This is a genomic window from Streptomyces sp. NPDC059787 (assembly GCF_042732315.1).
In the GTDB taxonomy this organism is placed as follows: domain Bacteria; phylum Actinomycetota; class Actinomycetes; order Streptomycetales; family Streptomycetaceae; genus Streptomyces; species Streptomyces atrovirens.
Genome location: NZ_JBHWHX010000013.1, coordinates 56,681 through 108,350, shown reverse-complemented (window position 1 = coordinate 108,350; position 51,670 = coordinate 56,681). Strand labels below are relative to the sequence as shown.

The following is a 51,670-nucleotide window of genomic DNA, read 5'->3' as shown; positions in this document are numbered from 1 at the left end:
GCCCCGGACTGTTGATCGGCGAGCTTGGGCGCGCCGCCCGCCCCCAACAGCCGCGGCTGGGCGGGGTGACCGAGGGGGACCTCGGTCACCCGGCCCAGGAAGAGGGTGTGGTCGCCGCCCGGGTGGGCGGCCTCGACGGAGCACTCGAAGGCCGCCGGCGAACCGACCGCCAGCGCCGCGCCGTTGCGGCCGTGCCAGGAGCCGAGCCGGTGCCACGCCTCGGTGCCGCGGGGACGCTCGGAGCGGCCCATCAGGGCCGCGAGCGGGCCCTGCTCCTCGGCCAGCACGCTGACGGAGAAGTCCTCGCCGTCGCTCAGCCGCCGGTGCAGCCGCCCGGCGGTGCGTACGCTCACCAGCAGCAGCAGGGGGTCGAGGGAGACCGACACCAGGGAGTTGGCGGTCATCGCCTCGGTGGTGGGACCGGAGCCGCAGGCGACGACGGTGACGCCGGTGCAGAACCGTCCCATCGCCCGGCGAAACTCCGCCCGGTCCGGGCGTATTCGCTCGTGGTCAACGGCCGAATTCATTGCCACCCGCCTTCCTCTTAGTCATGGCTCCATCCTTCATTCGGGCGGGAAAGGCGCCAGCCCCATCCGGGTACCCGTTCGGGGTGCACCCCCGGGGCGCACCGCCCGGTGACCCACGCCCGGCCAGGCCTTTTCACCGCACGGAGGTGGGGACCCGGATCCCTTGACCCGTCCGGAAACGGCCGCCTAAGTTCCTGGCCATCCGCTGCACCGCACTCGCCGGCAGCGATCCTGCCGACCATGTGACACCGCTGGGGAACATCACACCCCCAGGTGCTCCGCGGATTCGAATTCATCGTCCAGAAAGGGCGGCCATTCCCATGTCACATTCCCTTTCCAGTGGGAGGGAGATTCGCCTCAACCGCCTCTCGCGGCACGGCGACGAGCGTTATCTGTTCATTCCGCTGGACCATTCCGTGTCGGACGGACCGGTCGTCAACGCCGACGAATTCGATCGGCTCATGGGGTCACTCGTCGCCGGCGGCGCCGACGCGGTGATCGTCCACAAGGGCAGGGCACGCGGCATCGCCCCCCGCCACCTGCGGGAGTGCGCGCTGATCGTCCACCTGAGCGCAGGCACCTCCCGCGCCGCCGACACCAACCAGAAGGTCCTGGTCGCCAGCGTGGAGGAGGCCGTACAACTCGGCGCCGACGCGGTGAGCGTCCACGTCAACGTGGGATCCGACACCGAGAGCCGGCAACTGGCCGATCTCGGCGCCGTCGCCGCGGAGTGCACGCGCTGGGAGATGCCGCTGCTCGCGATGATCTACCCGCGCGGTCCCCGGATCTCCGACCCGCACGAACCCGAACTCCTGGCCCACGTCGTGAACATCGCCGTGGACCTCGGCGCCGACCTGGTCAAGACCTCGGCCGCCGAGCCCATGAGCGCGATGGCGGACGTGGTGGCCAGCTGCCCGGTGCCGGTGCTGGTCGCGGGCGGCCAGCCCAGCGGCCGGAGCCTGGCCCAGTACGCGCAGTCGGCCGTCGACGCCGGGTGCGCGGGACTGGCCGTGGGCCGGCGGGTGTTCACCGACCCCGAGCCCGAGACCCTGGTCCGCGAGCTCGCCGCGATCGTGCACGCGCCGCGGCAGCAGCCGGTCGACCTCTCCGTGGACGTGCCCGAGCTGTACGGCGCCGCCGTCACGCTCTGACCGGCGCGGCCCCGCCCCCGTCGAGGGCCCGCGTCCGCGTCCTCCTCCACCTCTTCCGATAGGGATTCCTGTGAAGTTCGCCTGGATCGACGTCCGTTCCGCCTCGCCCGAGCACCGTGAGGCCATCGTCGACGCTGCCATCCACGCCCGCGTCGACGGCATCGTCTCGGACGACCCCGCCCTCCTCACCACGCTGCCCACCACCGTGAAGCGCATCCTCGCCGACAGCCGGGTCGAGAGCGACGACTTCATCGTCCTCCACGACGTCGCCGACCGGAACGCCCTGACCGGCCTCAGCACCCGCCACCAGGGCGGGGACAAGAACATCGCCGGACGGGTCAACGTCACCGACGACCCGACGCTGACGCTGGCCTGCGAGACCGCGATCGAACTCCCCTACACCCTGGTGGAGTTCAAGGACCCGACGAAGATCCCGCTCGAGATCGTCATCGCGGCCGCCGACCGCTCGCCCGGCCAGCTCGTCTGCAGGGCCGCGGACCTCGAAGAGGCCAAGGTCATCATCGACGTGCTCGAGAAGGGCTCCGAGGGCGTCCTCATCGCCCCCGCCACCGCCAACGACGTCTTCGCACTCGTCGAGGCCCTGCGCGTGAAGACCCCCGACCTCGACCTCACCACGCTGACGGTCGACCGCATCGAGCACCTGGGCCTGGGCGACCGCGTCTGCATCGACACCACCTCGCACTTCGACCAGGACGAGGGCATGCTCATCGGCTCCTACGCACACGGGTTCATCCTGTGCGTCAGCGAGACCCACCCGCTGCCCTACATGCCCACCCGGCCCTTCCGCATCAACGCCGGCGCCCTGCACTCCTACGCCTTCGGACAGGACAACCGCACCAACTACCTCAGCGAGCTGAAGGCCGGCCACCCGGTCCTCGCCGTGGGCGCCGACGGCCGCACCCGCCGCATCACCGTCGGCCGCATCAAGCTCGAGTCGCGCCCGCTGCTGAGCATCCACGCCACGTCCCCCGAGGGCGTCGAGGTCAACCTCATCGTCCAGGACGACTGGCACGTCCGCGTCCTCGGCCCCGGCGCCAAGGTCCTCAACGTCACCGAGCTGAAGAAGGGCGACCAGGTCCTCGGCCACATCGCGACCGACAAGCGTCACGTCGGCTGGCCCGTCGGAGAGTTCTGCGTCGAGAAGTAGGCCGGGGCCCGGACGGCCCGGGCCCGGGAAGCAGGCCGGTCCGGCGGGTGCGTCCCCGCCCCCCGCGGGGTCGCACCCGACCCGGCCGCCCGAACATTTTCGGAGAGGTCAATGGAGAACGCGCGGCTCAAGGGCTGGATCGCGGACATGCTCCGCCGGCAGCCCGCCGACACGGTCTGGGCCCGGGCCCGGACCGAGGTGACCTGGGGCACCCTGCACACCAGGGTCACCGAACTGGAGCGGCTGTTCGAGCTCCAGGGCATCCGGCCCGGTTCGACCGTGGCCGTGCAGATGGCACCCAGCTTCACCTACCTGTGGACCGTGCTGGCCCTGTGGTCCCGCGGCGCCCAGGTGATCCTGATGGACCCGCGGCTCACCCGCGCCGAGGTGGACCGGCTGCTGAACCTGTGCGAACCCAGGTTCATGATCAGCTCGGGTTCCTCCGGCGTGGTCCGGGTCGTCTTCCAGGACGAGTGCGAGGTGCAGGTCGAGGTCCGGCGCACCGGCCACACCGTCGGCAACCCCCACGTCCTGCTGCAGTTCAGCTCCGGCTCGACCGGCTACCCGAAGGTGATCGGACGGACCGCGCGGTCGCTGCTGGCCGAGCTGGACGCCTTCGCCGCCCTGCCGGAGATGCCGAAGGCCGGCGAGCGGGTGCTGCTGAGCAACTCGCTGACCCATTCCTTCGGACTGATCGGCGGCTTCCTGCACGCGCTGCGGGCGGGCGCGACACTGGTGTTCACGCCGAACGCACAGCCCCGCACACTGCTGTCGACACTGGTGGAGTCACGGGCCGACGTGCTCTTCGGCGTCCCCTTCCACTTCGAGCTGCTCACCCGCATCGCGGACTGGAGCCCGCTGCCCGGCCTGCGGCTGGCCGTGTCCGGCGGCGAGGTGATCAGCCCCGAGGTCTACGAACGCTTCCACGAGCGGTACGGGGTGCGGATCGGACAGGCGTACGGCATGACCGAGACCGGCATCGTCGCCACCGACCTGACGGGCCGCCTGGCGCCGCCCGCCGTCGGCCACCCGGTGCCCGGCACCGAGGTCCGGGTGCGCGACGGCGAGCTGCAGGTGCGCACCGACGTATCGCCCTACCTGTACGTCAACGACATCGCGAGCCGGTACGCGGACGGCTGGCTGCGCACCAACGACCTGGCGGCGCTCGACCCGGAGACGGGCGCGCTGTCGGTGCGGGGGCGCAGCGACTCGCTGGTGGTCATCGGCGGTCTGAAGGTGGACCTGCGCGAGGTGGAGCTGGCCCTGGCCGAACACCCGGCCGTGACCGAGGCGGTGGTGCTGTTCAGCGGCACGATCGAGGCCTTCGTCGGGGTCACCGGCGGGGTCACCGCCCGGGAGCTCCAGGCGTGGTGCCGCGACCGGATCAGCCACTTCAAGATCCCGCGCCGGTTCGAACTGGCTCCGGCGATCCCCCGCACCAGCAACGGCAAGCTGGTGCGCAACCGCGAACTGCTGCTGGCCCGGATGGGTCCGTCGACGAGGTCCGTCGCCGGCCCGGTCGGAGGTGCGCGGTGATCGTCCAGCCCATGCTGCGCGGCACGCTGTGCGCCAACGCCCATCCCGACGGCTGCGCCGAGCGGGTCCGGGCGCAGATCGCCGCGGTCCGCTCCCGGCCCGGTCCGACCGGCCCCGACCGGCCGCGCAACGTCCTGGTCGTCGGAGGGTCGGCGGGCCTGGGCCTGGCGACCCGGATCTCGGCGGCCTTCGGCGCCGGCGCCGCCACCCTGAACGTCTGCCAGGAGTCCCCCGGCACCGCGAAGCGGACGGGCACGGCCGGCTGGTACAACACCGCCGCCCTGGAGGCGGAGCTGGCCCGGGCCGGACTGTACGGGCGCACCGTGGTCGGCGACGCCTACAGTGACGCGGTCAAGGAGCACACGGTGCGCACCGTCCGCGACGACCTCGGCCAGGTGGACCTGGTGGTGTACAGCCTGGCCGCGCCGCGCCGCACCCACCCCGAGACCGGGCACACCCACCGTTCGGCGCTCAAGACCCTCGGCCGGCCGTTCACCGCCAAGGCGTACGACGCGGCCACCCGCGAGGTGGCGACCACCACGGTGGAGCCCGCCACCGAGCAGGAGATCGAGGACACCGTCGCGGTCATGGGCGGGGACGACTGGCGGCGCTGGATCCACGCCCTGAGCGCGGGCGGAGTGCTCGCCCCGCAGGCCGTGACGGTCGCCTTCAGCTACGTCGGCAACACGAGGCTGGCGCCGACGTACCGGGGCGGCACGCTGGGTCTGGCCAAGGAGGACCTGGAGGCCACCGGGCGGGAGCTGGACGCCGTGCTGCGCCCGCAGGGCGGCCGGGCGCTGACCGCCGTGATGCGGGCCATGGTCACCCAGGCCAGCTCGGTGATCCCGGCGCAGACCCTGTACACCGTCGTGCTGACCCGCGTGATGCTGGAGATGGGCCTCCAGGAGGGCGCGATCGAGCAGGCGCACCGGCTCCTGACCAAGCGGCTCTACTCCGGGGGCGACACCCGGCTGCTGGAGGGGTCGCCGCACCCCACGACCGACGAACTGGGCCGGCTGCGCCTGGACGACCTGGAGCTGCGGCCCGACGTGCAGGCGGAGGTGGACCGGCGGCTGGCCCTGGTCACCGGCGAGAACGTCGCCGAGCTGGGCGCGCCCTGTGTGCACCGGGCGGAGTGGCTGGCCCTGAACGGCTTCGGGCTCTCCTCGGTCGACTACACGGCCGACACCGATCCGGTGCGGGAGCTGACCGATCCCGTGCTCGTACCGGCGCGGACCACCACGCGGCCGGCCTTCTCCCCGGCTTGAGCGTCCGCCCGGTGAACGCCCCGCCTGAACGTCCACCCGGGAACGCCCGGTCTGAACGCCCGGCTTGAGTGCCCGCCCGGGCGTGCGCCCCGCTTCCCCTTCTCCCGACCCGTTTCGCCCCCGGTGCCCGGACCCCACACCGTGCGCCGGACCGATCGCACCCACCGACAAGGAGTACCGCCGTGTCCGAGATCCGTTCCTTCGTCATCGGCATCATCAGCGAGATCGCCCCGAGCGTCACCGAGGACGTCTCCGACGACCTGCCGCTCGGCCCGGGCGGCCTGGAGCTGGAGTCGCTCGCCCTGGTCGAGCTGCTGGTCCAGGTCGAGCACGAGTTCGGCGCCAAGATCGCCGACGAGGACCCCGCGGCCCAGCCGGACGCCACCCTGGGGCAGTTCGTCACGGCCGTCGAGCGTGCCCGGGACGGCGCGGCCGAAGAGGCCGCGGCGTGATCGACAGCGCCGAGATCCGCCGGCTCCTCACCCACCACAGGATCGTTCCGGAGGACTTCGAGGAGCTGGGCGAGGACACCCCCCTGACCCTCGATTCCCTGGCCCTGGTCTGGCTCCAGCACGTACTGGACGAGGAGCACGGCATCAGCATCGACCCGTACGGGCCGGACCTGGAGTTCTTCACCTCGGTCCGCGGGATCCACACGTACCTGAGCACACTCACGGAAGGAGACATCGATGCCGCTTGACGTCCGGGTCACCGGATACGAGACGTTCTCCGCCTTCGGTGCCGGTGCGGACGTCCTGCGCGAGCGGGTGTTCGCGGGCCGTCCCGCGTTCGCGCCCATCACCCGCTTCGACACCGCGCCGTTCCGCAACACCCACGGGGCCACGTACGGCGGTCCCGGACAGGCGCCCCGGCAGCTGGAGACCGTACAGGACTGCGTACGCGGTGCGCTGGCGGCCGCCAAGCTCGACCCGGCGGACCTGGACCCGGCCCGGACGGCCGTCCTCATCGGAACCCAGGGCGACTTCACCGGCCTGCACGCCTTCTGGGCCGACCGGGCCGCCGGCCGGCCGGGCGACCCGGCCGAGGCGCACCGCAGCTTCGCGGGGTCGATCCCCGAGGCGGTCGCCGCCGGCCTGGGGTTGACCGGACCGCGGGCGGCCTTCATCAACGCCTGCGTCGCCTCCGCGAGCGCCGTGATCCACGCGTGCCGGATGATCACCGCCGGGCAGGTGGACGTCGCCGTGGTCGGCGGGGTCTACCTCGTCGACGAGGAGCAGTTCGCCAAGTTCGACTCCGGGCGCACCTTCGCCCGGGACGGCCGGCTGCGGGCCTTCGCCACGGGGCGCAGCGGCATGCTGCTCGGCGACGGCGCGGCCGCCCTGGTCCTGGAGTCGCCCGAGCACGCCCTGCGCCGCGGCGCCCGGTCGCTGGCCCGCGTCCCCGGTTTCGGCGCGGCGGCCGACGCCCACCACGTGGTCCAGCCGCACCCGCGGGGCGCGGGCATGGGCCGGGCGATCACCCGGGCGCTGGCCTCGGCGGGACTGGCGGGCGAGGAGATCGGCTACGTCAACGCCCACGGCACCGGCACCCGGCTGAACGACCCGGCCGAGACGGCCGCGCTGCGGGGCGCCTTCGGCGCGCACGCGGACCGCCTGCCGGTCAGCTCCACCAAGAGCACCACGGGCCACATGCTCGAGGCCACCGGAGCGGTGGAGCTCGTCATCTGCCTGATGGCGCTGGAGGAGCAGGCCGTGCCGCCCACCTCCGGCTACGACGGCGCCGACCCGGAGTGCGATCTGGACTGCGTACCGAACGAGGCCCGGACGGCGCGGCTGGAGCGGGTGCTCTCGCTCAACGCCGGCTTCGGGGGCCTGAACACCGCCATCATCCTGGAGCAGCCGTGACCGTCACCCCCACCGGCACCACCTCCGTCCGGCAGCCGGCCGTCGTCGCGGCGGCCGTGGTGGACACCGCGACGGAGCGCGGGGAACTGCCGGGCGTGCCCGGTTTCGTGGTGTCCGCCTTCAACCCGCTGGTCCGCGAGACGGTACGGCGCTGCCTGGGCGACCCCGGGACGCCGGACGCACCGAACCCGCTGACCGGGCCGTTCCCGGACAGCACCGCGATCGTGCTGGCCACCGTGGCCGCGGACGCGACCACCTCCGACACCGCCAGCCGGAAGCTCCTCTCCGGCCGGGTGCACAACCCGCTGTTGTTCTTCCAGTCGGTGACCACCTCGATCGTCGGGCACCTGGCGATCGAGTACGGGCTGACCGGCCCCATCCACTGCGTCGCCGCGGACCACGGGGCGGACACCACGGCCCTGGACGCGGCCGCGCTGCTCCTGCTGGACGACACGATCGACCAGGTCCTCGTCATCGGCGTGGAACTGGCCGCCAACCCGCGCACCGCCGCCGCCTTCGAGCGGCTGGCCGCCCTGGGACACGACGGGCGTCCGCCGGCCGCCGACCTCGCGGTGGCCCTGCTGCTGCGGAGGCCCGGCGCGGTCGACCGGACCGAGGTGCCCGCCGAGCTCGAGGCGGCGGGCCCGGTCCGGGACGCCGCCGCGGGCCACCTGTACCGCCTGGCCGCGCTGGCCGAGCGCGCGCGGCACCCCCTGGGAGAGAAACGATGAAGCAGTCCCTGGAAGAGCTGATGGCCTTCATGCCGCCGGAGCTGGTGGCCGAGCAGCTGATCACCAAGCTGGGCATCGAGATCACCGAGTGGTCGGCCGAGCGTGTGGTCGCGACCATGCCCGTACGCGGCAACCTGCAGCCCTTCGGGCTGCTGCACGGCGGGGCGAGCGCCGCCCTGGCCGAGACCCTGGGCTCGCTGGCCGCCGGGGCCCATGTGGCGCCGGACGGGATGCTGGTGGGGCTGGAGCTGAACGTCACCCACCACCGCGCGGCCCGCGAGGGCCTGGTCACCGGCGTGTGCGAGCCGCTGCACCAGGGCACCCAGGTCGGCACGTACCAGATCACCGTGCGCGACCACCGTGACCAGCTGGTCTCCACGGCCCGGCTGACCTGCCTGCTGCGCAGGCGTCCGGGGCGCTGAACGATGGCCCCGACCCTCTCACCGGCGCCGTCCCACGGCGTCGCGGCCGGCACCGTACTGACCGGACGTCACCTGGTGACCGCCCGGGACGCCGAGGCGTTCCGCGCGCTGTGCGCGGTCGCCTCCGCGGTGCCGCTGACCGGGGCCGTGCCCGGCACGGTCGCGCCCGCCCAGCTCGCGGCCGTCGCCCTGCGCATGTGCGAGCGGCTGCTGGAGACCGGGCCCTCGCCGGGGGGCCTGGTGGCCGTCCACGGCACGCAGCGGCTGCGCGTGGAGCGCGCGGCGGCCGTCGGCGAGCCGCTGGTCTCCCGCGCGGAGGTCCGCTCGGTGCGGCCGCTGGGCGCGGGCACGGCGACGGAGGTGGCGGTGACCCTCGCCGCCGACGACGGCTCGGCCGTCGCCGAGTCCGTGTCCCTGCTGGTGCACTCGCCCGGACCCGTCGCGGGGCCGGCACCGGCCGTCACGCGCCCGGCCGCAACACCGCTTGTACCGCAGGCCTCCCCGCCGACCGCAAGGCAGGCCGTACCGCCGGCCGCAGCGTCGGTCGTACCGCCGGTCGTACCGCCAGTCGCAAGGCAGGCCGTACCGCCGGCCGCAGCGTCGGTCGTACCGCCGGTCGTACCGTCAGTCGCAAGGCAGGCCATACCGCCGGCCGCAGCATCGGTCGTACCGCCGGCCGCACCGGAGGGTGCGCGCTGCTCCTCCTACACCGTGACCCGGGAGCTGGTGCGCCGGTACGCGGAGCTCTCCGGCGACCACAACCCGATCCACCTCTCGCCCGAGGCCGCCCGCGCGGGGGGCTTCGACGACCTGATCGCGCACGGCATGCTGACCTTCGCGCTGGTGGCGCACCACCTGGCCGGGGCCGTCGGCGAAGCGGCCGGCACGGAGCTGCAGCTGCGCTTCTCCCGGCCCCTGACGGTGCCCGCGGAGGGCGCCACCCTGACCGTTCGTGACCTGCCCGCGGCCGGCGGCGCGCTCGCGGTGACCGCCGTCGACGGCGCGGGCCTGCCGGTCGCCGGCGGCCGTGCCGCGCCGTGCGCCCACCGACAGGAGCGAGGACGTGACCGTGACTGAACCGACCCCGATGGTGCAGTTGCTGACGCCCGAGGGCGAGCGCACGGCCCACCCCGGCTTCCCCCTGGACCCCACGCCCGAGGAGGTCCGGGGCCTCTACCGCGACATGGTGCTGGTGCGCCGCTTCGACGGGGAGGCCGCGGCCCTGCAGCGCCAGGGCGAACTGGGCCTGTGGACCCAGTCCCTGGGGCAGGAGGCCGCCCAGGTGGGCTCGGGGCGGGCGCTGCGCCCGGCCGACTACGCGTTCCCGACGTTCCGCGAACACGGGGTGGCCTGGTGCCGCGGGGTGGACCCGGTGAGCCTGATGGGCATGTTCCGCGGGGTCGACCACGGCGGCTGGGAACCCGACGACAAGAACTTCCACCTCTACACGATCGTCATCGGCGCGCAGACCCTGCACGCCACCGGCTACGCGATGGGCGTGGCCAGGGACGGCGGGGACGAGGCGGTCATCGCCTACTTCGGCGACGGCGCCTCCAGCCAGGGCGACGTCGGGGAGGCCTTCACCTTCGCCGCGGTGTACGACGCGCCGGTGGTGTTCTTCTGCCAGAACAACCAGTGGGCCATCTCCGAGCCCGCCGAACGCCAGTCGCGCGTCCCGCTGGCCCGGCGGGCCGACGGCTTCGGCTTCCCCGGCGTCCGGGTGGACGGCAACGACGTGCTGGCCTGTCTGGCCGTGACCCGGTGGGCGCTGGACCTCGCCCGGCGGGGCGAAGGGCCGGTGCTGGTGGAGGCGTTCACGTACCGCATGGGCGCGCACAGCACCTCCGACGACCCCGGCCGCTACCGCAGCAGGGCCGAGGAGGAACTGTGGGCGGCCCGCGACCCGATCGACCGGGTGCGCCGGTACCTGCTGCGCGAGGGCTGGGCGGACCAGGCGTTCCTCGACGCGGTCGCGGCGGAGAGCGACGAGCTGGCGCACGACGTGCGCCGGCGCGTGCGGGCGATGGCCGACCCCGACCCGGGGGCGATCTTCCGGCACGTCTACGCGGCACCGCACCCGCTCGTCGAGGAGGAGCGGACGCGGTACGAGCACTATCTCGCGGGATTCGACACGGCCGGCACCTCCGGCGCGTCCGGCACGGCTCAGGGAGGGGCGCGATGACCCGGGCCACACTCGTCCAGGCGCTCAACTCCGCGCTGCGCGCGGCGCTCGAGGAGGACTCCAGGACCCTGGTCATGGGGGAGGACGTGGGCCGGCTCGGCGGTGTCTTCCGGGTCACCGAGGGCCTGCAGAAGGACTTCGGCGAGGACCGGGTCCTCGACACCCCGCTGGCCGAGTCCGGGATCGTCGGCACCGCCATCGGCCTGGCCCTGCGCGGCCACCGTCCGGTGCTGGAGATCCAGTTCGACGGCTTCGTCTACCCGGCCTTCGACCAGATCGTCAGCCAGCTGGCCAAGATGCACGCCCGCTCGCTGGGCAAGGTCAGGCTCCCGGTGACGATCCGCATCCCGTACGCGGGCGGCATCGGCGCGGTGGAGCACCACAGCGAGTCCCCCGAGGCGCTGTTCGCGCACACCGCGGGGCTGCGCGTGGTGACCCCGTCGAACAGCGACGACGCGCACTGGATGCTGCGCCAGGCGATCGCCGCCGACGATCCGGTGATCTTCCTCGAGCCCAAGCGGCGGTACTGGGACAAGGGCGAGGTGGGGCGGGCCCCGGCCCGCTCCCTGCACGAGGCGGCGGTGGTCCGGCCAGGCCGGGACCTGACGCTGCTCGCGTACGGGCCGATGGTCAAGGTCTGCCTGGACGCCGCGGACGCGGCGCGGGCGGAGGGCCGCAGCCTGGAGGTGGTGGACCTGCGCTCGCTGTCACCCGTGGACTTCGGCACGCTCCGGCGCTCCGTGGAACGGACCCGGCGGGCGGTGGTGGTGCACGAGGCACCGGTGTTCCTCGGCATGGGCGCGGAGCTCGCGGCCCGGCTGCACGAGGAGTGCTTCTACGCCCTGGAGGCCCCGGTGCTGCGGGTCGGCGGGTTCCACGCGCCGTATCCGCCGTCCCGGGTGGAGGACGCGTACCTGCCCGACCCGGACCGGGTGCTGGAGGCCGTGGACCGGGCCCTCGCCCACTGAACCGCCGTGGCGACCCGCGCCACCGTCCGTACCGCCGCACCCCCGCGACCCGAGGAAGACCACCCATGACTGCCACGCTGACCTTCCGCATGCCCGACGTGGGCGAGGGGCTGGTCGAGGCCGAGATCCTCGCCTGGCTCGTCGCCGTGGGCGACACCGTCACCGACGGGCAGCCCGTGTGCGAGGTGGAGACCGCCAAGGCGGCGGTGGAGCTGCCCATTCCGTACGACGGCACCGTCGCCGAGATCCTCAGTCCGCCGGGCACGACGGTCGAGGTCGGCGCGCCCATCATCACCGTCCGGCCGGCGGGGACCGGCCGGAACGCGGAACCGGCCGCCGGTCCGGCGCAGTCCGGGGACCCGGGGCCCGCGCCGGACGGCGCGGTGCTGGTCGGCTACGGACCGAGGACGAACCCCGCCCCGACCCGCCGCCGCCGCAAGGCACCCACCACGGCGAGCGACCTCACCGGGACCGCGCCGACCGAGCCGCTCGCGGCACCCGTAGCGACCGCGCCGCTCGTGGCACCCGTGCCGACCGCAGCGGACGTACCGACCGCGGCGATCGCACCGACCGCGGTGGACGTACCGACCGCGGCGATCGCACCGACCGCGGTGGACGTACCGACCACGGCGATCGTGCCGACCGCAGCGGACGTACCGACCGCGGCGATCGCGCCGACCGCACCGCTCGTGGCACCCGCGGCAACCACAGCGGACGTACCGACCGCGGCGATCGCACCGACCGCGGTGGACGCAGCGACCCCGGTGGATGCACCGACCGCCGGCGTGCCGGTGCGGGCCAAGCCGCCGGTGCGCAAGCTGGCCAAGGAGCTCGGCGTGGACCTGTCCGCCGTCTCGGCGTCCGGGCCGCACGGGGTGGTCACACGCGAGGACGTGCTGGCCGCCGCCGCGTCGGGTTCCGTTTCGGCGTCCGTTCCGGGGACTGCCGCCGCGTCGGGTTCCGTTTCGGCGTCCGTTCCAGGGACTGCCGCCGCGTCGGGTCCCGTTTCGGCGTCCGTTCCGGAGACTGCCGCCGCGCCGGAGCCCGTCCCGATGCCCCCGCCCGGGGCCGCCCCCGCCCCGGCACCGCGGCCGGTGCCCGTCCGGGACGGTGCGCACGAGACACGGATCCCGGTGCGGGGGGTGCGCAGGGCCACCGCCAGGGCCATGGTCGCGTCGGCCTTCACCGCACCCCATGTCACGGAGTTCGTCGACGTGGACGTGAGCCGCACGATGAAACTGGTGCGGCGTCTGCGGAACTCCGGTGAGCTGGGCGAGGTCCCCGTCGGCCCGCTGCTGTTCGTGGCCGCGGCCTACCTGGCCGCCGTACGCCGGCATCCGGGGATCAACGCCTCCTGGGACGAGGAGAACCAGGAGATCGTCCTCAGGCACCAGGTGAACCTGGGCATCGCCGCCGCCACCGAGCGCGGCCTGATCGTGCCGAACATCAAGGACGCCGGCCGGCTCACCCTGACCGGACTCGCCGACGCCCTGGGCGCCCTGGTGCGCACGGCACGCGCGGGCCGGGCCGCCCCCGGCGACCTGACCGGCGGCACCACGACGATCACCAACATCGGCGTGTACGGGGTCGACGGCGGCACTCCGCTGCTCAACCCCGGCGAGGCGGCGATCCTGGCCGTCGGCGCGATCCGCACCCGGCCCTGGGTGCACAAGGGCAGGGTGGTGCCGCGCGAGGTCGCCACCCTGTCGCTGTCGTTCGACCACCGGCTGGTCGACGGCGAACTGGGCTCGAAGGTGCTCGCCGACACCGCCGCGGCGCTGGAGCACCCCCGACGTCTCCTGTGGTGGCGGTGACCGGCGTGGCGACGACGGTGGTGGTGTGCAACGGCCGCCTGCGGGAGCTCCTCGCCCACGGGGACCGGGAGCTGCCGGTCGTCTTCGACCTGCCGACGCGGCTGGGCCGCGACTCCGACAGTCCGCCGGCCGCGGGGCACGTCGGGCGGACGGGGGTCGCGATCGACTCGCTCGACGACATGCGGGTGCTGTTCGCCGGGCTCCCGCTGCACCGGGTGTCCCCGGCGATGGCCGGCGGAGCTCCGGCGGCCGTCATGCTGCTGCTCTACCACCTGGTGGCGGAGGAGCGGGGGGTGCCGGGACACCGGCTGTCCGGCACGGTGCTCTCCGCCTTCAAGGAGTACGCGGTGGGCCGGACGCACATCTTTCCGCCCCGTCCCACCCGGCGGCTGGCGGCCGATCTGCTGGCCTACTGCCGGGCGGAGGTGCCGCGGTGGCGGACCGTGCCCGCGGCCGCCCACACCGTCGGCACCCTGGTGCGCGGCGGGCCGACGGCGGAGGTCCGGCAGCGGGAGCGGATCGCCAAACTGCGGGCCTGGCGCTGCCAGGACCGGGTCGCGGCGGCGCTGGAGCGGCTGGGGGCCGACGCCGCGGACCGGGGCGGCAACATCCTGTACCCGATGAAGTCGGCGCTGGCCGCGGGTGCCACGGTCGGCGAGGTCTGCGACGTGCTGCGCGCCGAGTGGGGTGCCCATCCGGCGCACCCGTCCGAGGGGCACGGCTGACCGCCCCCGTCGGGGAGCCCGGAGGGGCCTCCGTACGGACCGTCCGTACGGAGGCCCCTCCGGAGGTCCGTCAGGACGGGGCCTCGTGCAGGGACCGGGAGACACGGCCCCAGGCCCACGTCGCCCAGGCCCCCGGACGGTGTTCGCCGCCGGCCGTGAAGGACATGGTCTGCGCGGCGAAGGCCATGCACAGCAGCAGCCGGGTCACGTCGCCGGGGGCGTGTCCGGCGGCGATCCGGCCGTCGCGCTGGGCGCGTTCGACCATGCCGACGACCTGCTCGACCACCTTGCCCAGCGGATGGCCGGGCGGCTGCGCCTCGGCCTCGTCGGTCAGCAGCCGGAAGGCCGCCCGCAGCCGTACGTCGTCGTGCAGGCACTGGGCCAGTCCGACGACGAAGCGGCCGAGGGCGGACAGCGGGTCGTCCTCCCGTGCCAGGGCGCTCAGCCCTTCGATCCTGGCCAGGCCGTGGTCCTTGAGGGCGTCGGCCACGGCCTCCTTGGAGTCGAACTGCCCGTAGAACGCGCCCTTGGTCATGCCGACGCGGCGGGCGATGTCCTGCACCGTGGTGTGGGCGTACCCGTGGGTGGTGAACTGCGCCGCCGCCTCGTCGAGGATGCGTTCGCGGGTGCGCCGGGACCTGTCCTGTTTCACCGTGTGGTCCCTCGCCGGTCAGACGCGGACCGGCGCCGCGGTCCGGGGCACCGCCCCGGGCAGCCGCCGCCAGCCGCGGTCCCCGGCCACGGCCCGCAGCACCGGGTCGTCGCCGACCACCACCGGGTCGCCCACGGCGCGCAGCAGTTCGAGGTCGGTCTCGTGGTCCGCGTACGCCGAGCAGTGCGCGCCCTCGACGCCCCAGGCGCCGAGGGCGGCGCGGACCGTGCGCAGTCTGCCCGGGCCGACCACCGAGCGGTCGAGGCGGCCGGTGAAGCGGCCGTCGGCGCCCACCTCCTGTTCGGTGCACAGCACGTCGGCGGCGAGGAGGCGGGCGAGCGGGTCGAGGCAGGCGTGCAGGGATCCGGAGACCAGGACGATGCGGTCGCCGCGGGCCCGGTGGCGCAGCAGTTCCAGCAGGGTGCCGGGCAGCAGGGTGTCGCCGCGGGTCATGAAGTCGGCGAACCAGGCGCGGCCGGCGGCGGCCAGCTCCTCGGGGGCCACACCCCGGAACAGCCGGTAGTAGCCGAGGTTCGCCTCCTCCCGGGGCATCGCCAGCAGTGAACGGATGGGGAGGTCGGCCTCCTCGGGGGTGCGGTCGGCGAGCCACCGGACGGTCCAGAACCGCCAGAACTCCACCATGGTCCTGGCCTGGACGAGGGTCTGGTCCACGTCGAAGAGGGCGGCGCGGGCGATCGTGGCCGCGGGGCGGCCGAAACGCCGGGGCGGCTTCGTACGGCCCGGGCCGCGCGGTGCCGTGGTGTTCCTCATCGGGCCGCCTCCGACACGGTCGTCCCGGCCTGGGCGTAGAGGGTGCCGGCGGCCTCGAAGTCGAGGGCGGCGTGACCTGCCGCGGCCCGGATGTCGCGCCACCGGCGTTGCAGCGGACAGTCGGTGGCCTGGGCGCGCAGACCGGCCGCGCGGACCAGGCGGTCGGCGGCCGTGGCGATCAGTTCGGCGGCGAAGGCGAAGTCACGGGCGTTCTCGGCGACCGCGAGGGGGGTGATCTCCCCGAGGTCGGCCCGCCGCAGGGCGTGCTGCAGCAGCAGTCCGGCCGCGTGGATCTCCGCCGACGCACGGGCGCCGGCGTCGCGCTGGGCGGGCGCGTCGGCGGCGCGGCTCCCGTCGGGGCGCACGCGGCCGGCGGTCAGCTCGCGCCAGTCGCGCAGGGCCTGCCGGGCGGCTCCGAGGGCGGGCGCGAGGAACTGGGCCCCGGCGACCATCTGGTAGGGCACGCTGTGGCACCGGTCCCGTCCGTGCTCGACGCGGCCGAGGTCGGCGAGGGTGCAGGTGCGGTGGGCGGGGACGAAGGTCCGTTCGAGGCGGACGGTGTTGCTGCCGGTGCCGCGCAGGCCGAGGGTGTGCCAGGTGTCGGAGACCTCGCACGCCTCGAGGGGGACGGCGAAGAGCCGTACGGTGCGGTCGGCGGCACCACCGGTCCGGGAGGCGAGCAGGATCCAGTGGGCGTGGTCGACGCCGCTGGCGTGGTGCCAGGTGCCTTCGAGCCACCAGCCGTCGGCGGTGTCCCCGGCCGGGCCGGCGGCCCGCGGGCGGCGTGCCTCCTCGGCGGTGCCGGCGGGCGGTACGACCGAGGCGGCGATGCGGACGTCCGGCGTGCGCTCCCACAGGTCACGGCGGCCCTGTTCGGGCAGGTGGGCGGCGAGCCGGGCGTGGGCGGCGTACAGGGCGGCGCACCAGGCGGTGGCCGCGCAGGCCTCGCCGAGCTCGGCCGCCGCCTCGGCGGCCTCGGTGAACGAACCCGCGTCACCGCCCCACGGCTTGGGCACGAAGTGCCGGGCGAACCCGGCGGTGGTGAGGGAGTCGGCGAGGCCGGGGGAGAGCTTGCGGGCGCGTTCGGTCTCGGCCGCCCGGGTGCGGGCGAGAGCGGCGGCCGGGGCGACGGTCAGGGTCATCGGGTCACTCCGCCGATGCCGGAGGTGAGGCCGATCAGGGCGCCGTGGGCGAGCAGCCGTCCGTCCTGTTCCGCGCTGACGCGGACGGCCCTCCGGCCGTGCTCGGGGGGTTCCGGCACCGGTTCGGCGACGATGACCACGGGCCGGCCGAGTTCGCCGAAGGAGGCGAAGGACAGTGCGCTGGACTCCAGGGTCCAGTGCAGCTCCCCGTTGGGTATGCCGGCCATGCGGCCGGAGGTGAGCGCGGCGGCCTGGGCGAAGGATTCGGCCAGGGCCATGCCGGGGACGTGGTCGCAGGCGTGGTCGAAGTAGACCGGGTGCGTGGTGTCCAGGCGGAGGGCCCAGGCGTCCCGCGGGGTGTGCCGCGCGGTCCCGGGATCCGCCGGGAGGGCGGCCAGCATCACGTCGCGGTCGTGCCGGCGGCCCAGGACGTGCGGGGCCGCGACCGCGTCGGCGAGAGCGGCCGGCGCGGTCCCGGGGCCGGTGGGCGGGGCCGTGACCTCGCCCTCGGGGTGGCGCATGCGGGCGTAGCGCTCGGGGGCGACGGCCTGCCAGCACAGTCCGACGCGGCCCTCGGGGCGTCCGTCGATCACGAGCCGGGCCTCGAGCGACATGCCCAGGCGGTCGGTGGCGCGGCGTTCGACGACGCACTGGACGTCGAGCAGGACGCAGTGCGGTCCCTGGCGGACGGCGGAGTCCGGGGTGGGTGGTTCCACCTCGTACTCGATGCTCGTGAGCAGGAAGGGGTGGGCCAGCGGGACGTCGTAGTAGACGTGGGAGACGTAGATGCCCGCCTGGCGGACGGTCTCGAGGAGGAGGAGCGGGTCGGCGGTGCCCGCCGGGCACATCCCGTTCTCGAAGAGCACGTGGTGCCGGGGCCACTGGGCGGCGACGGCGAACCGGTCGGGGCCGGTGCGGACGGCGTCCGTCAGGAGGACTTCGGAGACGGCCGTCTTGTGGACGAGCGTCCGCGGAACGCCGCGGTCGAACGTGAGCTCGGGATGTGTTAAACCCGTACCGCCGTCGGCCTCGAGGATGCCGGTCGAGGACGGTTCCATGATCATCACTGTCGGAGTTCCCCCGGGTAGTGGTTGGGTGGCCGTCCTGGGCGCGGGATTTTCACAACCTTTGAACAGGCGCGGCCGCCGTCTCGGCGAAAATATACCTTCCGGAAGGTATATTGCAATGAAGATCCGGCAAGTGACAGAGAGTGATGGCGGTAACGGATGAAGCAGGCGGAGGAGGCGGGCACCTGGGGGCTGAGGATCAGCAGCGCGGGTCCCCCGATCCATCAGGAACGGGCCCGGCAGACCCGGCAGTTGATCCTGAAAGCGGCGGCGGAGGAGTTCGCCACGAACGGATTCCGGTCCACCTCGCTGGTGCACGTGGCCCAGCGGGCGGGCATCACCAAGGGGGCGATCTACCACCACTTCAGCAACAAGGAGAACCTCGCCGCGTCGGTGGTCGAGGAGCACTACGCGTTGTGGCCGGCCCTGGTCGCCGAGACCCGGGACCAGGGACTGAACTCCCTGGAGACCATCGTCACCCTGCTGGAGAGGGTGGCCACGGTCTTCCGGGACGACCCGCTCGTCCAGGCGAGCGCCCGGCTGCAGATAGAGCGTTCGACCATCGGGATCCCGCTGCCCACGCCGTTCGTGGGCTGGACGGAGCTGATGACGGATCTGTTCGGCGCCGCGCACCGGGACGGCTACCTGCGCCCCGACTGCTCGCCGCAGGCGGCCGCCCGCGTCATCGTGGCGGCGTTCTTCGGGATCCAGCACATCTCCGACACGCTGAACGGGCGCCGGGACATCCTCGAACGCTGGGACGAGGTGAAGCGGCTGGTGTTCCCGGGCCTCTGCGCCCCGGGCGTCGGGATTCCCTGACGGACACCGCACGGCACGGCCGACGCCGTGCCGTGCGGTACCGCCGGGAACCCCCTCGGCGGACAGGGGCCCCGGTGTCCTTCGTCAAGCCCGGGCCGGTCGTACGGCGGCGGCTCCGGGGCCGCACCCCTGACGGACCCTGTGACGGGACCCGTCCGCCACAGGACCGGCGGAGCGGCACGGGCGTCGGCTCACTCGTCGATCGACGCACCGAAGCGCGCGTCGGTTCCGGGAGCGCCGAACGAGCCTCCGCCGTACGACCACGAACCGGCGCTCACCGTCCCGGTGGTGGAGGCGGCGAGCCACCGGACCACCCCGTCGCCGGTGTTCTCGCCGGGTGCCGCGGCCGGCAGCCTCGTCCTCGCGGACCGCGCCTACCAGGGCCCCGGCGCCACCTCCCGCACCCCCTACTACCACTACAGCGAACAACCCGAGCACTACCAGCAGTTCAGCCGTGACCACGCCCGACTGAGAGCCCCCGGCGAACGCGCCTTCGCGCAGTTGAAATCCTGGCGGCTGCTCCGACGAGCCAGATGCTCCACCCGTCGCGTCGGCACCGTCGTCCAAGCCGTTCACACACTGCTGATCTGCAACTATTCAGGATGAAAGAGGTTCACTGTCCCGAATGCCCCGTTGTCGCGCTCCCGTGTCGACGGGCCGAACGGCACGCGCCCGCCAGCCCTTTGCCGAGCCCTCCGCGGACGGCCCAGATCACACCGTGAGCCGGACCGCCTCGATCCACGACTCGTTGTCGTGGGTGCCGGCGTAGGTGAAGTCGTACCCGGTCCCGGGCTCGTCGCACGCCAGGCCGAGCCAGGCGTCGTCGTGGACGTAGGAGGTCTGGCAGACGGCGCCGGCGCCACCGTCGACGTTGATGGTGAACCCCAGCATGTGCGGGGCGTCCTTCTCGGTACTGCCGACGTAGTTGTCGATGCCGTCGACGGCGTTCGACCACGGCTCGGGGAAGTGTCCCTCGCCGTTGGTCGACGCGGGATCGTGGACGAAGGCGCCGCCGGACGTGCCCCTGGTTCCGGACACGGCGATGTTGACGGCCGTGATCGGTGCCCCCGAGCCCGCCGTGCCCGCTGTCCCGCCGTCGCACACCGCGTCGCTCCAGCCCCGGCCCGCCACATGGACCCGGTAGCAGATGTGCCGTCCGCCCGGATCCTCCGCGGCCAGTCGCTGGACGGCGGTCGCCGCGTTCCTCTCCGGTGCCTCGGCCTCCTTCACCTCGGCCGAACGGGGCGGCGCAGACTTGGACTTGGGCTCGGACTTGGGCTCGGACTTGGACTCGGGTCCGGACTCGGGCTCGGAATCGGACTCGTCCGGTGAGCCGGACGCGGACTCGGATCCGCTCGGCGACGCCGAGGGCGACGGGGACGCGGCCTGGTAGTCGACGGCCGGGATGCCGTCGGACGTACCGGGGTCGAGCGTCGTTCCACCGGCGGGAGCCGTCTCGACCGTGCGCTCGTCCTCACGGTTCAGTCCGAGTACCAGCAGCGGTACGCAGATCAGCACCGCCCCGACGATGGCGGCCGCGGCCACCATGGGCCCGCGCAGACGTCCCGGCCCCGTCCCGTCGGCGTCCGCGTCCGCCTTCCCGCCGTCACCGTTCCCGGCCGCGACCGCACCGGCCACCGCACCGGCCACCGCACCGGCCACCACCCCGGCTCCCGCTTCGCCGGGCTCCGCCGCCTGCCGCCGCTGTTCCTCCGGCTGCCGCTCTTTCTCCTGCCGTTGCTCCTCCTGCCGTTGCTCCTCCTGCCGTTCCTCCTCCTGCTCGGCTGCCGCCGGTTCCTCGGTGGTGGACCGGAAGCCCCATCGGGTGCGCCGCCCGGGAGCGGGCTCGGAGGACGACACCGTCGACACCGAGGCGTCCGGATCGGCGGCGGAGTCGGGAGCAGGGGCGGACTCCGGCGTGCGCGGTCTCAGGTCCGCGCCGGGATCCTCGCCCGGCACGGGTACGGCGACCGCGCGGCGGACGGCCAGGGAAGGCGTCGCCTCACCGGCCCGGGGTTCATGCTGACGCGGCATGAGCACTGCTCCTTGTCGAAGGTGGGGGCGGACGGTGCGATGTCGTCGGTGCTCGTCGGTGCCGCCGGCCGGTCATCCGTGCACGGCACCGGGCCGGACGGCCGTTCCGTCGGCTCACGGCTCACTCAACTAACTCTGGATGACAGCTGGTTGCGTCCAAACCCTGGCGAGATGAACGGAAGGCGACACAAGGACCCGTTCGCTCGTCGGCCGCACCACGCTGCCAAGGGGGACCCTCCGGAACGCGCCCCGGCCGACGGCGGGGGCCGCGCCCCGCGAGGCCGTCGCCGGTGGCGATCCTGCCGGCAACACGGATCCTGTGCTCCGTCACAGAGTGGATCAGCGCGAAGGCCGTGGTCGTGAGTCGAGACGGACACGTACGGCGCGCTGGAGGACCTGGCCCGCAACCAGGTCAACCTGAACAAGGCGATCACACACTGGCCGGACATGCTGAAGGTCGCCGGTTCCCTGGTCACCAACCAGGTCCGCGCCTACGACCTGCTGCGCATATTCGGCCGCGAGGGACGACCCCCCCGCTGGGTGTGGTGTTCGCGGAGTACGGGCGGATCGCCAAGACCGAGCACTTGCTGCGCGTGGTCGACCCGGTGGACGACACCTACCGCCGGCAGATGAACCGGCAGCTCACCGTGCAGGAGTCCCGCCACAAGCTGGCCCGGGACGTATGCCACGGCAAGCGCGGAACCATCCACCAGGTATACCGCGACGGAATGGAGGACCTGTTGACCGAACTACCGGGGTGCGAGCCGACGAGCCCCCGGAGATCGACGCACGGTGACGGGACCAAGCATCAGGCCAGTCAGCTTGCCTCCGAGGAGGTGCCACACCACCGTCCTGATGTGCTGTCATCACGAGCTGTTGGAGACCACAGCAACTCGTTGGGGCTCAGGTGCAAGAGAGCGTGCAGTTACGGGACGTCACGGCGCTGACGGTGCCGAGGGTCGGCCGGGTCCAGGAGACCGGCGATCCGTCGCTGCCGTACCGGCTGCTCGACCGAGACGGGATTGAGGTGGTGGCAGTCAGCGAGTTCCTCCTCGACACGCTCGCCAACGACGACAGCCCGGCCTCGCTGCGCTCGTATGCGTACGAGCTGCTGGCCTGGTTCCGGTTCCTGTGGGCCGTCGACGTCCAGTGGGACCGGGCCAGCCGGGCGGAGGCCCGAGACTTCGCACTGTGGCTGAAGATGGTCAAGAAGCCGCCGCGACCCCGGCGGCCGGACGCTCCGGCGCCCGGGTCGGTCAACCCGGTGACCGGCAAGCGGTACGCGGGCGAGAACTACGCGCCCCGCACCCGGAGGCACGCGCGGGCAGTCGTCCGCAGCTTCTACGAGTACCACCGCGACATGCACGGACGTCCCCTGCTCAACCCGTTCCCGAAGACCAAGCGCGCCGAGGACGAGCACCTCAACGCCCATCACAACCCGATGCACGTCTTCAAGCACCCTGCCCGCCGGGCCCCCTACCAACCGAAGGAACCCCGGCGAACCCCACGCGGCATCCCCGACCAGGCATTCAACGAACTGTTCGCGGCCCTGCCCTCGCACCGCGACCGCGCGCTGATCGCCTTCTACATCTCGGCCGGCCCGCGCGCCTCGGAACTCCTCGGCGTCAGCCGGGACCGGGTCAGCCCCGGTGACCAGACGATCGGTGTCATCCGCAAGGGCTCCCGGGCCCTGCAATGGATCCCCGCCTCCAGCGACGCGTTCGTCTGGCTGCGGCTCTACCAGCAGCAAATCCGCCCCCAGGCCATCGACGGGCCGGACGAGCCGCTGGGGTGGACCCTCCGGCGCCCGATCAGGCCGTTGAGCTACGACGCGGCCCGCATGGTGTTCACCCGGGCCAACGAGACCCTGGGAGCGAACTGGACCCTGCATGATCTGCGGCACAGCGCGGCCAAACGCATGGTGCGCGACCCCAAGCTCTCGCTCACCGACGTCCAATGGGTCCTTGGACATCTCCACATCAGCACCACGGAGCAGTACCTTGAACCCGCCGAGAACGAGGTCGTCGCGCACGTGTTGGCCCACCACGCCCGGCAAGCCACGGAGCCCGTCAAACCGGTGATGCCCGCCCCGGGCTACCGTTCCGAGGTTCTTCAGACGCTGCTCGGCACGGCCGCCCTCGGCGGAGGCCCGGCATGACCACCGCGACCGTAACTGCCCAGCCCTCCGCCCCCGTCCGTCACGCTCCCTTGCCTCCCGGCCAGGAGAAGCGCGAAGCGCCGGCCACCTGGTGGCAGACGGAGGAACCGCGCGAACAGGTGCTGGAGCGCACACTCGCGCTGCCATTCACCGCGGACAGCGACGCCAACCTGCGCACACGGCACCGCGGTCTGATCAAGCTGCTGGGCTGGCTGGAGGACCAGCCCGGCCGCACCTGGCAGGAGCGCTGGGTGGCCAGCGGAGCCGAGGAAGCAGGCCGGGAGTGGACGCGGCTGCCGATGCAGTGGCTCGCCGAGCACCAGCGGGCACGCAAGTACGACCGCGCCGATCTGTGGTGCTGCGGCATGATCCCGCTGCTGGGCGGACAAGTCGTACGCCCCGCCTACCGGTGGCTACTGCGACAGAGCCCTTCGCAACTGCCGGCGCACATCCGCAGCGTCACCGACCCCCGACGGTTTCGCGGTGCTCAAGGACCAGTACACGGCCACCGGTCACGCGGGATCCAACGACTGCAACAACGCGCTCAACCGCGTCACCTGGATCGTCGCCTCCAAGGGCGGCACCGTCCACGACATCACCATCGGCGACTGCGTTGAACTGCAGCACGCCATCGGCGAGCACCAGACCAACGGCTACCACGGCAAGCACCTCTTCTACGCGCTCCTCGCGGGTCTCGGCGTCTTCGGCCCCGACGCTCCTGCACGGCTGAAGACGGTGATGCTGCCCGGGCAGTTGACACCGGCAGCTTTGGTCGACCGGCAGGGCATCACCTGCACCGCGATACGCGACCTCCTGGTCGACTACCTCACCGAGCGCGCGGTGGACGTCGACTACACCACGACAAGGGACATGACCTGAGCAAGGGGGGGCGGGAGGCCACGTTCACTTGCTCCTATGTCAAGCAGCTGCTGCGAGGTGGGTCTGTGGCTCCTCGGCAGATGCGAGCTGTCGGGCTCAGTCGGAGGGCGGTGCCGGAGACCGCTGGCCGAGCCACTGATCGGCGTCCCAGGCCCGGAACCGCTCCACTTCGGTGAATCCCAGCTTTGCCGCGAGGCGCATCGAGCCGACGTTGGCGGTCTGGGTGGCGAGCACCACCGGCTCACCTGGAAGGACCTCTTCGAGCCAGTCCAGTGCCGCCGCGCACGCCTCGACGGCATACCCGAATCCCCACGCCCGTGCCAGGAACAGGTAGCCGAGGTCGACCTTCCCCGCAGCAGCCGGGCGATGGTCTTCCGTTGCTCTTCTGAGCAGGATTTGGCCGATCATCACCCCATCCAGATCAACGACGAAGCTCCCGGGCCACCGCTCGGGCGCCTCGGGCATCTCGCGCTCAAGCTCGTCACGGGGGCGGGGGCCGCCGAGATAGGTGTGTACCTCTGGCGATGCCAGCAGCTCGATGAACGCCGCACGGTCCCGGGTCTCGGGCTCACGCAGCACGAGCCTCTCGGTCCTGATCGGTGCAGGCGGCCACGCAACGGGCCCGAGATCATTCATGTCGGCCAGCCAATCAGCGGCCCCAGCAGCGATCAAGACTCGCGGAGCCTCTGACCTCTCATCCCCTGAGATGCCCAACGGGAGACGGCGGACAGCTCCTGGTGGACCGAGTTCACTTCATGACAGGGGCGACACCGCGTGCCCGGCCATGGAGGACGATGAGGATGGCGGTGGCGGCGAAAGTGGCGTCGGACCGCTACCGGGGTGTGTAGGGCGCCCCTCGCACAACCCCGTCCGGACGGCGGCTTGCACGCCGTCGTCCTGCGCGTCCGTTCCATCCGGGTCGACGTTCGTCATGACCGTCGCCTGTCTGCCGTCGGCTGTGGCGCCGCCCGCGGTCTGGTAGCCGAAGACGTCGCCGCCGTGGCCCCAGTAGAGGCCGCCGCAGGGCAGCGGCCGGCTCTCCAGGCCCAGGCCGTACCTCCGGCCGTCGTGAACCGTTCCGAGTTCGGTAGGGATTTCGGAGCGCTCCGAGTTCGGCGGAGCCGCGTCACCGGCCCGTTCGCGGCCCCGGACAGAGGCGATGGGACGCCGACACACCGCCCTCGTCGGCCCCGTGACTCCCGGTACGCCGCCGGGTAACCTCTCCGCGCACCTCCGGGACGCCTAACTCGTTTGAACAGAGGTGCAGTTCATGATCCGGAGACGTCATGCCGCTGTCGGAAGGTCAAGCCGTGTACGTGGTCGACGTGCCGCTGGGGAGCGGCGGCGAGGTCGTACGAGTGCAGGTGAACGACGTCGGGGAGGAGGTCGTGCGCGTCGGACGCGGCAGCCGTGCCGTCGCCCGGGCCGAGCAGTCCCTGGAACAGATGCTGGACGTCGTACGGCCGGTCGCGGACGCCTTCGTCGGCCGCTGCCGCGGCATGCTCCAGCCGCCGGACGAGGCGACCCTCGCATTCGGCATGTCGCTCTCCGCCGACGCGAAGGTCCTCATCGCGGGCTCCTCCGCGGAAGCCAACTTCTCCGTCAGCCTCACCTGGCACAACAGCCCCACCGGTACGGACGTGGTGCCGGAAACCGCACCCGGACCGGAGTCCACGGGCCGGGGCCCGGTGGGTGAACCCGCCTCCGGGGGCTGAATCCCGTAAGGCAGGCCGGCATCCGCCGTCGCACTGCCGGCACCCTCCCGCTCCCCCCACCGCACCGAGGAGGCCCCCGTGCACGACCAGGACGATCCCGGCCGTACCGCGGCCGGATCCGGATACGCAGGGCACGGCGGGCACGAGGACGCCGACACCGTCCTCGCCGCCGGGACGGTCCGTCTCCGGAACGGGCACGGCGATTCCGCCGGTACCGGATTCCTCGTCGGCGACGGGCTCGTCGTCACCTGCGCCCACGTGGTGTGCGACGCGCTCGGGAAACCCCGCGACACCGAGGTGCTCCCCGGGGCCCGGGTCACCGTCGACCTGCCGCTCCTCACAGGGTCGGGAACCCCGGGGCACGACGTCGAAGCGGAGGTGACGCACTGGGTGCCGATCCGGGAGGACCGCAGCGGCGACGTGGCCGTGCTGCGACTGCTCGATCCGGTGCCGGGGGCGCGGCCACTGCCGACCAGCCTGTCCCGGCGTCTGTGGGAACACGGGTCCCGCATCGTCGGTTTCACCGACAGCTCCGACCGGCCCGTGTGGCAGCGGGGCAGTCTCCTCGGCCCCGCGGGGAAGGGCTGGGTACAGCTGTCCCGGGCCGACGGACAGACGGTCCGGGTCACCGGCGGGTTCAGCGGCAGCCCGGTCTGGGACAACGCCCTCGGCGCCGTCGTCGGCATGATCGTGGCGGCGGGGCCGGCACGGGACGACCAGCAGGCGTACATGCTGCACCTCGGGGCGCTCGCCGACGAGATCCCCGCCCTCGCCCGGGCGTTCCTGGCCCCGACGCCCTTCCGTGGCCTGGAGCCCTTCCGCGAGGAGGACGCCGACGTCTTCTTCGGCCGCGAGGAGGACACGGAGTCCGTGGTCAGGGCACTGCGCGGGGACCGTGCAGCGGTGACGCTGTGCGGACCCTCGGGGTGCGGCAAGTCCTCCCTCGCCCTCGCCGGGGTGGCGCCCGTGATGCGCCGCGCCGGCCACGAGGTGGTGGTCGTCCACTGCGGCCGCACCTCCCGTCCGGTGGAAGCCCTGGCGGTCGCACTCCTCGAACTGGCCCGCCAGGAACGGTTCGGGCCACCTCGCGCCCTCGGCGTCGAGCGGGTCGCCATCTGGCTGACCGGGGCGGGCCTCGCGGACACCGTCCACCGGCTCACCGGCAGCGCCACCACCGACCTCCTCGTCGTACTGGACCAGGCCGAGGCACTGCTCGACCTGCCCGAAGGGGAACTCACGGCCCTCCTGTCGGTGCTGTTCCCCGCCCGGCGCACCGCCGGGATGCGGGTGCTGCTCACCCTGCGCGCCGACTTCGTCGACGCCGCCCTCAGCCACGAACACCTCGGCCCGGCGCTGAAACGGGGAGCCGTCCTGCCGCTGACCCCGATGACCCGGGAGCAGCTCCACGCCGTCATCACCCGCCCCGTGGACCGCGTCCCCGGTGTCTCCTACGAACCCGGGCTGGCCCACCGCATCCTCGATGACGCCGGCAGCGAGCCCGGTGCCCTCCCCCTCCTCTCCTTCGTCCTGCGGCACCTGTGGCAGGAACAGTCGGGCGGCCGCCTGAGGGTCGAGGCGTACGAGAGGGCCGGCGGCGTCTCCGGCGCACTGCGCAGACACGCGGAGGAGGTTTGGCGGAAGTACGTCCCGTCCGTGACCGGGACCGGCTCCCCGGACTCCGCGGAGACCCCTGACGACATGGAAGCCGTCACGGACGCGCGGCGGCTCCTCGCCGGACTGGTACGCGTGGTGCCGGGCAGCGGCGCCCCCGCACTGCGGCGGGTGCTGACCCGGGCGGAGGCCGGCGAGCGGCGCTGGCGCCTGGCCGTGCTGTTCGCCGGGAAGGACGAGCGCCTGCTGGTGCTCCACGGCGGGGCCGGTGTGCCGGAGAGCGTGGAACTCGCCCACGAAGCCCTCATCACGGCCTGGCCGGCTCTGGCCGAAGTGGTGCGCGAGGACCGGGACTTCCTCGCGGCACGCGCGGAATTGCAGCACGACCGGGAACGCTGGGAGAACGCGGGACGTGCCGACGAGCTCCTGCCGCGGGGCGCGCAACTCGTCTCCCTCGAGAGCCGCCTCGCCGGGCGCACCGACGAACTGACGGCGGCCGAGAACGACTTCCTCGGCCTCGCGGACAGCCAGCGACGCGCGATACAGCACGCGATACAACAGCAGCACCGTGCCCGGCAGCGGCGCATCCGGCAGGCTTGGACGGCCGGCGGCCTCGCTTTCGCGCTCATCGCCGCCCTGATCGTGTTCTTCGTCCAGGAGTCCCGGGTGAGCGAGAAGCGGGCGGCGGAGGGCCGGTCCAGGACGCTGGCCGTGCAGGCGGACGAACTGGCCGACACCAATCCCGCCCAGGCCGCCCTGGCCGCGATAGCGGGCTACGACATCTCCCCGACTCAGGAAGCCCGCAACGCGTTGCTGCGCCGGTACGCCGCGCTCAAGGAAAAGGCATGGATCCTGTCGGGCGTCGAGGGAAAGATCGACGGCGTCGCCATGAGCGCGGACGGCGCGGTGACTCTGGCGACCTCCGACACCCGGCGCGCGACGCTGTTCCTGCGTACGAAGCGGGGCGAGGTGCGTCAGGTCAACCTCCGCCTCCGTCCCAATGTCCTGGAACCTACGGTCAGTCTGGACGGGCGGCGCATCGCGTATGTGCGCGACGAGGACCGGGCTGTTGTCTGGCACGACGTCACACCCACGGCGAAGTACCCGGTGGGACCTGCGCATCTACTCAAAGGTCCACCGGTAAAGGCCAAGTCGGATGATTGGGGCAACCTGCGTAAGCTGATCGACTTCTCGCGTACTTCCCGTTACCTCGTCGAAACAGCGGCCGATTCCACGACGTTCCCCGTACGTGTCTGGGATCTGGAGACGGGGCGCCGACACGACCTGCCGAAGATCATTCCCGGGATCAAGTCCATTTGGTTCGGCCCTGACGACGCCACGTTGATGGCAATGGGGACCACCTCGTCCTACACCGAGATGATGGACGCGGTCGACATCCGGACCGGTACGAGGCGACGCCTGGTCACGGATGGCAAAGAGAGCGGTGTGTCGAGTGACGGAACCGTGGTCATCACCTGCCATGAAAGGGACAGCGAGTCCTCAGCCAACGCCCTGTACCAGACGATACGAGTGGCGGACCGGCGAGTCCTGCGCAGTTACCGAGCCGATTACACCTCGTGCGGACCTACGATCCTTGACGCCAAGGGCGACCGGTTTGCCCTGACCGGTCTCAGAGACACCTGGGAAATCGTCAACGCCAACGGCGACGATCGACCACGAAAATTCATACCTCCTTCTGGCGTATCCAGCTTCGACATCACTCCGGAACTACCCTTGCTCGGCTCCGAACGGGAGCCTGTCCTGGCCTTCAAGGACGACAGTTCAATCTCCGGACGAACTCTGGTGAGCGCCGAGGGAGAAACCGCATACGGCGTGCCGAGACTGCTCGGGGACGGACGCACGGTGCTCGTCCGCCTCGGAGAGAAGGGCGACGCCCTCCGCGTCATGGAAACCGAGGGCGACAAACGCAACCTGGCCGAAGTGTCCGTCAAGGCCAAGACACCGCCGGCCGAGGAACAGGTCATCGCGATCAACAGGGCCGAGACGCTGATGGCGGACGTGTCGGACAAGAATCGGGTGACGATCCGCCGACTGCCGTCCCTGCGCCGCGTATCGGAGTTCAGGACAGCCGTCGTACCACCCGTCGTCGACTGGGACCCCCACGACCTCTTCACCGAGCCCGGTGACGAAGGCGAACTGGAACCCGTCGACCTCGTCTTCCTGCCCGGTGACCGGCTCGTGACGGTCGTCGGGTCCCGCGTCGAACAGTGGGACGCCCGTGAGGGACGTCGCCTCTCCTCGATCGATCTGAAGGACCTCCGGCTCACTTCAGGGAGCCGGCCGAACTACTACGTGACTGCCCACCGCGACCCGGACCTCCTGGCGGTCAGCGTGGACGGCGAACCGGACCTGCACGCCGTCGACCTGCGCACAGAACGGGAGAGGAAAGACCTCCACATCCGATTCGCCGACGACTTCCTCACCGCGTACTTCCTCAAGGACACGCGCTATATGGCCGTACTGACCTCGGGACGCATCCTGGAGCTGTGGTCCGTCGAACCGGGACAACGACCACGTCGGGTGGCAGCCTTCCCCAAGCCGCTGCGGCCTGGCGAGTGGGCAACGGGCAACCCCAGTGGCGCACACTACTTTCTGGCCGCTGACAGTTCTGTGACCTTCCTGAAAGCAGACGATCCGTCGTATCGGGAGACCTACGAGTTCGCCGAGAACCAGCGCGTCATCTCCGCCACCAGGGACGGCACAGCCGTGTTCGGCTCTCCCGCCCCGGAGTCCTCACTCGACGCGCTCGGGAAGTCTCCCCTCTCGCTGACCCGGCTGGACCCCACCCTGTGGAAACGGCACCTGTGCAAGGTGATCGGCCGTGGCCTCACCGACGACGAACGCCGCGGCCTGCCCGGCCGGCTGCCGGACAAGGTCTGCCCCGATCCCGCGCAGGACTGAGGCCGGAACCCGCCCCTGTGCCGGAGCGCGGGGCAAGCTCCGCGACTCCGGCCGTCACCGGTCCTCTGCTCGACCGAGGACGTCCGGCGCGCGGGATGCCCCGGTACCGGCACTCACCTCTCCGGCTTCTCGTCCGGCGGTCCCCCGGGCGGCGGCCACGCGGTCGAGGGCGGCTCGGAAGACGGGTACGTTCTCGGCGCTCATCCGGTAGGCGACGGCCTTCTGCCACGAGGGGTTCTCCGGGTCGTACAGCACGGTGATGGGCGCCCGGGTGCCCTCCGGCCACCAGCCTTCGCGCACCCCGCGCGGGATGGCGCGGGACAGGGCGACGGTGGGCCCGTTGAGCTTGCCGAGCTGTTCGCGCAGCAGGACGGCGCTGGCGATGCCGTGGCGGTCGATGACGAGTTGGGCGAACCGGCGGGCGCCGGCGGGCAGCGAGCGGAGGTAGCGTTCGGCCCGGTCGACGGTCCACTCGGTGTCCGCGGTGACCGTCAGTTCGTGGCGGTGCTCGGCGACGAGGTCGAGCAGTTTCCGCTCGAACTCCTCCGAGGCGCCTTCGATGGTGATCTTCATCAAGCCTTCCGACAGATGCTTACCCGGTTCTCCGGGGTCTGCATGGGAGTATGACCCGCCGATCCCCTCTCCGTACAGAACCCGGAGGAACGGGCCGGAATTCTGCATTCGTTCGGGCAGTGTGGCGGCAGGACGTGGATAGCCTCCTATAATTTCCCTTATACAAGGTTATTCTGAGGGAGGGGCACATGGCCGACTCCGTCGCCGTGGAAGTGGTCGACGCCGAGCTGGTCGACGAGGACGAGAACCGGGCGCTCCCCGCCCTCGCGGACACGCCGGCACACCGCCCCCTCGTCGGCCGGCACACGCTGCTCCGGCCGGACGCCCCGATCCCGACGACGGCCGACCGGCCGACGTACACCGAAGCCGACTTCCGGATCTCACAGGAGACGGCCGACCTGATCGACGGGGCGCCGCCCGCCAACACCTCCCGCACCTACGGCTCGGCCCTCGGGCAGTTCCACACCTGGTGCGCCGAGAACGGCCGGGTGCCGATGCCGTGCACCACGGCGACGTTCGTGGAGTACGTCGGACACCTGGTGCAACGGGACCTGGCGCCCTCGTCCGTCCAGGTCCACATGTCGGCGATCCGCTCCGCCCACCCCGACGGACAGCAGCCCGGAACGAAGGAGGCCCGGCAGGTCCTCCGCAGACACGCCCGGGACCGGGCCCGGCGCCGCGCGCCCAGGAAGGCGCCGCCGATCCGTACCGCGGCCCTGTTCGCCATGGTGGCCACCTGCACCGCGGCCGACGAGCGTGAGCAGCCGAAGGCCCTGAGGGACGCCGCGCTGCTCACCCTCGGATGGGGGATGCTGTCCCGCCGCAGCGAGCTCGCCAACCTCCTGGTCGAGCACCTGGCCGTGGAGGACGACGGCGTGACCGTGCGCGTGGCGTTCTCCAAGACCGACCAGGCCGCCCACGGCGAGGACACGTTCGTACCGGCCGACCCGGAGGCCCCGTCCCTCTGCCCCGTCGTTCAAGTACGCGCGTGGCTGGAGGAGTTGCGCCGTCACGGCATCACGTCCGGCCCGCTGTTCCGGCACATCACCCGCGGCGGCACCATCCGCCCGCGCTCCGGGCCGCGCGGCGACTTCCTCAGCCCCGACGCGATCGGGAACATCGTCAAGACCCGCGCCCGGCTCGCCGGCGTCAAGGCCCCCGGCGGCCGCGCGGTGACCGCGCACGGCCTGCGCCGGGGCCCGGCACAGGAGATCTCCGAAGCGGGCGGAGACCCGACCGCCCAGGGCCGGTGGAAACCCGGTTCCCCCACGGTCCTCAAGCACTACATCGAACCCGCCCGGGGCAAGACGAACAACCCACTGCACGCGGCCCGCGCCAAGGCCCGTGCACAGTACGGGACTTGACTGAAGCTCAGTTCAATCATCACGTGACGGGCGACCGAGAGGGGATATATCGGGTGGCCGAGGTGCTCAGAAATCGCAAGCGCCCGTAGGGGAGCTGACATCAGGCTGCCTGGTATGTCCGACTAGGCCTTGATCGGTGCGGCCGACCTGGCGGTCTGCTCGATCTTCGCCCAGTGGGCCGCACGGGCTTCCTCGTCGATCTGCTTCTCGTGTTCGGCGCGCACCCCGGTCCGGCCGTCGAGGCCCTCGCGCAGGATGTCGGCGTGCCCGGCATGCCGGATGGTCTCGCCGAGGACATGGACCATGACGGCGAACAGGTTCGTGTTGGGACGAGGCTCCGGCCACCACGGCACGTGGCCGGGGGCGTCGAGGGGAAGCCCGTCGATCGTCGCGTCCGAGTGTTCCCACGTGCGCCGGTAGAACCCGGTGATCTGGTCGCGGGTCTCGTCCTCGGTCGCCCACAGATCGCTGCCGTCGGAGTGGTCCTGCCACCGGGGCAGCGGTTCCGGGGAAGGGCGGTCGAAGACCTCGCCGAAGTACCTGGCCTCGACGGTGGCCACGTGTTTGACCAGGCCGAGGAGGTTGGTCCCGGTCGCCGTCAGAGGCCGGCGGGCGTCGTACTCGGACAGGCCGTCGAGTTTCCAGAGCAGCGCCTCGCGGTCCCGCCGCAGTCTCCCGTGCAGGCTGTCCTTCGCGAATTCATCGATCACGCGGCATGAGCCTGCCACGCGCTGCTCGTGGCCTCAAGATCCCGTGTGTGGAAGAGAAGAGGAGTCGGCTGCGGCGAGGCTGCTCTGCGGGCGGTTCGCCTGCCCGTGCCCGATCACTCGACGGGTGCCTGCCGGCTGTGGTCCCTGACCGACTTCTCGATGGTGCGCGCACACATGGTGAACATCTCGACCTGGTCAGGGGTCAGGTCGCGTACGGAGATCTGCTCCAGGGTGCGCCACATGTCGGCGATGGGCTCCCGCAGGGCGCGGCCGGCATCGGTGAGGTGGACCACCATGACCCGCCGGTCGTGGGGAGCGGGCTCCCGGGTGAGCAGCCCGGCCTCCTGCATACGGCGCAGTGACTTGGAGACGGTGGAGTGGTCGAGGCCGACCCGCTCCAGAAGTTCCGCCTGTGTCCGGCCGTCGCGGTCGAAGAGCTGCATCAGCAGCAGCTCCTGTCCCGGGTGCAGGTTCAGGGCGCGCAGCATGGCGGCGGCGTGGCCGCGGTGTGCACGGGCGAGCTGGAAGACGGCGTAGCTCAGTCGCCCGTCGCGCGCCGCGTCCGGCAGCTCGGGTGAGGTGGTGTCGGACATTGCTGCTCCCTGGTCGCACGGATGGGGGTGATCGGTCAGTTGACGGTGAGGACGATCTTGCCGCGGTTGTGGCCGCCGTCGCTGGCCTGCTGCGCCTCGGCGGCTTCCGCCAGCGGGTGGGTGGCGCTGATCGTGGTCACCAGTGTGCCGTCGGCGGCCTGCCGGGCCAGTTCGGCCAGCCGGGCGGCGGAGCGGCGCTGCGGGCCCTCGGCGAAGACGACGCCGAGTTCACGGGCGCGGAAGTCGGCGGTGGTGACGATCCGGTCGGTGCCGCCGCGCAGGATGATGGAGTCCTCCAGTGCGCCCTTGCCCGCGGCGTCGAAGACGGCGTCCACCCCGCCGGGGGCGAGCTCGCGGACCCGCTGGACCAGGTCGTCCCCGTAGACCAGCGCGGTCGCGCCGAGCGAGGTGACGTACTCCTGGTTGGCCGGTCCGGCGGTGCCGATGACGCGGGCGCCGCGTGCGACGGCGAGCTGGACGGCGATGGTGCCGAGCGCGCCGGACGCTCCGTGGATCAGCAGCGTCTCACCCGAGGTGACGCCGAGCAGGTCCAGCACGCGTTCGGCACCGTCGCTCGCCACGGGCAGGGCGGCGGCGTGCGTCCAGTCCAGGCCGGCCGGCTTGGGCGCGAGGACGGCCGCGGACGCCAGGGCGTACTGGGCGTAGGAGCCGGTGTCGGACCAGCCCAGGACCTCGTCCCCCACCTTCAGGTGGTCGACGTCCTCGCCGACGGCGTCGACCACACCGGCGATCTCCCCGCCGGGCACGGCGGGCAGCGTGGTGGGGAAGATCGCTTCCATGACACCGGAGCGGATCTTGCCGTCCACCGGGTTGACGCCGACAGCCCGTACCCGCACACGGACCTGGCCGGGGCCGGGCCGAGGGGTGTCGATCTCCGCCTCGTGCAGGACCTCGGTGCCGCCGAACGTGTCGAAAACAATGGCCTTCATGACTGGGTCTCCTCGCGTGGGATGCCGCGCCGACCACTTCATGTGGCCAGCCACATAAAAGTAACACCGATTATGTGGCTAGCCAAGTAATTGCTTCGGGCGGGATCCCGGAGGCGGCCCGCCTGCCGGCGCGGCCAGGGCCGCACCTGTGCTTCGGTGCCGTACCGGCCTTGCATGACGGGCTCCTTGCCCGCACCGCCCGCACGACCGCCCGTCACGACGCGGCGGGCATCGCGACCGGACGACGCGCCCAGGGGCATCCCCTCCGGCGTCGGACGGCACCGCCCCGTGCGCACCGGAGCGATGTTCCCGGGCGTCGGACCGCCCGGGCCGGACCGGAGGCTCCCGGGCGCGAGGGACCTCGCCCCCGCGTTCCCGGGCCACGGGCATGCTCCGTGCCGCCGGAAACGGAGCGAACGCGGGCGACCAGGACACCCGACACCGTTCGGGATGTCCGCAGCGAGCGGTGACGGGCCCAGGAGCCAATCCTGCTCACCGACCGGGAACGGTCCTTCGCACCGGCGTGAACGGGGGACCCGTCGGTCCTCTCGCCCGGCCGTGTGGGGCCGAGGCGCACGGACGGTGGGTCGTGCGGCCCCCTCTTCCTTCTTCAGCACAGGGGGCCGCACGTGGTGCGGCGTCGAGTGGCGCCTTGCGAGCATCCATGATGAGGGATCGCGTGCAATTGCAGAGCAGAAGTGCTGTTTTTCTCCTCAAAGGGATGAACCCCCGCGCTACGAGGCCCGCGAGGCGGGTGGCGGGGCGTAGCGCGAGGTGGCGGATCTTCTTATTGTTCCGTAATCCCATGATCACATAGCGTCGGACGGCTGTGTGCGGCCATTCTGGCGGTCCCTCCTGACGGCGCTTCAGCACCGCCTGACGGAGGGCTCGTTGGTGCCGTCCGATCACAGGAACAGAGTGCGATGTCGAGTAAGAAGGTGGTGGCCGCTGTCGTCCTGGCGGCGGCCCTCACATGGAGCACGGTGATGACCGTGCTCGGGCACGCGGCCGCCGCGGCGGTCCTGCTGCCCTCCCTGGGCCTGCTCGTGCAGCAGGTCGTCCAGGCGCTCACGGCGTCCGACGGACGTTCCCGTCCCGTGGACGCCGTACCGTCCTCCGCCGGCGACCCGGCCGGGCGGCGGCGGGACGGTCAGGAGGCGCCGCGGTGATGCCGTCGTCCGATGCCGCCCAGCCCCCACCGCACAGTGTCAGACGGGGCCGCCCGCCGGCCCCCATCTCCCCGGAAGCGGGCCCGCTGCACCGCGCCTGGCTCGAACCCGTCCGCAACGTGCACCGCACCAGCGGCCTGACCCTGGACGACCTCGTCGACCGGTCCGGCTACTCCAAGACCCGGATCAGCGAACTCCTGCGCGGAAACGGCTACTACCCCGCCTGGGAGATCACCTTCAGCGTGATCCGCGCCCTGGACATCCCCACGGAACCCATGCGCCGGCTGTGGACGGCCGCCGCCCGCGAAGCCGACAAGGGCCCGGAGTGGATCCGCCAGTGCATCGAGCAGGTCGCCCACGAAGCCGAAGGACCCCCGCTGCCCTACCAGGCGTTCACCGACACCATGTACCACCCCTACCTGGAATACGCCCGCGCCTTCCTCCTGACCGACCGGCGGGCCCGGGGCGTCGTCGCGGAGACCAACGACATCCTGTGGCTCTCCTGGAACGAAGCCACCGCCAGCGCCAACCTCAACCGCTACGCCTGGCTCCTGCTGCGCTCCCGGGTCATGCTCCGCACCCCCCGCCACGAAGGCCACCCCGATCTGCGCGCCGCCGTCTTCTCCACCCGCGAGATCCGCACCCGCCAGGACCCCGGACACATGATCGCCCTGTCCGAACTGGTCGATCTCTTCGACGCCGTCAGCCGCCTGCCCGACGACCAGATGGACGTCGCCGTCCTGCACTACCTGTGCGGCATCCCCGACCAGCGCATCCCCCACGTCCTCGGCCTGAGCCCCGCCATCGCCCACGCCGTCGACCACCACGCCCGCGCCACCGTCGAGGCCCTCCTCGACGCCCCCGACACCCGGGAGTGACCCCGCCCGCCATGTCTGCCATCGACCAGCTCCTCGCCCGAGCCCGCCTGCACCATCACCCCGACGTCCCCGACGACACCGTCCCCCACGACGACGGCACCCGCCCCGCCCCCCTGCCGGCCGCAGCCCCGCCCGCCGGCCCCGACCCGGCCGCGGCCCGGCAACTGCACACGCTGTGCGAAACCGCCGTCACCGCCCTCACCCCCGACGTCCTGGCCTTCCTCACCGACCAGGTCCCCGACCACCACAGCGCCTGGCTCCTGGGCTGTGCCCTCCACCTCGCGGGCATCGAGGACGGCGCCCGCTTCTGGTGGCAGTACGCCGCCGGCGACGGCCACCCCCCGGCCTGCTACACCCTCTCCCTGCACCACCGCGTCCGCGGCGAACAGCACGCCGCCGCCTTCTACGCCCAGCAGACCGGCCTCGACCTCACCCCCGAGGCCGGGGCGTCGGAACCCCTCACCGTCGTCGGCGCATGCCCGCCCACGGACATCCGCTTCGACGCCGGACTCCCCACCGTGCTCCGCATCCTCAGCGAACTCGCGGCCCCGGGCCGCCGCCGGCCCCACCGCATCGACGCCCTGACCAACTACGTCGCCGACGCCGTCACTCCTCACTACGACCGCCACCCGAACATCGAACTGCCCGTCCCCGAACCCCGGTTCGCCGACAGGATCGACTTCCTCCTCACCGCCACCCCACCGTGGAAAGCCCGTACCCGCACCCCTCGCGCCACCGCGCCCGCCCTGCCCGTCCGCACGGACCACGACCGGAACGAGGACTCCCGGGCACGGCCGTCCTGCGCATATCGGGGCGCGGCCACGTCCTGACCCGGACACCGGCCGCGTGGCAGCGGGACGATCGCGCTCCGCCGTGCGGTCGGGCCAGGCCAAAGGGCGGAGCGGGACCGCGAAGGCATGGTGCGCGATCCGCACGGACGATGCTCCTCGGCCCCCGCGTCCGGTACCGGGCCCCGCGCGGCCTTCGACGGACTCGGCGAACGGAGGGATAATGCCGGGCATGGACCCGCTGCACCACCGCTCGCTCGAACCCTCCGCCGCAGAGGTGCTGCGTGCCCGGTACGCCGGTCGTCTGCCCGGCCGCCTGGACGAGCTGACCGGACCGGTGCACGGGCGGGTCGAGCTCCCGCTGCACATCGCCTGGTCCGGCCTGCGCGCGTACGACCTCGACCGGCCGCGTCAGCGGATGAGCCTCTACCGGACCGTCCTGGCCGAAGGACGGCGCCAGGACCTCCTCGCCTTCCTGAACCGGGACCTGCTCGCCTCCCAGTGGCCGGCGCTGCGCACCCTGGTCAGCAGGCACATCCGCGATGTGTGGGAGGACGCCTTCCCCGAGCTCGCCCGTGAGGCGTCCGCCGCCGCGTGAACCTCAGCGACCTGCACCGCCGTCTCCTGTCCGACGTCCTCGCCATCGGCACGCCCTACCCGCTGGTCATCACCGGCGGATACGCCGTCCAGGCGCACGGCCTGGTCGACCGGCTCAGCCAGGACCTCGACGTCGCCACGGAGAACCCCGCCCCCATGGCGGACATCGCCGAGCACCTGCGCCGGGCACTGACCGAACGGGGCTGGCGCGTGACGATGATCGGCGTCGACCCGCTGTCGGCACGCCTCGTGGCGGCCGACCCGGACACCGGTGAGGACTGCGAGGTGGACGTCCTCAAGGAGAACCTGTGGGCCGCGCCGCTCACCACCGAGTACGGCCCCGTCCTCGCTCTCGACGACGTGATCGGCACCAAGGTCCGCGCTCTCGCCGACCGCGGCGCGGTCCGCGACCTGATCGACGTCCACGCCGCCTCCGTCCACCACACGGCCACCGAGCTCGAGCGGCTGGGCGAACGGCACGGCCGCGACGAGTTCCGCCGCCAGGACCTGCGTGACCGCCTGGCCGGCGCCGAGTGGTACGACGACGAGGAGTTCGCCTCCTACGGCCTCACCGGGGAGCAGATCACGGAGCTCAGGGCATGGGCCCAGCGGTGGACGAGCGACCTCGACCAGCGGCTCGGCGAGGACGAGGGCTCTCAGGACACCTGAAGGCCGCGGCGGACCGCGTCGATAAGATCGCCGGACACGGCTGGAAGGAAGACGCGGATGGGCAATCTCGGTGGATACCAGGCGATAACGACAGTTGTCAAGAATCTCGGTGGGCCGGCCAAGGCCACGGTCATCGTCGGGGCCGGGGTCGCCACGGGCGGCTATGTGGTCCTGCGATGCGCCGAAGCCGGAGTGAAGAAGGCAGTCAAAGCGTCGAAGGCCGCTCTTGCGAAGAGGAACGCGCCCTGCGCGACGAAGGACCAGGTTTTCGAGGTCGTCTCCGACGGCGGAGACGACAGCGGCCTGAGGCTGAACGCCGGTGACAAGTACCGCGTGATGGAGTGCGACGGGGACGCGGTCCAGATTGAGGTGCTGGGCCGTGCCGGCAATCCCTACTTCGTGTCCGCCGGATTCTTGAGGTTGGTCTCGGGCTTCCCGGCAGAAGACGCCGACTCCGCGAATGGCCAGTGACGATAAGACAAGCCCGCCGGGCTCCTTAACGTCACTGGCCACCCCTTCGCCCCGCCACGCCGGTCGGATCTCGTCGTCGTCCTCGGTGGCGTCCGGTTTGTCAATGTCCGAAGTCGTCTGCGCGGGTGACCAGCGCGTTCATGGTCGAGTGCACGGGAAGTACGGACATGGTCCATCACGCTGAGCTACCTGTCACTTGGTTCGCCGTTCGTTAACGGCCCCCTACCACCGTTCATGACCGTGGCATTCGAGATGTGGGCCCGCCGTACCGGTCGGCCCCCCGAGCCGGTTGCGGCCCTGCGCCCTCCCCGTAGCCGAGTGCCTGCATGCAGCCTTCGGCGCCGCACCTGGCGGGGACTCTCTGGCCGACCTTCGGCCGGGAGGAGTGTGTGCTGCGCGAGGTGCTGAACAAGATGGTGGCGACTGCGACGACCGGCTGAGTGCAGGCAGTTCAGCTCACGGAAGTTCGTGTCCGTTCTCGCACGGCACAGCATGATCGGCTCCATGGGCAGGGTCGGTGCGGCCGGCGACAACGCGGCCGTGGAGAGCCTCTTCGCGCTGTTGCAGAAGAACGTCCTCGACCGCCGCACCTGGGCCACCCGCCAGGAATTGAGGATCGCGGTCGTCACCTGACCCGATTGCCCCCGTCGAGTACGAGACCATCATGACCCCAGCCGCAGCCCTGTCCGCATAAACCCCGCTGTCACCCAACCCTGCAGCAGTCCCAAGCGCCTTTCGAGGTGTGCGTGCTCATCGGCTGGCTTTCGTGCGGGGCGCGGGGTAGGCAGTGGGGCTTCCTGTGGGCGCAGGCCGGTGACAAGCCCGGGGTACGGCGTCGTCACCGGCCGGCGTGTCCGAGGGGGTCAGGCGGTGGGGGCGTCGAAGTCGGCCGACTTCGTCAGTGCCTCGTTCGCGCGGATCTCGGCGAGCATCGACTCCAGCTGCTCGATCGCCATGCTGTACGCCGGGGCGCCCGGCAGCAGGCGCTGCGGGTGGGTGTCGCCGGCGAGGGCGGTGATGATCGCCCGGGCAGCGGCATGGGGGTCGCAGGGCTCCTTGCCGCTTCTGCGAAGCACTCACGATGCGGATCGTCCTCAAGAAACGGGCGCACCCCTCCCACGCCGATCACAATCAGTGACGGCGGCGGGGTGCTGTGTACCAGGAAAGCGGCTCCCGCCCCGGGCCGGTGCTACGCACGCGGCAGGCGGGGCGCGGCCCCTTTCGGTCGCTGCAATGGCCGCCCCACCATTCATGCACGTCGTAAACACGCAGGCCAAGCCGCTGGCGGGGACCACTGTTGCCCGGGAAAGACCTTCCCCCTCACGCTGCTGGATCGGCGACGCAAGCCGGGGAACACTGGGGCGTATGGCGAACAATGCCGAGGAGATCAAGAAGTTCCTGCGCACCCGGCGTGACGCAGTCCGCCCCTCACAGGTCGGCCTGGCGAACTACCCGGGCCGACGGGTACCTGGCTTGCGCCGCGAAGAGGTCGCACAGCTCGCCGGGGTCAGCGTGGACTACTACACCCGCCTGGAACAGGGGCGGCTCACCAGTGCCTCCGAAGGCGTCATCCTCTCCATCGCCGAAGCCCTGCAGCTCACCCAGGCCGAGACCCAGTACCTGCGCGACCTGCTGCGTCCGCAGCCCCGCCGCATCACCGAACAGGCGCCGCCCCAGAGGGTGCGGTCCGAGCTGCTGCGCATGCTGAACGGACTGCACGACCAGCCCGCCTTCGTCCTCGGCCGCCGCAACGAGGTCCTGGCGTCCAACGATCTCCTCGACGCACTGTTCACCCCGTTCAACCACCGCCCGGCAAACGAGCGCAACCTGCTGCGCTGGATGCTCCTCGACCCAGGCGCTCGCTCCCTCTACCTCGACTGGGCGCAGGTCACTTCCGAAGTTGTCGGCGTGCTGCGCGCCGAGGCCGGCCGCAACCCCCACGACCCGCAGATCGCCGAGTTCGTAGCCGAGCTGAGCTCGGTGTCCCCCGAGTTCCGCGCGTGGTGGGCCGAGCGGACCGTCGTCGAGCGGACCTGGGGCACCAAGCGGTTCAACCACCCCGTCGTCGGCCGTCTCGACATCACCTACGAAGCGCTTTCCCTGCCCGGAGACCCCGACCAGATCCTCTTCGTCTACGCCGGCAAGACCGACGACGACCTGGAAAAACTGCGCATCCTCGCCAGCTGGTACGCCCAGTCCGCCCCCCAGACCGCCGATGCCAACACGGACACGACCCCGCCTCAGCAGAACAAGACGGGCGACCGAGACCCCCGCCACACCTAGTCCCCGCCAGGGCGTCCCGCCCGGCCGGCCCGGCTCCCCCCACACAGCTCGGAACAAGGAGTGATCATGCCTGCCACATCCGCAAACCGGCCGCTCGCCTTCGTCACCGGCGCCTCCAACGGCATCGGTACCGAGATCGCGCGTCAGCTCGCCTCCCGCGGCTACGACATCATCGGCACCGGCCGCGGCGACTCCGTCGATACCGTCGCCGAACGGCTGCGCGCCCAGGGCGCCACCGTCTACCCGCTCCGGGCCGACCTCGCCACCTACGACGGCGTCGAGAACCTGTGGAAGCAGGTCCAGGAGATCAACCGCCCCCTCGACGTCGCCGTCCTCAACGCCGGCGTCAGCATCGGAGGCGCCTTCGCCACCGACACCGACCTCGACGACGAACTGAAGCTGATCGCCCTCAACGTCAACGCGGTCGTCCACCTCGCCAAGCGGGTCGTACCCGGCATGCTGGCCCGAGGCCAGGGACGCATCCTGATCACCTCCTCCATCTCCGCGACCATGCCCACCCCCTACGAGACCGTCTACGGGCCGTCGAAGGCATTTGGTTACTCCTTCGCCCAGTCCCTGCGCGAAGAGCTGCGCGGCAGCGGCGTCACCGTCACCGCGCTGCTGCCCGGCGCCACCGACAGCGACTTCCACCAGCGCGCCGGCATGGGCAAGACCTCCATCGGCAAGGGCCAGAAGAACGACAAGCGCCTGGTCGCCAAGCAGGGCGTCGACGCGCTCCTCGCCGGCAAGGACCATGTCGTCGGAGGCGACAAGGCCACCAAGCGCCAGGCCCTGCTCAACCGGTTCCTCCCCGAGCCCGTCAAGGCCCGCCGTCAGGGCGCCAACGCCAAGCCGTAAGCCCACAAGGGCCGACGGCCCATGAGCCTTGGTCCCCTTCCATGCGGCCTGTGCACAGATCCAGGTAGCACGCGAGTACTCGTTCCGGACGCTACTGCCCCGGAGCTCACACGATCTTCCTTGAAATCAACGGAGTCGAATCAGCCCGTGCCGACTGCGCCCTGGCCGACAGGGGCAGCTCCAGCCGGGACTCGCCCGTCGTCGTCATCATCCAGTTCCGGGGCGTCCGGGTCGCGCAGCGGGCGCAGGGCGCCGTCGGCCGGGACCCTGGCGGTGAAGCTGTAGCGGCCGAGCAGGTTCAGGTTGCGGTGCTTGAGCGGGGACAGGCGGGCGATGTCCTCGTCCCGCAGTTCGTGGCCTCCGGCGCGGAGCTGGGCGACTGCGGCGTCAATGTACTTCGTCGTCCACAGCACGATGGCGTTGAGGACCAGGCCGAGCGCGCCGAGCTGGTCCTCCATGCCGTCCCGGTACGCCTGGTGGATGGTGCCGCGCTTGCCGTGGCATACGTCCCGGGCCAGCTTGTGGCGGGACTCCTGCACGGTGAGCTGCCGGTTCATCTGCCGGCGGTAGGTGTCGTCGACCGGGTCGACCACGCGCAGCAGGTGCTCGGTCTTGGCGATCCGCCCGTACTCCGCGAACGCCGCCCCGAGCGGGGTCGGGCGGCCGTCGCGGCCGAACATGCGCAGCAGGTCGTAGGCGCGGACCTGGTTGGTGACCAGGGAACCGGCGACCTTCAGCATGTCTGGCCAGTGCGTGATCACCTTGTTCAGGTTCACGCGGTTGCGGGCCAGGTCCTCCACCGGGCCGTAGGTGCCGGTCTCGACGCCGGGCATGGTGGCCCGCCAGAACCGCTGGTCGTCCAGGTCGCGGAACCGCGGGCTGAAGTTGTAGCCGAGGATCTTGAACAGGCCGAAGACCATGTCGGAGTAGGAGGCGTTGTCGGTCGCCACCATCTCCGGCTTCACCCCGCCGTCCAGGTTCAGCAGCGCGTCCAGGATGTGCAGAAAATCGCGCGGCGTGCCGGGCACGACCATCTGCCCGATGCCCGCGACCTGGGCGTTGACCGCGTTGAGCCAGGTGATGTCCCGCTTGAACCCGAAGTACTTCGGCGACGGCGCCGCGTTCACAGTCCGCACGGGGACGACGAACCGCAGCCCGTCCACGGGGGCGAGCAGCCCCTCGCCCCAGAACTGCACGATCGGAATCTCGGCTTGGGCCGCGATCGGCGCGGCGTTCGCCGCGGTGATGGTGTCGGCCCGCAGGTAGCACTGGTCGACGTGCACGAGCCGGGCTCGGGTCAGGGCCTCGTGGCCGGGATTGACCACCGGGGCCAGGCCGATGTCGCACGCCTCGGAGACCAGCAGCGCGACCATGGAGGTGTGCAGGTCCTTCATCCGGGTGGTGCCGTCGCCGAGGTGGACGAAGGTGTCGAGGAACCCGGTCCAGGCGTTCACCTCGAACAGCAGGTCCGGCAGGTCGATCTTCGGGAGCGTCTTTTCGATCCGCCCCCGCAGCCAAGTCAGGAACTTCGGCTCGCCGAGCGCGCCGAGCTTGTCGACGTTCAGCTTCACCCGCCCGTCACCGGCCGCCTCGATGGAAACCTTCGCCGCCGGCCCCGCCTCCTCCAGGCGTTCGACGAGCTGCTTCCACCCGGTGTCCAGGCCACGTACCAGCTCCGCCAAGTACCGCTCGACGGGCATGTCCAGGCTCAGCCCGACCAGCACGTCCGCCTCGACCGCGTCCCAGTCAGGCCCGTCCAGGAGGCGAGCGCGCGGGTTGGACCAGCGGTGCGACAGTGACGCGGTGACGTCACGGTTGTTCAAGGCCCGGTGCAACTGCTCCACCACGTACGCGTCCCGGTCCACAGCCCTCTGCGGCAGCTCGGGGTTGGCGTACACCGCCTTGCGCCACGCGGGCGGCACGAGCTTGTCGTCCACCTCGCGCAGGGCACCCCGACCCGGGCCGAGTACGCCGAGCGCGCCGAGCTGGCCCGTGCCGAGCTCGCCTCCGCCCTCGGTACCGCACCGGGCCCCGAGGCCGAGGCGAAGGCACGGGCACTGCTGGAGCGCCTGGGCGGGACGCGGCACGCCCCCCGGACAGCCGCGTAGTGGGGGCGATCCCGGTCGTCCTGGACCACACGACCGCCGCGGCGCTGTACGACCCGAAGGACCCGTTCAACGAGGCGGTCGCGGCGTTCTACGTCCAGGCCTCCGGCGGGCTGGGAACCCTGTACGCACCCGTGCTGTCGCTGACGGCCGGCGACGCCGAGCGACCCGGGCTCCTCGGCTACATCAAGGGACTGCGGTTCATCCGCATCGAGGCCTTCGACACCGACGCCGCGGTCACGGCCACCGAGCTGCTGCGCTTCGGACACTCCTGGGCCGCCGTCCACGCCGTCCACGCCGCCCGCCCCTCCCCCGCCCACCCCACCGGCCGCTTCCTGCTCACCCTGACGCCCAAGGCGTACGCGGGGACCGGCGTCCAGGCCGTCCACCCCGACCAGTAGACGCCCGGTCCGCACCCTCGGGAGGGTCCCTCCGGCCGGCCCCGGGACCGGTGCGGGTGCGGTCGGGACACCCGCCAAAAGGGCAAATGGGTGATCTTGGAGCCTGAGGAGCCCGCCCGTCATTCGTTCGGCTCGGTGCTGTCGGTGGTGCCCTTACCGCGTATCAGGGCCGGAAGGCGCCGGCGTGTGCGGCGGCCCATGGGGCGAAGGCGCGCGGCGGACGGCCGACGACTCCCTCGACCACTGAAGTCACCCCGGCCGCCGGGCGGAAGCAGCCCGCGGACCGGCTCGCGGAGGCGGGACCGGCCGCGAAGGCCGGCGTCGAGACGCAGGATGACGGCCGGGTGGAGCCGAACACCGCGGGGCTCGGCACGCCCGGAGAGCCGAAGTCCCTGGCCCGGGACGCCGGGGCGACGTCGGCGGGGAGCCGGGCTGTAGGTTGATCGTCCGCGCCGCTCCGGTGTGCGGACCGGTCGACGGCGGCGCGGAAAAAGATTCCGGAGAAAGTCGTCGTCGGATGTCGAGGAACCGTTTCCCGCTCCGACTGAGGGGTGACAGCGCGCCGACGGGGCGCGCGGGAGCGAGGGGACACCCGAGATGAAGTACATCGCGATGATCTACGGCAACCAGGCCAAGTGGGACTCCTTCCCCGCCGAGGCGTGGCCGGAGGCGATCGCCAGGCAGGAGGCGTTCAACAAGAAGTACCGCGAGAGCGGTGAACTCCTCGGCGCCTACGGCCTGGCGGACGCGGCCAACGCCCAGCTCGTGCGCCGTGAGGACGGCGTCCCGGCGGTCACCGACGGCCCGTACCTGGAGACCAAGGAGTACATCGCCAGCTTCTACCTGCTGGACTGCGACAGCCTGGAACGGGCGCAGGAGATCGCCGCGGACATGCCGTTCGCCGACGTGGAGCCGGTGGAGCTGTGGCCGGTGCTGCACGAGTCCGCGGCAGACGTGTGACGACCGCCGCGGACCACGCCGCCGAGGACCTGCTGCGCGAGCTGGCGCCGCAGGTCCTCGGCACGCTCGTACGCCGCTACGGCGTCTTCGACGCGTGCGAGGACGCGGTCCAGGAAGCCCTGCTGGCCGCCACCCTGCAGTGGCCCGAGGCCGGCGTTCCGGACAACCCCCGGGGCTGGCTGGTCACCGTCGCCTCCCGCAAGCTGGTCGACCGGATCCGCAGCGACAGCGCCCGCCGGCGCCGCGAGGACGCCCTCGCCCTGGCCACCCCGCGGGCCGAACTGCTCGGCCACGCCGCCGACACCGTGCCCGACGCGGACCGGGACGACTCGCTGGCCCTGCTGTTCCTGTGCTGCCACCCCGCGCTGTCACCGGCCGGCCGGATCGCGCTGACCCTGCGCGCGGTCGGCGGCCTGACCACCGTACAGATCGCCGCAGCCTTCCTGGTGCCCGAAGCGACCATGGCCCAGCGCATCAGCCGCGCCAAGCAGACCGTCAAGGCGTCCGGCACCTCCCTGGCCATGCCGGAGGGGGCCGACCTCGCCGAGCGGCTGGCCGAGGTGCGGCACGTGCTCTACCTCGTCTTCAACGAGGGATACACCACCACCGGCAGTGCCGACCTGACCGCGCCGGAACTGTCCACCGAGGCGATCCGGCTCACCCGGATGCTGCACCGCCTGGTGCCCGACGACACCGAGACCGCCGGTCTCCTCGCGCTGATGCTGCTCACCGACGCACGCCGCCCCGCCCGCACCGGCCCGTCCGGGGAACTGGTGCCGCTGGCGGAACAGGACCGCAGCCGGTGGGACCGACGGCTCGTCACCGAGGGGGTCGGCCTCATCAGCCGGACCCTGCCACGCGGCCGGGTCGGCCCGTACCAGCTGCAGGCGGCCATCGCCGCCGTGCACGACGAGGCCGAGGACACCGACGCCACCGACTGGCCCCAGATCCTCGCCCTGTACGAGCTCCTGGAACGGTTCGGGCCGAACCCGATGGTCACCCTCAACCGCGCGGTCGCCGTCGCCATGGTCCACGGCCCGGCCACCGGACTCGGCCTGCTCACAGCGCTGGAGACCGACCACCGCCTGGCCCGCCACCACCGCCTGCTCGCCACCCGTGCCCACCTCCTGGAACTCCTCGGCGAGCACGAGGCCGCGGCGGCCTCCTACCGCGAAGCCGCCCGCCGCACCACCAGCACCCCCGAGCGCCGCCACCTCAGCACCCGCGCCCACCGCCTGGAGGCCCGCGCACAACCGGGCGAGAAATGCCGGTGAGGGCGACCGGGGCCTTCCGGTACGAGGTGACGGACGCCGACGTCGACATCAACAGCCGCGGTGGCCGCACGGAGTTCCCCGAGCTCGTCCGGCACCCGGATCGCCGGACCGCCCTTCGACAACGCCGTCCGAGCCACCTGCACCGTCTCCGCCGGAATCTCCCCGGACCCCTCCGGCCGCATCGGGATCCGCGCCCACCCCTCACGACGACGTCGGTGTCAGAGGGCGGACCGGGGCCGCGAAGGCATGGCGCACGATCCGCACGGACGATGCTTCTCCCCCGCGTCCGGTACCGGGCCTCGCGCGGCCTTCGACGGACTCGACGATCGTCAGGACGCCGCACGTCCTGCGCCTGGCCGACGAGCCCGGCCACCGCCGTCACGCGGCTCCGCGCGGACGGCTTCGACGTACGGGAGGCGGACGTGGCCCGCCTCCCGCCGTTCGTGCGGCACCACATCAACATGCTCGGCCGCTGCTCCTTCTCACTTCCGGACCTGCCCGGCGGCCTGCGGACCCTGCCCGGTGCGGACGCGGTGGAGGAGGAGCAGGTCAGTGGCCGCGGGGCGCGTACATGATCACGGCCATGCCTGCGAGGCAGACCAGGGCGCCGATGACGTCGTAGCGGTCGGGGCGGTAGCCGTCGGCGGCCATGCCCCAGGCGATCGACCCGGCGACGAAGATCCCGCCGTACGCGGCGAGGATGCGCCCGAAGTCGTCGTCGGACTGGAAGGTGGCGACCACCCCGTAGAGGCCGAGGGCGATGACGCCGGCGCCGATCCAGATCCAGCCCTTGTGCTCGCGGATGCCCTGCCACACCAGCCAGGCACCGCCGATCTCGAAGAGGGCGGCGACGGCGAACAGGGCAACGGAACGAGCGACGGTCATACCGGCTGACCCTACCGACGACCCACGCTGCCGATCTTCAGCGGGTCGGCCGCCTTCTGGCAGCCGCACCCGCCCTCACCAGCGGTCTTCGGCGCGCAGGAACAGGAGCGGCGGCGCCGGCCGTACCACCAGGTGCCGGCGGCGAGCACGGCCGATTCGCGACGAGATCGAACGCCGCGTCCGCGGCCTGCTCGCCGGACTCGGCACCGAGCCCGCGGCATGACGGCCACCGGGACCGGTGTGCGCATCGCACCCGTGGGCCGGAGCACGCCGAGCACCGGCCCACGGGTGCGGCCCCGGAGCAGTTCGAGGGCCTGGCCGATCTCGTCGTCCGCGACGGAGGCCGGCGGCCGGCCCTCTCCGAGCCGTTCGGCGGTCCTGCCGACCCCGATGCCGTGGTTGCGGACCGTGTTCGGGTCGCCGAGCGGGTCCAGGAACACGTCGGCCGCCGTCCGGACGGTGCGTCAGAGCACGGCGAGCCGGTCCACCAGCAGTTCCACCCTCCGCTCGGCGTCCTCCGGCGGCAGCCGTCCCGCCCGGGTCAGGGTCGCGAGGCCGTGCAGGGCCGCCCAGAACACCTCGGTGAACAGTCCCGGGTGGACGCCGTCGCCGGCGACCTCGGCGAGGCTTTCCAGCAGGGCGGCGAAGCCGTCCTTCAGGGGCTCCGGGGTGTCCTCCTGCGCGAACGCCAGGCCGCCGTCGAGCCGGAACATGGCGTCGTAGACCGCCGGGTTGCGTGCGGCGAAGTCGAGGTAGGCGCGGGCGAGGGCGGTGACCCGGGCGCGCGGGCCGTCCGCGGCGGAGGTCGCGGTCCGCAGTGCCGCGGCCATCTCGGCGGCGCCTTCGAGAGCGACGGCGCCGATGATCTCGCGCTTGCCGCGGAAGTGACTGTAGAGGACGGGCTGGCTGTACTCGATGCGCTCGGCGAGCCGGCGGGTGGTGACCGCGTCCCAGCCCTGCCGCTCGGCGAGTTCGCGGGCCGTCGCCACGATGAGGCGCTCGCGGACCGCCCGTTCGCGCTCCTTGCGTTCCTGTACCGACATGACTCGATCCTAGCATCGCTAGACAATCGAGCGGCAGTAGGTCTAGCGTTGCCTCATCGGCTAGCAATGCTAGATCCCAGGAGGGGCAGTCATGCTCACCGCACTCGAGGTCTTCACCACCGTGGTCGTCGGCCTGATGGTGGGGGTGGAGTTCTCCGTCGCCTTCGTCATCAACCGGATCCTCGACGCCCTGCCGGAGGACAGCGGCCAGCTCGGCCGCGCCCACGGGGGCCGGATGCTCGGCGCCGTGATGCCGTTCTGGTACATCGGCTCGCTCGTCCTCGCCGGCATCTGGGCCGTCGCCGGGTGGAACCACCGCGGCTCCGGTCTCGTCGTCATCGCCGCCGCGTTGCTGATCGTCAGCGTGATCATGTCGGTCCTGCTGCTCGTCCCGATCAACAACCGGGGCAGGACGTGGACCCCCGAGAACCGGCCCGCCGACTGGAAGGAGCAGATGAACCGCTGGGACCGCTACCACTACGTCCGGGTCGCCGTCATCGTCGCCGCCTTCACCCTGCTGGTCACCGCCCTCACCTGAGCCCGCGAGCCGGGACCGCTCAGGTGGCGTTGTCGTGCGGTCCCCGCGCGACGCCCACCGCTCCGGGGAAACGCCCGGACGATGTGAAGCGGACCGCCCTCACACGACCGAAACCGCACCTCTGAATACGTCATGTGACGCATTGACCTCAGATCACCGTCACGATTGCATGATCGTGGTCCTCCGGTGGGGAGCCGGAGAAGGGACCGTGTCCTTACTGGGGGGAAAATGAGGGGAAACACGAACCGGAGCACCACCAGACGGGTGCGGGCCGCCCTGAGCACGGCGGTCGCGGTCTGCGCGGTCACGGCGGTGCTGCCCGCGGCCGCCTCGGCTGAGCCCGCGGCCGCCTCGGCTGAGCCCACGGCCGTGGCGGGCGCCGCGGGCGACGGCGGGGCCGGTGTGGAGAGGATCAGTGTCGCGGCCGACGGCACCCAGGCCGCCGGTGCCTCCGCCGGCGCCTCGATCACGTCCGACGGCCGCCGCGTCATCTTCTCGTCGTCGGCGACGAACCTCACGGCCGACGGCACGACGGGAGGCGACCGGGTGTACGTCCGCGACCGACGGACGGGGCAGACCGAGCGACTCGGGACCCTGCCCCCGCTCGAGCCCCCGGTGATCAGCGGTGACGGGGAGTACGCCGCCTATTCGGTGCGTTGGTTCAACGACGTGCGGATCCGCCTGAACCAAGTGAGCACGGTAAGGGAGATCTCCCTCAACTGCTTGGCCTACAGCTGCGGCCAGCCGTCACTGAGCGCGGACGGCCGCTACGTCGCCCATGTCATCTCCTCCGTCAGGCAACCGTCGTTCGGCCAGCGCATCGAGGTCCGGGACGAGAGCGCCGGCACCCAGGAGACCGTCGCCCAGCTCGGCCACACCCAGCCGTCCCGGCCGTCCATCAGCGACGACGGCCGCTACGTCGCCTACCAGGACGGCCAGGCGCAGGACGTCTTCGTGTGGGACCGGACCGACGGCACCGCCTCCGGCCCGATCGAGGGCCCGTCCGAGGAGGCGGCGCTCGTCCAGCTCAGCAAGGACGGCGGCAAGGTCGTCTACCTCTCGGGCTCCGACACCCACGTCCACGACGTGAGCTCGGGAGCGGCCCAACTGGTGCCGGACGTGCGGGGCGTGGCCATCGATCCCACCGGCCGCTACCTGCTGTACGCCCCGCACGACGCGGACGGGCCGTCGCTCGTGCTGCGCGACCTGGAGACGGGCACCGACGAGACCGTCTCGGAACAGCCCGCCTCGGCCGGGACCGACGCGGTCAGCGCCGGCGGGCGCGACGTGGTCTTCCAGTCCGCGGCCGACGACATCGTGCCCGGTGACACCAACGGCATGTCGGACGTCTTCGTCCGCCGCTCCTACTGACCGTCCCGGTATCCGGGGAGTGCGGTAGCCGACTGTGCGGGCCGGCCCGCACCTGGTCGTCATGGCCTGGCGCCCCGGCCGGCGATCAGTCGTCGGAGGCGAGGGGCTCCTGCCGGGGCCCCTCGCCCGATGCCCACCGCCGTTTTCCGCGCCGAGGAAGGAGAGAGCACCGTGCAGGACCGTACTTCCGAGGGGGCCGAGCCTCGTATGGTCGTCCTCGCCGTGGGCGGGGTCATGTGCACCGTTCCCGCCGTCCACCACCAGGGCGTGCTGGAAGGCCGCCTCGAGATAATCGGCCGCCCCTTCTTCGCTCATGCCGGCGACTCTCATTACGGGCACTGCGGCATGGTCCTCGAGCCCGCCGCCGAGGGCAGCTGGCACACCGCCCTGGACAACCACGGCAGCCACTGGGAGCCGGAGTACGCCACTTCGATAGGGGGTCGGCCGGCACGTATCGTCGGCTGGGCGCAGGAGCTGTTGCGGCGGAAGGCCGGGCCCGGGACCGGTCTCGGGGACCGCTGGTAGACGGCGGCCCGGGAGGGTGTTCCGTTCACCGACGACGTCCGGTGTCCCACCGTCTCGTGGGAGCTGACGTCGTGAGCCGGCAATGTGCCCCGGCATGCTCACTGCTGGGGTGCCCCGATCCTCAGGGATCAGCATAACAGTAAGTAGCTGAACACCCTGTGACCGGGATCGGCCGAGGCGGGAATGTACGTGGCCGGGAGGCCGGAGGGCCGTATTGTACGTACCGGACCGGCACGTACGACTCGGTTCGACACGAGCCGGAACGATGGGCTCGCCGGAGGGCGAAGCGGAATGATCAGTAGCTACTTGCTGTTATTTAATAGTACTGCAGTCGGATACGGTCAGGGAGAAGAGACGTTGCCGAAGCTGACCCCCCTCGTCGGGCCGGGCACCCCATGAACGTCCCCGCCCGCGCCGTCGTCGCCGTGAACCGGTTCCTGGACACACTGCGCTCCGAGGCCACCCGGCGCCAGCGCCGCGCCTACCTCGAGGAGTACACCTCCTGGCTCGCCGCACAACACCAGTGCGACACCGGCCA

49 protein-coding genes and 7 pseudogenes (1 of these 56 only partly in view) are annotated in these 51,670 nt (G+C 72.0%); 40 read left to right on the top strand and 16 right to left on the bottom strand.

Annotated features, from left to right (window positions below; all coding sequences use genetic code 11):
• On the bottom strand, positions 1–527 hold a 527-nt coding region (locus ACFV5H_RS15240; RefSeq protein WP_385195028.1), incomplete at its 3' end, for a flavin reductase family protein.
• Positions 528–847: 320 nt separating this feature from the next.
• Here ACFV5H_RS15240 and ACFV5H_RS15235 point away from each other — a divergent pair.
• From ACFV5H_RS15235 to ACFV5H_RS15170, 14 genes are all read left to right on the top strand, one after another.
• Complete coding sequence (locus ACFV5H_RS15235; protein ID WP_385051535.1) at positions 848–1,678, top strand: 2-amino-3,7-dideoxy-D-threo-hept-6-ulosonate synthase; 831 nt, start codon at positions 848–850, stop codon at positions 1,676–1,678.
• A 70-nt stretch (positions 1,679–1,748) separates the two neighbouring features.
• Positions 1,749–2,846, top strand: coding sequence for a 3-dehydroquinate synthase II family protein (locus ACFV5H_RS15230; RefSeq protein ID WP_385051533.1), 1,098 nt, complete (start codon positions 1,749–1,751; stop codon positions 2,844–2,846).
• A gap of 111 nt (positions 2,847–2,957) precedes the next feature.
• Positions 2,958–4,382, top strand: a complete 1,425-nt coding sequence (locus ACFV5H_RS15225; RefSeq protein WP_385195025.1) for a class I adenylate-forming enzyme family protein — start codon at positions 2,958–2,960, stop codon at positions 4,380–4,382.
• Positions 4,379–5,650 (top strand): enoyl-ACP reductase FabV, encoded by a 1,272-nt coding sequence (gene fabV / locus ACFV5H_RS15220; protein WP_385195022.1) that lies wholly within the window; start codon positions 4,379–4,381, stop codon positions 5,648–5,650. The genes ACFV5H_RS15225 and fabV overlap by 4 nt, the downstream gene beginning before the upstream one ends.
• 182 nt (positions 5,651–5,832) lie before the next feature.
• The gene (locus ACFV5H_RS15215) at positions 5,833–6,102 is read left to right on the top strand and encodes an acyl carrier protein (RefSeq protein WP_385051527.1); all 270 of its coding nucleotides are present in this window, start codon (positions 5,833–5,835) and stop codon (positions 6,100–6,102) included.
• Positions 6,099–6,350 carry an acyl carrier protein gene (locus tag ACFV5H_RS15210; RefSeq protein WP_385051525.1) on the top strand — a complete coding sequence of 84 codons (252 nt, stop codon included), beginning with the start codon at positions 6,099–6,101 and terminating at the stop codon, positions 6,348–6,350. The genes ACFV5H_RS15215 and ACFV5H_RS15210 overlap by 4 nt, the downstream gene beginning before the upstream one ends.
• Entirely contained in the window at positions 6,340–7,515 is a 1,176-nt protein-coding gene (locus ACFV5H_RS15205; RefSeq protein WP_385051523.1) for a beta-ketoacyl-[acyl-carrier-protein] synthase family protein, read from the top strand. Before ACFV5H_RS15210 ends, ACFV5H_RS15205 begins: the two co-directional genes overlap by 11 nt.
• A complete protein-coding gene (locus ACFV5H_RS15200; RefSeq protein WP_385051521.1) occupies positions 7,512–8,246 on the top strand; it encodes a beta-ketoacyl synthase N-terminal-like domain-containing protein in 735 nt (244 codons plus the stop codon). Before ACFV5H_RS15205 ends, ACFV5H_RS15200 begins: the two co-directional genes overlap by 4 nt.
• Positions 8,243–8,668: a PaaI family thioesterase gene (locus ACFV5H_RS15195; RefSeq protein ID WP_385051520.1), complete on the top strand. Its 426-nt coding sequence runs from the start codon at positions 8,243–8,245 to the stop codon at positions 8,666–8,668. The genes ACFV5H_RS15200 and ACFV5H_RS15195 overlap by 4 nt, the downstream gene beginning before the upstream one ends.
• A gap of 3 nt (positions 8,669–8,671) precedes the next feature.
• Positions 8,672–9,745: a MaoC family dehydratase gene (locus ACFV5H_RS15190; protein WP_385195019.1), complete on the top strand. Its 1,074-nt coding sequence runs from the start codon at positions 8,672–8,674 to the stop codon at positions 9,743–9,745.
• Positions 9,696–10,850, top strand: a complete 1,155-nt coding sequence (gene pdhA / locus ACFV5H_RS15185; protein ID WP_385195017.1) for a pyruvate dehydrogenase (acetyl-transferring) E1 component subunit alpha — start codon at positions 9,696–9,698, stop codon at positions 10,848–10,850. Before ACFV5H_RS15190 ends, pdhA begins: the two co-directional genes overlap by 50 nt.
• Positions 10,847–11,818: an alpha-ketoacid dehydrogenase subunit beta gene (locus tag ACFV5H_RS15180; RefSeq protein ID WP_385051517.1), complete on the top strand. Its 972-nt coding sequence runs from the start codon at positions 10,847–10,849 to the stop codon at positions 11,816–11,818. Before pdhA ends, ACFV5H_RS15180 begins: the two co-directional genes overlap by 4 nt.
• Before the next feature lie 65 nt (positions 11,819–11,883).
• Positions 11,884–13,632 carry a 2-oxo acid dehydrogenase subunit E2 gene (locus ACFV5H_RS15175; protein ID WP_385195014.1) on the top strand — a complete coding sequence of 583 codons (1,749 nt, stop codon included), beginning with the start codon at positions 11,884–11,886 and terminating at the stop codon, positions 13,630–13,632.
• Entirely contained in the window at positions 13,623–14,357 is a 735-nt protein-coding gene (locus ACFV5H_RS15170) for a methylmalonyl-CoA mutase family protein (protein ID WP_385051513.1), read from the top strand. The genes ACFV5H_RS15175 and ACFV5H_RS15170 overlap by 10 nt, the downstream gene beginning before the upstream one ends.
• A gap of 70 nt (positions 14,358–14,427) precedes the next feature.
• Here the strand turns inward: ACFV5H_RS15170 and ACFV5H_RS15165 are convergent, their stop codons facing one another.
• Genes ACFV5H_RS15165 through ACFV5H_RS15150 form a run of 4 tightly spaced genes read right to left on the bottom strand, consistent with a single transcriptional unit; the run spans position 14,428 to position 17,980 of the window.
• A complete protein-coding gene (locus ACFV5H_RS15165) occupies positions 14,428–15,009 on the bottom strand; it encodes a TetR family transcriptional regulator (protein WP_385051511.1) in 582 nt (193 codons plus the stop codon).
• Between the two features lie 18 nt (positions 15,010–15,027).
• Positions 15,028–15,780, bottom strand: coding sequence for an HAD family hydrolase (locus tag ACFV5H_RS15160; protein WP_385051509.1), 753 nt, complete (start codon positions 15,778–15,780; stop codon positions 15,028–15,030).
• Positions 15,777–16,922 carry an acyl-CoA dehydrogenase family protein gene (locus ACFV5H_RS15155; protein ID WP_385195011.1) on the bottom strand — a complete coding sequence of 382 codons (1,146 nt, stop codon included), beginning with the start codon at positions 16,920–16,922 and terminating at the stop codon, positions 15,777–15,779. The genes ACFV5H_RS15160 and ACFV5H_RS15155 overlap by 4 nt, the downstream gene beginning before the upstream one ends.
• Positions 16,919–17,980: a ScbA/BarX family gamma-butyrolactone biosynthesis protein gene (locus ACFV5H_RS15150; protein ID WP_385051504.1), complete on the bottom strand. Its 1,062-nt coding sequence runs from the start codon at positions 17,978–17,980 to the stop codon at positions 16,919–16,921. The genes ACFV5H_RS15155 and ACFV5H_RS15150 overlap by 4 nt, the downstream gene beginning before the upstream one ends.
• 168 nt (positions 17,981–18,148) lie before the next feature.
• Here ACFV5H_RS15150 and ACFV5H_RS15145 point away from each other — a divergent pair, with 168 nt between their 5' ends.
• Positions 18,149–18,808, top strand: a complete 660-nt coding sequence (locus tag ACFV5H_RS15145; RefSeq protein WP_385051502.1) for a ScbR family autoregulator-binding transcription factor — start codon at positions 18,149–18,151, stop codon at positions 18,806–18,808.
• Between the two features lie 338 nt (positions 18,809–19,146).
• Positions 19,147–19,414: pseudogene (locus ACFV5H_RS15140) on the top strand (transposase family protein); the annotation flags it as partial.
• Between the two features lie 105 nt (positions 19,415–19,519).
• Here ACFV5H_RS15140 and ACFV5H_RS15135 read toward each other — a convergent pair.
• Positions 19,520–20,842, bottom strand: coding sequence for a hypothetical protein (locus ACFV5H_RS15135; protein WP_385195009.1), 1,323 nt, complete (start codon positions 20,840–20,842; stop codon positions 19,520–19,522).
• Between the two features lie 378 nt (positions 20,843–21,220).
• On the opposite strand from ACFV5H_RS15135, the pseudogene ACFV5H_RS15130 reads away from it, so the two are divergent.
• From ACFV5H_RS15130 to ACFV5H_RS15120, 3 genes and pseudogenes are all read left to right on the top strand, one after another.
• Positions 21,221–21,594 (top strand): annotated as a pseudogene (locus ACFV5H_RS15130) (Tn3 family transposase); the annotation flags it as partial.
• Positions 21,595–21,761: 167 nt separating this feature from the next.
• Positions 21,762–23,000, top strand: coding sequence for a tyrosine-type recombinase/integrase (locus ACFV5H_RS15125; protein WP_385051498.1), 1,239 nt, complete (start codon positions 21,762–21,764; stop codon positions 22,998–23,000).
• A 483-nt stretch (positions 23,001–23,483) separates the two neighbouring features.
• Complete coding sequence (locus ACFV5H_RS15120; protein WP_385195006.1) at positions 23,484–23,879, top strand: hypothetical protein; 396 nt, start codon at positions 23,484–23,486, stop codon at positions 23,877–23,879.
• A gap of 96 nt (positions 23,880–23,975) precedes the next feature.
• Here the strand turns inward: ACFV5H_RS15120 and ACFV5H_RS15115 are convergent, their stop codons facing one another.
• Positions 23,976–24,515, bottom strand: a complete 540-nt coding sequence (locus ACFV5H_RS15115; protein ID WP_385195004.1) for a GNAT family N-acetyltransferase — start codon at positions 24,513–24,515, stop codon at positions 23,976–23,978.
• A 650-nt stretch (positions 24,516–25,165) separates the two neighbouring features.
• Between ACFV5H_RS15115 and ACFV5H_RS15110 the strand changes: the two genes are divergently transcribed.
• Both ACFV5H_RS15110 and ACFV5H_RS15105 read left to right on the top strand, forming a co-directional pair.
• The gene (locus ACFV5H_RS15110; protein WP_385051492.1) at positions 25,166–25,594 is read left to right on the top strand and encodes a CU044_2847 family protein; all 429 of its coding nucleotides are present in this window, start codon (positions 25,166–25,168) and stop codon (positions 25,592–25,594) included.
• A gap of 78 nt (positions 25,595–25,672) precedes the next feature.
• Entirely contained in the window at positions 25,673–30,127 is a 4,455-nt protein-coding gene (locus tag ACFV5H_RS15105) for a trypsin-like peptidase domain-containing protein (RefSeq protein WP_385195001.1), read from the top strand.
• 54 nt (positions 30,128–30,181) lie between these two features.
• Here the strand turns inward: ACFV5H_RS15105 and ACFV5H_RS15100 are convergent, their stop codons facing one another.
• On the bottom strand, positions 30,182–30,700 hold the full coding sequence (locus ACFV5H_RS15100) for a hypothetical protein (protein WP_385051489.1): 519 nt from the start codon (positions 30,698–30,700) through the stop codon (positions 30,182–30,184).
• Between the two features lie 188 nt (positions 30,701–30,888).
• On the opposite strand from ACFV5H_RS15100, the gene ACFV5H_RS15095 reads away from it, so the two are divergent.
• Positions 30,889–32,064, top strand: coding sequence for a site-specific integrase (locus ACFV5H_RS15095; RefSeq protein ID WP_385051487.1), 1,176 nt, complete (start codon positions 30,889–30,891; stop codon positions 32,062–32,064).
• Between the two features lie 122 nt (positions 32,065–32,186).
• Here the strand turns inward: ACFV5H_RS15095 and ACFV5H_RS15090 are convergent, their stop codons facing one another.
• The 3 genes from ACFV5H_RS15090 to ACFV5H_RS15080 form a co-directional block, all read right to left on the bottom strand.
• Positions 32,187–32,774 (bottom strand): DinB family protein, encoded by a 588-nt coding sequence (locus tag ACFV5H_RS15090; protein WP_385194998.1) that lies wholly within the window; start codon positions 32,772–32,774, stop codon positions 32,187–32,189.
• Positions 32,775–32,887: 113 nt separating this feature from the next.
• Positions 32,888–33,367: a MarR family winged helix-turn-helix transcriptional regulator gene (locus tag ACFV5H_RS15085; RefSeq protein ID WP_385194995.1), complete on the bottom strand. Its 480-nt coding sequence runs from the start codon at positions 33,365–33,367 to the stop codon at positions 32,888–32,890.
• A gap of 35 nt (positions 33,368–33,402) precedes the next feature.
• Entirely contained in the window at positions 33,403–34,317 is a 915-nt protein-coding gene (locus ACFV5H_RS15080) for an NADP-dependent oxidoreductase (RefSeq protein WP_385194993.1), read from the bottom strand.
• Between the two features lie 185 nt (positions 34,318–34,502).
• Between ACFV5H_RS15080 and ACFV5H_RS15075 the strand changes: the two are divergent.
• The 8 genes and pseudogenes from ACFV5H_RS15075 to ACFV5H_RS15040 form a co-directional block, all read left to right on the top strand.
• Positions 34,503–34,787: pseudogene (locus ACFV5H_RS15075) on the top strand (IS200/IS605 family accessory protein TnpB-related protein); the annotation flags it as partial.
• Positions 34,788–35,240: 453 nt separating this feature from the next.
• Positions 35,241–35,486, top strand: a complete 246-nt coding sequence (locus tag ACFV5H_RS15070) for a hypothetical protein (RefSeq protein ID WP_385194990.1) — start codon at positions 35,241–35,243, stop codon at positions 35,484–35,486.
• Complete coding sequence (locus ACFV5H_RS15065; protein ID WP_385051476.1) at positions 35,486–36,364, top strand: XRE family transcriptional regulator; 879 nt, start codon at positions 35,486–35,488, stop codon at positions 36,362–36,364. Before ACFV5H_RS15070 ends, ACFV5H_RS15065 begins: the two co-directional genes overlap by 1 nt.
• Before the next feature lie 11 nt (positions 36,365–36,375).
• The gene (locus ACFV5H_RS15060; RefSeq protein ID WP_385194987.1) at positions 36,376–37,194 is read left to right on the top strand and encodes a hypothetical protein; all 819 of its coding nucleotides are present in this window, start codon (positions 36,376–36,378) and stop codon (positions 37,192–37,194) included.
• A gap of 190 nt (positions 37,195–37,384) precedes the next feature.
• Positions 37,385–37,750, top strand: a complete 366-nt coding sequence (locus ACFV5H_RS15055; protein ID WP_385051473.1) for a hypothetical protein — start codon at positions 37,385–37,387, stop codon at positions 37,748–37,750.
• Complete coding sequence (locus ACFV5H_RS15050; protein ID WP_385194984.1) at positions 37,747–38,418, top strand: nucleotidyl transferase AbiEii/AbiGii toxin family protein; 672 nt, start codon at positions 37,747–37,749, stop codon at positions 38,416–38,418. Before ACFV5H_RS15055 ends, ACFV5H_RS15050 begins: the two co-directional genes overlap by 4 nt.
• 57 nt (positions 38,419–38,475) lie before the next feature.
• Positions 38,476–38,889 carry a hypothetical protein gene (locus ACFV5H_RS15045; protein WP_385051469.1) on the top strand — a complete coding sequence of 138 codons (414 nt, stop codon included), beginning with the start codon at positions 38,476–38,478 and terminating at the stop codon, positions 38,887–38,889.
• Positions 38,890–39,336: 447 nt separating this feature from the next.
• Positions 39,337–39,519: pseudogene (locus tag ACFV5H_RS15040) on the top strand (IS3 family transposase); the annotation flags it as partial.
• Positions 39,520–39,752: 233 nt separating this feature from the next.
• Here the strand turns inward: ACFV5H_RS15040 and ACFV5H_RS15035 are convergent.
• Positions 39,753–39,965 carry a hypothetical protein gene (locus ACFV5H_RS15035; RefSeq protein ID WP_385194981.1) on the bottom strand — a complete coding sequence of 71 codons (213 nt, stop codon included), beginning with the start codon at positions 39,963–39,965 and terminating at the stop codon, positions 39,753–39,755.
• Positions 39,966–40,254: 289 nt separating this feature from the next.
• Between ACFV5H_RS15035 and ACFV5H_RS15030 the strand changes: the two genes are divergently transcribed.
• Together ACFV5H_RS15030 and ACFV5H_RS15025 are read left to right on the top strand one after the other, a co-directional pair.
• Complete coding sequence (locus ACFV5H_RS15030) at positions 40,255–41,172, top strand: helix-turn-helix transcriptional regulator (RefSeq protein WP_385194979.1); 918 nt, start codon at positions 40,255–40,257, stop codon at positions 41,170–41,172.
• Positions 41,173–41,238: 66 nt separating this feature from the next.
• Entirely contained in the window at positions 41,239–42,030 is a 792-nt protein-coding gene (locus tag ACFV5H_RS15025) for an SDR family NAD(P)-dependent oxidoreductase (protein WP_385194976.1), read from the top strand.
• 140 nt (positions 42,031–42,170) lie between these two features.
• Here ACFV5H_RS15025 and ACFV5H_RS15020 read toward each other — a convergent pair.
• Positions 42,171–43,973: pseudogene (locus tag ACFV5H_RS15020) on the bottom strand (Tn3 family transposase); the annotation flags it as partial.
• A 164-nt stretch (positions 43,974–44,137) separates the two neighbouring features.
• Here ACFV5H_RS15020 and ACFV5H_RS15015 point away from each other — a divergent pair.
• The 4 genes and pseudogenes from ACFV5H_RS15015 to ACFV5H_RS15000 all read left to right on the top strand — a co-directional run.
• Positions 44,138–44,536 (top strand): hypothetical protein, encoded by a 399-nt coding sequence (locus ACFV5H_RS15015; protein ID WP_385194974.1) that lies wholly within the window; start codon positions 44,138–44,140, stop codon positions 44,534–44,536.
• A 597-nt stretch (positions 44,537–45,133) separates the two neighbouring features.
• Positions 45,134–45,496, top strand: coding sequence for a YciI family protein (locus ACFV5H_RS15010; RefSeq protein ID WP_385051447.1), 363 nt, complete (start codon positions 45,134–45,136; stop codon positions 45,494–45,496).
• Entirely contained in the window at positions 45,493–46,770 is a 1,278-nt protein-coding gene (locus ACFV5H_RS15005) for an RNA polymerase sigma factor (protein ID WP_385194971.1), read from the top strand. Before ACFV5H_RS15010 ends, ACFV5H_RS15005 begins: the two co-directional genes overlap by 4 nt.
• A 374-nt stretch (positions 46,771–47,144) precedes the next feature.
• A pseudogene (locus ACFV5H_RS15000) lies at positions 47,145–47,345 on the top strand (hypothetical protein); the annotation flags it as partial.
• Here the strand turns inward: ACFV5H_RS15000 and ACFV5H_RS14995 are convergent.
• The 3 genes and pseudogenes from ACFV5H_RS14995 to ACFV5H_RS14985 form a co-directional block, all read right to left on the bottom strand.
• Positions 47,320–47,655: a YnfA family protein gene (locus tag ACFV5H_RS14995; protein ID WP_385051443.1), complete on the bottom strand. Its 336-nt coding sequence runs from the start codon at positions 47,653–47,655 to the stop codon at positions 47,320–47,322. The pseudogene ACFV5H_RS15000 and the gene ACFV5H_RS14995 sit on opposite strands and share 26 nt — an antisense overlap.
• Before the next feature lie 293 nt (positions 47,656–47,948).
• A pseudogene (locus tag ACFV5H_RS14990) lies at positions 47,949–48,095 on the bottom strand (site-specific integrase); the annotation flags it as partial.
• Between the two features lie 24 nt (positions 48,096–48,119).
• A complete protein-coding gene (locus ACFV5H_RS14985; protein ID WP_385051441.1) occupies positions 48,120–48,698 on the bottom strand; it encodes a TetR/AcrR family transcriptional regulator in 579 nt (192 codons plus the stop codon).
• A 91-nt stretch (positions 48,699–48,789) separates the two neighbouring features.
• On the opposite strand from ACFV5H_RS14985, the gene ACFV5H_RS14980 reads away from it, so the two are divergent.
• The 4 genes from ACFV5H_RS14980 to ACFV5H_RS14965 form a co-directional block, all read left to right on the top strand.
• Complete coding sequence (locus ACFV5H_RS14980) at positions 48,790–49,236, top strand: anthrone oxygenase family protein (protein ID WP_385051439.1); 447 nt, start codon at positions 48,790–48,792, stop codon at positions 49,234–49,236.
• Between the two features lie 228 nt (positions 49,237–49,464).
• On the top strand, positions 49,465–50,607 hold the full coding sequence (locus ACFV5H_RS14975; protein WP_385194968.1) for a WD40 repeat domain-containing protein: 1,143 nt from the start codon (positions 49,465–49,467) through the stop codon (positions 50,605–50,607).
• Positions 50,608–50,778: 171 nt separating this feature from the next.
• Positions 50,779–51,132, top strand: coding sequence for a hypothetical protein (locus ACFV5H_RS14970; protein ID WP_385194966.1), 354 nt, complete (start codon positions 50,779–50,781; stop codon positions 51,130–51,132).
• A 395-nt stretch (positions 51,133–51,527) separates the two neighbouring features.
• Positions 51,528–51,670, top strand: partial view of a hypothetical protein gene (locus ACFV5H_RS14965; RefSeq protein WP_385194963.1) — the 5' end (the start) only. The gene runs 820 nt beyond the window's last position; the window shows 143 of its 963 coding nt (coding positions 1–143); its start codon is at positions 51,528–51,530; its stop codon lies beyond the right edge, outside the window.

Bases quoted from the DNA above. Each gene is read 5' to 3' on its own strand.
- ACFV5H_RS15065 (WP_385051476.1), top strand. From the start codon at position 35,486: ATGCCGTCGTCCGATGCCGCCCAGCCCCCACCGCACAGTGTCAGACGG.
- ACFV5H_RS15160 (WP_385051509.1), bottom strand. From the start codon at position 15,780: ATGAGGAACACCACGGCACCGCGCGGCCCGGGCCGTACGAAGCCGCCC.
- ACFV5H_RS15115 (WP_385195004.1), bottom strand. From the start codon at position 24,515: ATGAATGATCTCGGGCCCGTTGCGTGGCCGCCTGCACCGATCAGGACC.
- ACFV5H_RS15145 (WP_385051502.1), top strand. From the start codon at position 18,149: ATGAAGCAGGCGGAGGAGGCGGGCACCTGGGGGCTGAGGATCAGCAGC.
- ACFV5H_RS14995 (WP_385051443.1), bottom strand. From the start codon at position 47,655: ATGACCGTCGCTCGTTCCGTTGCCCTGTTCGCCGTCGCCGCCCTCTTC.
- ACFV5H_RS15225 (WP_385195025.1), top strand. From the start codon at position 2,958: ATGGAGAACGCGCGGCTCAAGGGCTGGATCGCGGACATGCTCCGCCGG.
- ACFV5H_RS15045 (WP_385051469.1), top strand. From the start codon at position 38,476: ATGGGCAATCTCGGTGGATACCAGGCGATAACGACAGTTGTCAAGAAT.
- ACFV5H_RS15155 (WP_385195011.1), bottom strand. From the start codon at position 16,922: ATGACCCTGACCGTCGCCCCGGCCGCCGCTCTCGCCCGCACCCGGGCG.
- ACFV5H_RS15135 (WP_385195009.1), bottom strand. From the start codon at position 20,842: ATGCCGCGTCAGCATGAACCCCGGGCCGGTGAGGCGACGCCTTCCCTG.
- ACFV5H_RS15150 (WP_385051504.1), bottom strand. From the start codon at position 17,980: ATGGAACCGTCCTCGACCGGCATCCTCGAGGCCGACGGCGGTACGGGT.
- ACFV5H_RS15190 (WP_385195019.1), top strand. From the start codon at position 8,672: ATGGCCCCGACCCTCTCACCGGCGCCGTCCCACGGCGTCGCGGCCGGC.
- ACFV5H_RS15070 (WP_385194990.1), top strand. From the start codon at position 35,241: ATGTCGAGTAAGAAGGTGGTGGCCGCTGTCGTCCTGGCGGCGGCCCTC.
- ACFV5H_RS15085 (WP_385194995.1), bottom strand. From the start codon at position 33,367: ATGTCCGACACCACCTCACCCGAGCTGCCGGACGCGGCGCGCGACGGG.
- ACFV5H_RS15010 (WP_385051447.1), top strand. From the start codon at position 45,134: ATGAAGTACATCGCGATGATCTACGGCAACCAGGCCAAGTGGGACTCC.
- ACFV5H_RS15030 (WP_385194979.1), top strand. From the start codon at position 40,255: ATGGCGAACAATGCCGAGGAGATCAAGAAGTTCCTGCGCACCCGGCGT.
- ACFV5H_RS15080 (WP_385194993.1), bottom strand. From the start codon at position 34,317: ATGAAGGCCATTGTTTTCGACACGTTCGGCGGCACCGAGGTCCTGCAC.
- ACFV5H_RS15175 (WP_385195014.1), top strand. From the start codon at position 11,884: ATGACTGCCACGCTGACCTTCCGCATGCCCGACGTGGGCGAGGGGCTG.
- ACFV5H_RS14980 (WP_385051439.1), top strand. From the start codon at position 48,790: ATGCTCACCGCACTCGAGGTCTTCACCACCGTGGTCGTCGGCCTGATG.
- ACFV5H_RS15100 (WP_385051489.1), bottom strand. From the start codon at position 30,700: ATGAAGATCACCATCGAAGGCGCCTCGGAGGAGTTCGAGCGGAAACTG.
- ACFV5H_RS15180 (WP_385051517.1), top strand. From the start codon at position 10,847: ATGACCCGGGCCACACTCGTCCAGGCGCTCAACTCCGCGCTGCGCGCG.
- ACFV5H_RS14975 (WP_385194968.1), top strand. From the start codon at position 49,465: ATGAGGGGAAACACGAACCGGAGCACCACCAGACGGGTGCGGGCCGCC.
- ACFV5H_RS15095 (WP_385051487.1), top strand. From the start codon at position 30,889: ATGGCCGACTCCGTCGCCGTGGAAGTGGTCGACGCCGAGCTGGTCGAC.
- ACFV5H_RS15025 (WP_385194976.1), top strand. From the start codon at position 41,239: ATGCCTGCCACATCCGCAAACCGGCCGCTCGCCTTCGTCACCGGCGCC.
- ACFV5H_RS15110 (WP_385051492.1), top strand. From the start codon at position 25,166: ATGCCGCTGTCGGAAGGTCAAGCCGTGTACGTGGTCGACGTGCCGCTG.
- ACFV5H_RS15195 (WP_385051520.1), top strand. From the start codon at position 8,243: ATGAAGCAGTCCCTGGAAGAGCTGATGGCCTTCATGCCGCCGGAGCTG.
- ACFV5H_RS15060 (WP_385194987.1), top strand. From the start codon at position 36,376: ATGTCTGCCATCGACCAGCTCCTCGCCCGAGCCCGCCTGCACCATCAC.
- ACFV5H_RS15055 (WP_385051473.1), top strand. From the start codon at position 37,385: ATGGACCCGCTGCACCACCGCTCGCTCGAACCCTCCGCCGCAGAGGTG.
- ACFV5H_RS15235 (WP_385051535.1), top strand. From the start codon at position 848: ATGTCACATTCCCTTTCCAGTGGGAGGGAGATTCGCCTCAACCGCCTC.
- ACFV5H_RS14985 (WP_385051441.1), bottom strand. From the start codon at position 48,698: ATGTCGGTACAGGAACGCAAGGAGCGCGAACGGGCGGTCCGCGAGCGC.
- ACFV5H_RS15205 (WP_385051523.1), top strand. From the start codon at position 6,340: ATGCCGCTTGACGTCCGGGTCACCGGATACGAGACGTTCTCCGCCTTC.